The sequence below is a fragment of the Pleomorphomonas sp. T1.2MG-36 genome, assembly GCF_950100655.1.
In the GTDB taxonomy this organism is placed as follows: domain Bacteria; phylum Pseudomonadota; class Alphaproteobacteria; order Rhizobiales; family Pleomorphomonadaceae; genus Pleomorphomonas.
The window spans coordinates 1,133,627-1,189,718 of the sequence record NZ_CATNLY010000001.1 but is presented as its reverse complement, the minus strand read 5'-3'; the positions used below and the strand labels follow the sequence as shown (position 1 = coordinate 1,189,718).

The 56,092-nt window shown below is 67.6% G+C and carries 52 protein-coding genes and 1 pseudogene (2 of these 53 cut by a window edge); 37 read left to right on the top strand and 16 right to left on the bottom strand.

Annotation, left to right across the window (positions count from 1 at the left end):
- Together QQZ18_RS05555 and petA are read right to left on the bottom strand one after the other, a co-directional pair.
- A protein-coding gene (locus QQZ18_RS05555; protein WP_284538698.1) for a cytochrome b crosses the window boundary here: on the bottom strand, nt 1-154 show its start. 1,112 nt of this gene lie to the left of the window's left edge; only the first 154 of its 1,266 coding nucleotides appear in the window; it begins with the start codon at nt 152-154; the stop codon falls past the left edge of the window.
- Nucleotides 155-179: 25 nt separating this feature from the next.
- Nucleotides 180-743 carry a ubiquinol-cytochrome c reductase iron-sulfur subunit gene (petA, locus tag QQZ18_RS05550; protein ID WP_284538695.1) on the bottom strand — a complete coding sequence of 188 codons (564 nt, stop codon included), beginning with the start codon at nt 741-743 and terminating at the stop codon, nt 180-182.
- Nucleotides 744-1,173: 430 nt separating this feature from the next.
- Between petA and QQZ18_RS05545 the strand changes: the two genes are divergently transcribed.
- Complete coding sequence (locus QQZ18_RS05545) at nt 1,174-1,527, top strand: hypothetical protein (RefSeq protein WP_284538693.1); 354 nt, start codon at nt 1,174-1,176, stop codon at nt 1,525-1,527.
- A gap of 65 nt (nt 1,528-1,592) precedes the next feature.
- A complete protein-coding gene (locus tag QQZ18_RS05540; RefSeq protein WP_284538691.1) occupies nt 1,593-3,053 on the top strand; it encodes a multicopper oxidase family protein in 1,461 nt (486 codons plus the stop codon).
- 48 nt (nt 3,054-3,101) lie between these two features.
- Here the strand turns inward: QQZ18_RS05540 and QQZ18_RS05535 are convergent, their stop codons facing one another.
- Complete coding sequence (locus tag QQZ18_RS05535) at nt 3,102-4,982, bottom strand: ABC transporter ATP-binding protein (protein WP_284538689.1); 1,881 nt, start codon at nt 4,980-4,982, stop codon at nt 3,102-3,104.
- A 149-nt stretch (nt 4,983-5,131) separates the two neighbouring features.
- Here QQZ18_RS05535 and QQZ18_RS05530 point away from each other — a divergent pair, with 149 nt between their 5' ends.
- The 4 genes from QQZ18_RS05530 (at nt 5,132) to QQZ18_RS05515 (ending at nt 11,578) form a co-directional block, all read left to right on the top strand.
- Nucleotides 5,132-5,869, top strand: coding sequence for a TetR/AcrR family transcriptional regulator (locus QQZ18_RS05530; protein WP_284538687.1), 738 nt, complete (start codon nt 5,132-5,134; stop codon nt 5,867-5,869).
- 151 nt (nt 5,870-6,020) lie between these two features.
- On the top strand, nt 6,021-7,430 hold the full coding sequence (locus QQZ18_RS05525; RefSeq protein ID WP_284538684.1) for an MFS transporter: 1,410 nt from the start codon (nt 6,021-6,023) through the stop codon (nt 7,428-7,430).
- Between the two features lie 12 nt (nt 7,431-7,442).
- Nucleotides 7,443-8,522 carry an efflux RND transporter periplasmic adaptor subunit gene (locus QQZ18_RS05520; protein WP_284538682.1) on the top strand — a complete coding sequence of 360 codons (1,080 nt, stop codon included), beginning with the start codon at nt 7,443-7,445 and terminating at the stop codon, nt 8,520-8,522.
- A complete protein-coding gene (locus tag QQZ18_RS05515; protein ID WP_284538680.1) occupies nt 8,519-11,578 on the top strand; it encodes an efflux RND transporter permease subunit in 3,060 nt (1,019 codons plus the stop codon). Before QQZ18_RS05520 ends, QQZ18_RS05515 begins: the two co-directional genes overlap by 4 nt.
- Before the next feature lie 30 nt (nt 11,579-11,608).
- On the opposite strand, the gene QQZ18_RS05510 is transcribed toward QQZ18_RS05515, so the two are convergent.
- Nucleotides 11,609-12,079: a MarR family winged helix-turn-helix transcriptional regulator gene (locus tag QQZ18_RS05510; protein ID WP_284538678.1), complete on the bottom strand. Its 471-nt coding sequence runs from the start codon at nt 12,077-12,079 to the stop codon at nt 11,609-11,611.
- A 196-nt stretch (nt 12,080-12,275) separates the two neighbouring features.
- Here QQZ18_RS05510 and QQZ18_RS05505 point away from each other — a divergent pair, with 196 nt between their 5' ends.
- The 3 genes from QQZ18_RS05505 (at nt 12,276) to QQZ18_RS05495 (ending at nt 14,791) form a co-directional block, all read left to right on the top strand.
- The gene (locus QQZ18_RS05505) at nt 12,276-12,722 is read left to right on the top strand and encodes a VOC family protein (protein WP_284538676.1); all 447 of its coding nucleotides are present in this window, start codon (nt 12,276-12,278) and stop codon (nt 12,720-12,722) included.
- Nucleotides 12,723-12,761: 39 nt separating this feature from the next.
- The gene (locus tag QQZ18_RS05500; protein WP_284538673.1) at nt 12,762-13,973 is read left to right on the top strand and encodes an MFS transporter; all 1,212 of its coding nucleotides are present in this window, start codon (nt 12,762-12,764) and stop codon (nt 13,971-13,973) included.
- Between the two features lie 287 nt (nt 13,974-14,260).
- Nucleotides 14,261-14,791 (top strand): dihydrofolate reductase family protein, encoded by a 531-nt coding sequence (locus QQZ18_RS05495; RefSeq protein WP_284538671.1) that lies wholly within the window; start codon nt 14,261-14,263, stop codon nt 14,789-14,791.
- Nucleotides 14,792-14,867: 76 nt separating this feature from the next.
- Here QQZ18_RS05495 and QQZ18_RS05490 read toward each other — a convergent pair whose 3' ends face one another.
- Nucleotides 14,868-16,748, bottom strand: coding sequence for an ABC transporter ATP-binding protein (locus QQZ18_RS05490; protein ID WP_284538669.1), 1,881 nt, complete (start codon nt 16,746-16,748; stop codon nt 14,868-14,870).
- A 340-nt stretch (nt 16,749-17,088) separates the two neighbouring features.
- Between QQZ18_RS05490 and QQZ18_RS05485 the strand changes: the two genes are divergently transcribed.
- The 4 genes from QQZ18_RS05485 to hemF all read left to right on the top strand — a co-directional run bounded on the left by QQZ18_RS05485 (nt 17,089) and on the right by hemF (nt 19,834).
- Complete coding sequence (locus tag QQZ18_RS05485; RefSeq protein WP_284538667.1) at nt 17,089-17,562, top strand: tRNA (cytidine(34)-2'-O)-methyltransferase; 474 nt, start codon at nt 17,089-17,091, stop codon at nt 17,560-17,562.
- 79 nt (nt 17,563-17,641) lie between these two features.
- Nucleotides 17,642-18,295, top strand: coding sequence for a glutathione S-transferase family protein (locus tag QQZ18_RS05480; protein ID WP_284538665.1), 654 nt, complete (start codon nt 17,642-17,644; stop codon nt 18,293-18,295).
- A gap of 76 nt (nt 18,296-18,371) precedes the next feature.
- Nucleotides 18,372-18,806, top strand: a complete 435-nt coding sequence (locus QQZ18_RS05475) for a BA14K family protein (protein ID WP_284538663.1) — start codon at nt 18,372-18,374, stop codon at nt 18,804-18,806.
- A gap of 110 nt (nt 18,807-18,916) precedes the next feature.
- A complete protein-coding gene (hemF, locus tag QQZ18_RS05470; protein ID WP_284538661.1) occupies nt 18,917-19,834 on the top strand; it encodes an oxygen-dependent coproporphyrinogen oxidase in 918 nt (305 codons plus the stop codon).
- Between the two features lie 4 nt (nt 19,835-19,838).
- On the opposite strand, the gene QQZ18_RS05465 is transcribed toward hemF, so the two are convergent.
- The gene (locus tag QQZ18_RS05465; protein ID WP_284538659.1) at nt 19,839-20,567 is read right to left on the bottom strand and encodes an SDR family oxidoreductase; all 729 of its coding nucleotides are present in this window, start codon (nt 20,565-20,567) and stop codon (nt 19,839-19,841) included.
- Nucleotides 20,568-20,640: 73 nt separating this feature from the next.
- Here QQZ18_RS05465 and QQZ18_RS05460 point away from each other — a divergent pair, with 73 nt between their 5' ends.
- The 4 genes from QQZ18_RS05460 (at nt 20,641) to QQZ18_RS05445 (ending at nt 23,735) form a co-directional block, all read left to right on the top strand.
- On the top strand, nt 20,641-21,279 hold the full coding sequence (locus QQZ18_RS05460) for a TetR/AcrR family transcriptional regulator (RefSeq protein WP_284538656.1): 639 nt from the start codon (nt 20,641-20,643) through the stop codon (nt 21,277-21,279).
- A gap of 81 nt (nt 21,280-21,360) precedes the next feature.
- Nucleotides 21,361-22,131 carry a DeoR/GlpR family DNA-binding transcription regulator gene (locus tag QQZ18_RS05455; protein ID WP_284538654.1) on the top strand — a complete coding sequence of 257 codons (771 nt, stop codon included), beginning with the start codon at nt 21,361-21,363 and terminating at the stop codon, nt 22,129-22,131.
- A gap of 73 nt (nt 22,132-22,204) precedes the next feature.
- Complete coding sequence (locus QQZ18_RS05450; RefSeq protein ID WP_284538652.1) at nt 22,205-23,344, top strand: MFS transporter; 1,140 nt, start codon at nt 22,205-22,207, stop codon at nt 23,342-23,344.
- A 4-nt stretch (nt 23,345-23,348) separates the two neighbouring features.
- Entirely contained in the window at nt 23,349-23,735 is a 387-nt protein-coding gene (locus tag QQZ18_RS05445) for a VOC family protein (RefSeq protein WP_284538650.1), read from the top strand.
- 323 nt (nt 23,736-24,058) lie between these two features.
- Here the strand turns inward: QQZ18_RS05445 and epmA are convergent, their stop codons facing one another.
- Nucleotides 24,059-25,108 carry an EF-P lysine aminoacylase EpmA gene (epmA, locus tag QQZ18_RS05440; RefSeq protein ID WP_284538649.1) on the bottom strand — a complete coding sequence of 350 codons (1,050 nt, stop codon included), beginning with the start codon at nt 25,106-25,108 and terminating at the stop codon, nt 24,059-24,061.
- A 107-nt stretch (nt 25,109-25,215) separates the two neighbouring features.
- Between epmA and efp the strand changes: the two genes are divergently transcribed.
- The 18 genes and pseudogenes from efp (at nt 25,216) to ftsZ (ending at nt 45,719) form a co-directional block, all read left to right on the top strand.
- Entirely contained in the window at nt 25,216-25,785 is a 570-nt protein-coding gene (gene efp / locus QQZ18_RS05435) for an elongation factor P (RefSeq protein WP_284538647.1), read from the top strand.
- A 156-nt stretch (nt 25,786-25,941) separates the two neighbouring features.
- Nucleotides 25,942-26,103, top strand: a complete 162-nt coding sequence (locus QQZ18_RS05430; protein WP_284538645.1) for an entericidin domain-containing protein — start codon at nt 25,942-25,944, stop codon at nt 26,101-26,103.
- 606 nt (nt 26,104-26,709) lie between these two features.
- Complete coding sequence (mraZ, locus tag QQZ18_RS05425) at nt 26,710-27,177, top strand: division/cell wall cluster transcriptional repressor MraZ (RefSeq protein ID WP_284538892.1); 468 nt, start codon at nt 26,710-26,712, stop codon at nt 27,175-27,177.
- The gene (rsmH, locus tag QQZ18_RS05420) at nt 27,174-28,184 is read left to right on the top strand and encodes a 16S rRNA (cytosine(1402)-N(4))-methyltransferase RsmH (protein ID WP_284538643.1); all 1,011 of its coding nucleotides are present in this window, start codon (nt 27,174-27,176) and stop codon (nt 28,182-28,184) included. Before mraZ ends, rsmH begins: the two co-directional genes overlap by 4 nt.
- On the top strand, nt 28,181-28,558 hold the full coding sequence (gene ftsL / locus QQZ18_RS05415) for a cell division protein FtsL (protein ID WP_284538641.1): 378 nt from the start codon (nt 28,181-28,183) through the stop codon (nt 28,556-28,558). Before rsmH ends, ftsL begins: the two co-directional genes overlap by 4 nt.
- A gap of 38 nt (nt 28,559-28,596) precedes the next feature.
- On the top strand, nt 28,597-30,282 hold the full coding sequence (locus QQZ18_RS05410) for a peptidoglycan D,D-transpeptidase FtsI family protein (protein WP_284538638.1): 1,686 nt from the start codon (nt 28,597-28,599) through the stop codon (nt 30,280-30,282).
- Nucleotides 30,283-30,389: 107 nt separating this feature from the next.
- Nucleotides 30,390-31,826, top strand: a pseudogene (locus QQZ18_RS23755) (UDP-N-acetylmuramoyl-L-alanyl-D-glutamate--2,6-diaminopimelate ligase); the annotation flags it as partial.
- 21 nt (nt 31,827-31,847) lie between these two features.
- A complete protein-coding gene (locus QQZ18_RS23750; RefSeq protein ID WP_446728612.1) occupies nt 31,848-33,275 on the top strand; it encodes a UDP-N-acetylmuramoylalanyl-D-glutamyl-2,6-diaminopimelate--D-alanyl-D-alanine ligase in 1,428 nt (475 codons plus the stop codon).
- Nucleotides 33,276-33,394: 119 nt separating this feature from the next.
- Nucleotides 33,395-34,498 carry a phospho-N-acetylmuramoyl-pentapeptide-transferase gene (mraY, locus tag QQZ18_RS05395; protein WP_284538636.1) on the top strand — a complete coding sequence of 368 codons (1,104 nt, stop codon included), beginning with the start codon at nt 33,395-33,397 and terminating at the stop codon, nt 34,496-34,498.
- Nucleotides 34,499-34,511: 13 nt separating this feature from the next.
- Nucleotides 34,512-35,921 (top strand): UDP-N-acetylmuramoyl-L-alanine--D-glutamate ligase, encoded by a 1,410-nt coding sequence (gene murD / locus QQZ18_RS05390; protein ID WP_284538634.1) that lies wholly within the window; start codon nt 34,512-34,514, stop codon nt 35,919-35,921.
- Nucleotides 35,921-37,078 carry an FtsW/RodA/SpoVE family cell cycle protein gene (locus tag QQZ18_RS05385; RefSeq protein ID WP_284538632.1) on the top strand — a complete coding sequence of 386 codons (1,158 nt, stop codon included), beginning with the start codon at nt 35,921-35,923 and terminating at the stop codon, nt 37,076-37,078. Before murD ends, QQZ18_RS05385 begins: the two co-directional genes overlap by 1 nt.
- Before the next feature lie 3 nt (nt 37,079-37,081).
- Nucleotides 37,082-38,209, top strand: a complete 1,128-nt coding sequence (gene murG, locus QQZ18_RS05380) for an undecaprenyldiphospho-muramoylpentapeptide beta-N-acetylglucosaminyltransferase (RefSeq protein ID WP_284538630.1) — start codon at nt 37,082-37,084, stop codon at nt 38,207-38,209.
- Nucleotides 38,206-39,618 carry a UDP-N-acetylmuramate--L-alanine ligase gene (gene murC, locus QQZ18_RS05375; RefSeq protein ID WP_284538628.1) on the top strand — a complete coding sequence of 471 codons (1,413 nt, stop codon included), beginning with the start codon at nt 38,206-38,208 and terminating at the stop codon, nt 39,616-39,618. The genes murG and murC overlap by 4 nt, the downstream gene beginning before the upstream one ends.
- Nucleotides 39,618-40,562 carry a UDP-N-acetylmuramate dehydrogenase gene (gene murB, locus QQZ18_RS05370; protein ID WP_284538626.1) on the top strand — a complete coding sequence of 315 codons (945 nt, stop codon included), beginning with the start codon at nt 39,618-39,620 and terminating at the stop codon, nt 40,560-40,562. The genes murC and murB overlap by 1 nt, the downstream gene beginning before the upstream one ends.
- 62 nt (nt 40,563-40,624) lie before the next feature.
- Nucleotides 40,625-41,548, top strand: a complete 924-nt coding sequence (locus tag QQZ18_RS05365) for a D-alanine--D-alanine ligase (protein ID WP_284538873.1) — start codon at nt 40,625-40,627, stop codon at nt 41,546-41,548.
- 8 nt (nt 41,549-41,556) lie between these two features.
- Nucleotides 41,557-42,453: a cell division protein FtsQ/DivIB gene (locus QQZ18_RS05360; protein ID WP_284538624.1), complete on the top strand. Its 897-nt coding sequence runs from the start codon at nt 41,557-41,559 to the stop codon at nt 42,451-42,453.
- A gap of 29 nt (nt 42,454-42,482) precedes the next feature.
- A complete protein-coding gene (gene ftsA / locus QQZ18_RS05355) occupies nt 42,483-43,766 on the top strand; it encodes a cell division protein FtsA (protein WP_284538867.1) in 1,284 nt (427 codons plus the stop codon).
- Nucleotides 43,767-43,895: 129 nt separating this feature from the next.
- Nucleotides 43,896-45,719: a cell division protein FtsZ gene (ftsZ, locus tag QQZ18_RS05350; protein WP_284538622.1), complete on the top strand. Its 1,824-nt coding sequence runs from the start codon at nt 43,896-43,898 to the stop codon at nt 45,717-45,719.
- A 76-nt stretch (nt 45,720-45,795) separates the two neighbouring features.
- On the opposite strand, the gene QQZ18_RS05345 is transcribed toward ftsZ, so the two are convergent.
- From QQZ18_RS05345 to QQZ18_RS05330, 4 genes are all read right to left on the bottom strand, one after another.
- Nucleotides 45,796-46,095 (bottom strand): AzlD family protein, encoded by a 300-nt coding sequence (locus QQZ18_RS05345; protein ID WP_284538620.1) that lies wholly within the window; start codon nt 46,093-46,095, stop codon nt 45,796-45,798.
- On the bottom strand, nt 46,092-46,808 hold the full coding sequence (locus QQZ18_RS05340) for an AzlC family ABC transporter permease (protein WP_284538617.1): 717 nt from the start codon (nt 46,806-46,808) through the stop codon (nt 46,092-46,094). Before QQZ18_RS05340 ends, QQZ18_RS05345 begins: the two co-directional genes overlap by 4 nt.
- A gap of 125 nt (nt 46,809-46,933) precedes the next feature.
- A complete protein-coding gene (gene pncA / locus QQZ18_RS05335; RefSeq protein ID WP_284538615.1) occupies nt 46,934-47,557 on the bottom strand; it encodes a bifunctional nicotinamidase/pyrazinamidase in 624 nt (207 codons plus the stop codon).
- A 77-nt stretch (nt 47,558-47,634) separates the two neighbouring features.
- The gene (locus QQZ18_RS05330; protein WP_284538613.1) at nt 47,635-48,114 is read right to left on the bottom strand and encodes a GNAT family N-acetyltransferase; all 480 of its coding nucleotides are present in this window, start codon (nt 48,112-48,114) and stop codon (nt 47,635-47,637) included.
- Nucleotides 48,115-48,266: 152 nt separating this feature from the next.
- Between QQZ18_RS05330 and QQZ18_RS05325 the strand changes: the two genes are divergently transcribed.
- Nucleotides 48,267-49,118, top strand: a complete 852-nt coding sequence (locus tag QQZ18_RS05325) for a helix-turn-helix transcriptional regulator (protein WP_284538611.1) — start codon at nt 48,267-48,269, stop codon at nt 49,116-49,118.
- On the opposite strand, the gene recN is transcribed toward QQZ18_RS05325, so the two are convergent.
- The 4 genes from recN to QQZ18_RS05305 all read right to left on the bottom strand — a co-directional run bounded on the left by recN (nt 49,105) and on the right by QQZ18_RS05305 (nt 54,795).
- Nucleotides 49,105-50,769 (bottom strand): DNA repair protein RecN, encoded by a 1,665-nt coding sequence (gene recN, locus QQZ18_RS05320; RefSeq protein WP_284538609.1) that lies wholly within the window; start codon nt 50,767-50,769, stop codon nt 49,105-49,107. The genes QQZ18_RS05325 and recN overlap by 14 nt on opposite strands.
- A 9-nt stretch (nt 50,770-50,778) precedes the next feature.
- Nucleotides 50,779-51,606 carry an outer membrane protein assembly factor BamD gene (locus tag QQZ18_RS05315; protein WP_284538607.1) on the bottom strand — a complete coding sequence of 276 codons (828 nt, stop codon included), beginning with the start codon at nt 51,604-51,606 and terminating at the stop codon, nt 50,779-50,781.
- Nucleotides 51,607-51,836: 230 nt separating this feature from the next.
- Complete coding sequence (gene lpxC, locus QQZ18_RS05310) at nt 51,837-52,766, bottom strand: UDP-3-O-acyl-N-acetylglucosamine deacetylase (protein WP_284538605.1); 930 nt, start codon at nt 52,764-52,766, stop codon at nt 51,837-51,839.
- A gap of 214 nt (nt 52,767-52,980) precedes the next feature.
- Nucleotides 52,981-54,795, bottom strand: coding sequence for an aminopeptidase P family protein (locus QQZ18_RS05305; RefSeq protein WP_284538603.1), 1,815 nt, complete (start codon nt 54,793-54,795; stop codon nt 52,981-52,983).
- Between the two features lie 391 nt (nt 54,796-55,186).
- Between QQZ18_RS05305 and QQZ18_RS05300 the strand changes: the two genes are divergently transcribed.
- Nucleotides 55,187-55,399: a hypothetical protein gene (locus tag QQZ18_RS05300; protein WP_284538601.1), complete on the top strand. Its 213-nt coding sequence runs from the start codon at nt 55,187-55,189 to the stop codon at nt 55,397-55,399.
- A gap of 63 nt (nt 55,400-55,462) precedes the next feature.
- Here QQZ18_RS05300 and QQZ18_RS05295 read toward each other — a convergent pair whose 3' ends face one another.
- On the bottom strand, nt 55,463-56,092 hold the 3' portion of the coding sequence (locus QQZ18_RS05295) for a 50S ribosomal protein L11 methyltransferase (RefSeq protein ID WP_284538599.1). 243 nt of this gene lie beyond the right edge of the window; 630 of the gene's 873 nt are visible here — the last part of the coding sequence; the start codon falls outside the window, past its right edge; its stop codon occupies nt 55,463-55,465.

Here is a 56,092-nt window from a genome sequence, read left to right as displayed (position 1 = left end):
TCGCGAGGATGCCGCCGAAGGTCCAGAGAGCGTTGAGGTTGCGTGGCGTCGGGTAGGAGACGGCGGTGTCGTGCAGGAGGCGGACGACCGGAAGGCGCGCCTCGAACCACTTCCCGATGGCCGTCCTCGGGACATAGGTCGAATGACCGGACATGGAATTACCTCGTCGGGAAGGGCGATCAGCCGATGCGGATCTTGGTGTCGGACAGGAAGGCGTAGGGCGGGATCGGCAGATTTTCCGGCGCCGGACCCTTACGGATGCGGCCGGCCGTGTCGTAGACCGAACCGTGGCACGGGCAGAACCAGCCGCCGAACTCGCCGGACTCGTCGAGCGGAATGCAGCCGAGATGGGTGCAGACCTTGGTCATGACGAGGATGTTCTCCTTGCCGGTCGCGGCTCGGTTGGCGTCGGTCGCATCGGCGGCGGCATCGGCGTTGGCGTTGCGGGCCAGCGGGTCCTTCAGCTCTTCGAGCTTGACCGTCTTGCCTTCCTCGATTTCCTTTTCGGTGCGGTTGCGGATCACGACCGGCTTGCCGCGCCACATGACGGTGATCGCCTGGCCCGGCTGGACGGCGGCGATGTCGACCTCGACCGACGCCAGCGCGCGGGTCGACGCATCGGGGTTCATCTGATCGACGAATGGCCAGGCCGCGGCGGCAACGCCGACCACGCCGAAAGCACCGGCGGCATGCAGGAGGAAATCGCGGCGGGTTGGTTCTGCCGGTGTATCGCTCTCAGCCAAGATCGCTTCCTTTCGCGCGGAGGAGCGGACGCCACGGATATCCCGGCGGCCGCTTCGTCATCCTCGCGGGGGCCACCCCGTCCGTGGCCGTCGATGCGAGTTTGACGAAAAGGGTTTCAACAACTTGCACGGCTTCCGGAGTGGGCGCGACTACGCCTTGCTACGGATGCCTTTCCGGCCCCCTTTATGCATCAACGCCGGGCGTTGTCCAGTTGGTCCATCTGAGAATTTGGTCTGATTTTTGGATTTGTTCCAAAAAGATGGGACGCCGTTACCGGAGCCCTACAGTCCGCTTTCCACCGCTTCGTTTCCGGCCCGGCTGACCGTGTCGAGATCGATGTCCGGAGGTGGGCGACGCGGCACGCCTTGACCGTCGCGGCGGCCGAACCACATATCCCCCATCCGGGACTTTCCCCGGCCGAGATCCTCGATGCGTCCCTTCGCGATTCTCGTCGCCGTTCTGGCTCTGCTCCTGGCGCTTTCGCCGGGACCGCATGCCTCTGCCGCCGGCATGGGCGGGGAGAAGATGGCGTCGTCGCAGCAGGGTCCCGAGAGGTGCGCGTCGCCCATGGCGTCTCACGGCAAGGCGGACCGCCACGATGCCGGCGGCCATGGCAAGATGTCGTGCTGCATAGGCGCGGTCTGCGTCGTCGCCTGGCTGCCCGCGGCGTCGGTGATCGCCACGCCGCTGTCGAGCGTCGTGCTCGATCTTGCCGTCGCCGACACGTTCCTGACCGGCCGCGACGTCGCCCCGCCTATCGATCCGCCCAGACCGTTCGCCTGACCGCTCCGTTTTCAGCCGAACTCTCGCACCGGTGCGCCGAACGCCGCCGGGCTCAAGGATCGATCATGAACCGCAGAACGCTTCTCAAGGCCGCCGTCGGCGGCGCCGTTTTCATGTCCATGCCCATCATCGGCGTCTTTGCCGCGACGGCGCGCACCCTTACCCTCGGGACGAGGGTTATCGAGGTCAACGGCCGGGCGGCCACCGTCTATTCGCTCACCGGGCCGGACGGAAAGCCCGGCCTCGCCTTCGATGCCGGCACCGACTTCGACGTGCTGCTGGCCAACACTCTCGGCGAGGAAACCATCGTCCACTGGCACGGGCTGACGCCGCCCTGGCAGCAGGATGGGGTACCAGAAGCACCGATGCCGCAGCTCAAGGCCGGCGAACGGCGGACGTTCCGTTTTCCCGTCGGCAGCGGCGGCACGCATTGGATGCATGCGCACACCTTGCAGGAACAGAATCTCCTGGCGGCGCCGCTGATCGTGCGGCGCGCGGAGGAGGTGGCGGCCGACGAGCAGGAGATCGTCGTCCTGCTGCACGACTTCTCGTTCACGTCGGCGGCCGAACTGCTGGCGAAACTGAAGGGCAGTTCGGCGGGTGGTCACGCCATGCCGGGCATGGGCCACGACATGGGAGCGATGAACATGCCGGGCATGGATCACGGCGGAATGGACATGGGCTCCATGCCCGGCATGGAGCATGGCGGCATGCCCGGGATGTCGATGGACCTCAACGACATCGAGTATGACGCCTATCTCGCCAACGACCGGACGCTCGACGACCCCGAGGTGATCAGGGTCGAGAAGGGCGGCACCGTCCGCCTGCGCATCATCAACGGCGCCACCGGGACGGCCTTTTCCATCGACCTCGGCGCCCTCGAGGGGCAGGTGGTGGCCGTGGACGGCCAGCCGGTGCGGCCGGTGGCTGCCCGCCGCTTCCCGATGACCATGGGCCAGCGGCTGGATATCCGCCTGCGCGTGCCGTCGGAGGGCGGCGCCTTCCCCATCCTGGCGCTGCGCGAGGGTGCTCCGCAGCGCACCGGCATCGTGATCGCCACCGCCGGAGCGGCCGTGTCGAAGCTGCCCCCGGTCGGCGAGGCAACGGGGCCGGTGCTCGATTTCGCCCACGAGGCCGGGCTTCGCGCCATCGCGCCGCTCGCCGACCGTAAGGCCGACGTCCGCTATGCCGTCGATCTCACCGGCAACATGGCGGGCTACAGCTGGGCGATGCCCGGCAGCGAGGCGATCCGGGTGAAGCGGGGGCAAAGGGTGGAGATCGAGATGCGCAACGCCTCGATGATGGCCCATCCGATGCACCTGCACGGCCACCACTTCCAGGTGGTCGGTCTCGACGGCGGGTCGCGCTTTTCCGGCGCGGTGCGCGACACCGTGCTGGTGCCGCCCAGCCGGACGGTCACCATCGCCATCGATGCCGACAACCCCGGCCGGTGGGCGTTCCACTGCCACCACCTCTACCACATGGCCTCGGGCATGATGGCGACCTTCGCCTACGACGGCGTCTGACAGAAATGGGGGGCGAGCGCTTGAGCGCTCGCCGTCCCATGTTTCGTCTCAGGTGGCGTCGTCGTCGAGGTTGAGGAAGCCGCCGGTCTGGCGGTTCCAGAGGCCGGCGTAGAGACCGCCTTGGGCGACCAACTCGGCGTGGCTGCCGATCTCGACGATGCGGCCGCGTTCCATGACCACGAGCCGGTCCATGCGGGCGATGGTGGAAAGGCGATGGGCGATGGCGATCACCGTCTTGCCCTCCATCAGCACGCCGAGGTTCTCCTGGATCGCCGCCTCGACGTCGGAATCGAGGGCCGAGGTTGCCTCGTCCAGCACCAGGATCGGCGCGTTCTTCAAGAGGACGCGAGCGATGGCGATGCGCTGGCGCTGGCCGCCCGAGAGCTTGACGCCGCGCTCGCCGACGTAGGCATCGTAGCCGGTACGGCCCTTGTTGTCGGTGAGGTCGGGGATGAAGGCGTCGGCGTGGGCCATGCGGGCGGCGGCCAGCATTTCCTCCTCGGTTGCGTCCGGCCGGCCATACTTGATGTTGTCGCGGATCGACCGGTGCAAGAGCGAGGTATCCTGCGTGACGACGCCGACGGCGGCGCGCAGCGAGTTCTGCGTGACGGCGGAAATGTCCTGGCCGTCAATGCGGATGGCGCCGGTTTCGAGGTCGTAAAGGCGCAGCAGCAGGCTGACCAGCGTCGACTTGCCGGCGCCGGAGCGGCCGACGAGGCCGATGCGCTCGCCGGGCGCGATGGACAGAGTCAGATCGTCGATGGCCGGCCGGCCGGAGCCATAGTCGAAGCTGACGCGATCGATCTCGATGCCGCCGCCGCTGACGGCGAGCGGCTTGGCGTCGGGACGGTCGGTGATGAGGCGCGGTCGCGACAGCGAGCGTACCGTGTCGTCGAGCGTGCCGACGCTTTCGAACACGTCCGACAGGCTCATGGTGGCGAGGCGCGACAACTGCTGGACTTGCAGCGTCATGGCGATCACCGAGGCGATGTCGCCCGGTGTGGCGAGGCCGTGGCTCCACAGCAGCACGCCGGCAAGGCCGCTGGCGGCGAGCAGCATGCCATTGAGGACGGTGAGCAGGCTGGAGAGGCCGGTGAGCAGCCGCATCTGCTTGCCGGTGGCGGTGACGCCGCTTTCCAGCGCCTCGCGCACATAGGCGTCCTCGCGTGTCGACGCGGTGAACAGGCGCACCGTCATGTAGTTGGAATAGCCGTCGACGAGGCGGCCCGAGAAGATGGAGGCGGTGTCGGCCACCTCGCGGGCGGCGGCGCGGCTCCTCGGCACGTAGGTGTAGACGAGGATGGCATAGGCCACCGTCCAGACGATCAGCGGGGCGGCGAACAGCGGATGCTTGACGAGCAGGTAGCCGATGACGCCGGCCATGTAGAGCACGACGAACAGCAATTGGTCGGCGAACAGGCGGAGCAACGAGCGGATGGCCTGACCGGTCTGCGTCACCTTGGTGGCGATGCGGCCGACGAAGTCGTTCTGGAAGAAGGAGATGTCGGCCCGGGCGACGAACTCGTGCGTGCGCCAGCGGACGAGCGTGCCGACGTTGCGCGACAGCACCTGGTTGCGGACGAGCTGGGCGACGAAGGTGACCAGCGGCCGGGCGAGAAGCAGCAACAGCATGAAGACGATGACGACGTGCCAGTCGACGACCCGGACGCCGTTCCTGTCCGCCTCCGTCACCGCGTCGATCAGCCAGCCGATGCTGATGGGCAGCGCCACCTCGATCATCGACAGGAGCAGCGTCAGCACCGCCATCACCACCAGCGGCCAGCCGGTTTCGCCCAGGAAGAAGCGGAGGATGCGCCACTTGGTGGTGGGCGGCGTCAGTGGGTGCAGGCCGGTCGTCGGCTTGAACGGGTCGATCCGGCCTTCGAACCAGGCGAACAGACGGGCTGCGATGGATCGATCGGAAGACATGCTCCGAATGTGGCCGTCTCCGAGGGGTAAGCAAGGGAGAAAGGGCGACATCCCGAGAAATTTGTCGTGATGAGGCGAGCGAGACCGCTTCTGTCGTCGAGTTTGAAAACGAACTTGATCGTAACGAACATGTTCGTTATAAGAGAGACATGAAACAAGACCAGTCTTCCGTTGCTCGTCCGTCGTCCCGCCGCGAGCGCCCTGCCAAGGCCGCGCTCACCCGCGAGGGCATAGTTGCCGCCGCTCTCGACATCCTCAACGAGGAGGGGCTTGAGAAGGTGACCATGCGGGCGATTGCCGGCCGCCTCGATACCGGTCCGGCGTCGCTCTACGTCTACGTTCGCAACACCGAGGACCTGCACGCGCAACTGCTGGACGCGCTGATCGCGGGCGTGCCGGAAGCCGCCGCCGAGCGGCCGGGCGGAAGGCTTGACGCGGCGGACTGGCGGGGACAGCTCATCGGCCTGCTGATGACCTATACCGAGAGGCTTTACAGCCACCCGGCCATCGCCCGGCTGTCGCTGTTCGCCCGGTCGAACGGGCCGAACTCGCTCAGGATGGCCGACGCTCTCCTGAAGCTGCTGCGGCGGGGCGGCGTGCATGACGCCTCGGCGGCCTGGGCCATCGACCTGATGCTGCATTTCGCCACCGCCACGGCCGCCGAGCAGAGTTCCGACCAGCACGAGGGCAAGATCGCCGCCACGGCCGATGCCATGGAGGCGGCGGACCCCGCTCTCTATCCCAACCTCGCCGCGATCGACACCAAGCTGCTGTTCAGCGGCGACGGCGTCGAGCGCTTCACCTGGGCCGTCAACGTGCTGATCGACGGCGTGCTGGCGGCGGTGCCGCCGACGTCGGGCGGCAGTCCGGCGTTCCGACGAAGCTGATCGCAACGAACCCGACCGCCGGCCGCTGAAGCCGGCGTTCCTCCTCTCCCATCGGACCTTGGCTCGCTGACGCATCCCGCGTCTGCGAACACCCGCTCCTTGCCGTTTTTCTGGATGCCGGCCGCCCCGCGCCGGCGGAAAGGCTATCCCCTTGTCTTCTCTCTCCCCATCCCAGGCTGTCCGGCCGAGCCTGATCGCCGTTCTGGCCGTCGTGCTGATGGCCGACGTTCTCGATCTCGTCGACGGCACGCTGACCAGCATCGCCGCACCGGCCATCGCCCGCGACCTCGGCGGCGGCGCCGGCTTCATCAGCTGGCTCGGCACCGCCTATGCGCTGGCGCTCGGCGTGTTTCTCGTTTTGGGCGGCCGGCTCGGCGACCGCTTCGGCCAGCGGCGGCTGTTCCTGATCGGCATGGCCGGCTTCACGCTGTCCTCGCTCGCCTGCGGCCTGTCGGTGAACCCGGCCATGCTGATCGCCGCCCGCTTCGCCCAGGGCGCCTTCGGGGCGCTGCTGATCCCGCAGGGCATGGCGATCCTGACCTCCACCTTCTCCCGCGCCGAGCTCGGCCTCGCCTTCAGCGCCTTCGGCCCGGTGCTCGGGCTGTCGGCGATGGCCGGGCCACTGATCGGTGGCCTGATCATCGACGCCGACATTGCCGACCTCGGCTGGCGGCCGATGTTCCTGATCAACATTGTCATCGGCCTCATTGGCCTGCCCATCGCCGCGTGGGTGCTGCCCAAGGTGCCGGCGCGGCCGGATGTCCGGCTCGATGGCCCGGGTTCCCTGCTGCTCGGCCTTGCCATGCTCGCGGCGATCTACGGCCTGATCGACGGCGCAGAGGCGGGCTGGATCGGCGCGGCGGGGGCGGCGCTTTTCGCCTCGCTCGTGCTGTTTGCCGCCTTCGCCCGGCGGCAGGTGACGGCCGAGGCGCCGATCATCCTTGCCTCGCTGTTCCGAAGCCGGGGCTTCGTCTCCGGCCTCGTCGTCGGTTTTGCCTTCTTCGCCACGGTGAACGGTCTCGTCTTCATCATCTCGCTGTTCCTGCAAGGCACGCTCGACGTGTCGCCATCGGGGGCGGCGCTGCGCATGTTGCCGATGACCCTCGGCATCATCGTCGCCTCGGTGGCCGGCATGGCGCTGATCCCTCGCCTCGGCCGCAAGCTGGTGGTCGTCGGCCTCGGGGTGACGCTTCTCGGCGCCGTGCTGCTGGCGCTGGTCATCGGCGTTGACGGCGGTCGCACCGTCTCCTTCCTCGCCGGAGCGCTGTTCGTGCTCGGCCTGGGCATGGGCAGCTGCTTCGGCACCATCTACGACATCGCGCTTGGCGACATATCGGCCGAGGAAGCCGGCAGCGCCAGCGGTTCGCTCAGCGCCGCCCAGCAGTTGGCGGCCAGCACCGGCATGGCGGTCATGAGCTCGGCCTACCTCGGCGAGGTTTCGCGCCTCACGGGCAACGGCGCGCTGCTGCTCTGCCTTGCCATCGCCGGTGCGGCGATCCTCCTCAGCCTGCCGCTCACCCTGTTGATGCCAAAGGCCGCCCCGGCCGAGCTGGCGCACTGAACGGTGACTTTCATGAAACGCTCGATCACCCTGCTGACGCTCGCCGTCGCCCTCATCGCCGTCAACCTCTCCAGGGCCGAAGCCGCCGATCCGCCGGTTCGCGCCGTGCTCACCGTGCGGCCGATCCACGCCGAGCGGCAGACATGGACGGACAGCATTGCCGCCAGCGGCTGGGTTGCTGCCTGGAGCGAAGCGTCGATCGCCACCGAGATCGGCGACTATCGGATCGCGGAGCTTGCCGTCGACGTCGGCGATCGCGTCAGGACGGGCGAGGTGGTGGCCCGCCTCGCCGACGATCAGCTCAAGGCGGCGATCGCGGCCGGCGAGGCTGCGGTCGACAGCGCCCGTGCCACCTCCGAACTCGCCCAGTCGGATGCCCGCCGCGCCGAGCTTCTCGGGCCGAGCGGCGGCCAGTCGAAGCGCGAGCTGGAAGCGGCCCGGATCGCCGAGCGGGTCGCGGCCGCCAACCTTGCCGCCGCCGAGGCGGAGCTTGAAACGCGCCGGCTGCGCCTCGACAAGGCGATCCTGCGCGCGCCCGACGATGGCGTCATTTCCGCGCGGCCGGCCACGCTCGGCGCGGTCGCGTCCGCCGGTACCGAACTCTATCGCCTGGTCCGCCAGAACCGCGTCGAATGGCGGGCGGAAGTGGCGGCCGACATCGCGACCACTCTCAATCCGGGTATGACGGCGACGCTGACGGAGCATGGCAAGGACCTGTCGGTCGGCATCGTCCGTCTGGTGGGGCCGACGCTGAATGCCGCCTCGGGGCGGGCGACAGTCTACGTCGATCTGCCGGCTACCGGAGAACTTCGGCCGGGCGGTTATGTCTCGGGGCATGTCGATACCGGCGAGCGGCAGGTGCTGACCCTGCCCGAGAGCGCGGTGCTGCTGAAGGACGGCGGCAGCTTCGTGTTCGCGGTCGAGCCCGAGGGCAGGGTGAAGCGGCTCGCCATCGTCACCGGTGCGAGGCGCGGCGGGCGGATCGCCATTGTCTCCGGCCTTTCGCCGGAGGTGGCGGTGGCCGAAAGCGGCGTCGCCTTCCTGTTCGACGGCGCCGCCGTCGCCCTTGCCAGCGACGAGGTGACGCCATGAACGTTTCTGCCTGGGCCGTCCGCAACCCCGTGCCGGTGCTGCTGTTGTTCGTGCTGCTGCTCGTCGGCGGTCTCATCTCTTTCTCGCGGCTCGGCGTGCAGAGCTTTCCCGACCTCGACCTGCCGCTGGTGTTCATCGACTGCCGGCTTGACGGCGCGGCGCCCGACCAGCTCGAGACCGACGCCGTTCGCAAGATCGAGGACAAGGTGGCGACGCTGGGCAAGCTCAACCACATCACCACCCGCATCGACGACGGCCACGCCTCCATCATTGTCGAGTTCCAGATCGACAAGGACCCGGAGGCGGCGCTCAACGAGGTGCGCAACGCCGTCGACAGCGTCAGGGCCGACCTGCCCGCCGACATGGAAGCGCCGAGCATTTCGCGGCAGGCCGTCCAGGACACGACGCTGATCGCCTATACCGCCACGTCCGACGCGCTCGACGAGGTGGCGCTCTCCTGGTTCGTCGACAACGACCTCAATCGCGCCCTGCGGGCGGTGCCCGGCGTCGGCGATATCGCCCGCACCGGCGGCGTCGACCGCGAGGTGACGGTGACCGTCGACCCGGACCGGCTCGCCGCCTTTGGTTTGACCGTCGTCGATGTGGCCGACCGCCTTCGTGCCGCTCAGTTCGACGCCTCCGGCGGCCACGTCGAGACGACGCTCGGCAAGAGCACCATCCGCCTGCAAGCGGCGGCGGCAACCCTCGATGCCCTCGGCAAGCTGCCGCTGCCGCTGATCGACGGCGCCTCGGTTCCGCTGTCGGAGGTGGCCACCGTCGAGGACGGCCACGCCGACCGCATCAGTCTCGCCTACCACAACGATGCCCCGGCGATCGCGGTGGAGATCAAGCGCTCCAACGGATACTCGGACATCGACGTCGCCGATGGCGTGCGCGCCGCCGTGGCCCGGCTGTCAGAGGCTCGTCCCGAGGTGCGGCTTGCCGAGGCGACGACCACGGTGAGCGCCACCGAGAGCGACTACGAGGCGTCGATGCACATGCTCTACGAGGGCATCGCGCTGGCCGTGCTGGTGGTGTTCGCCTTCCTCGGCTCGCTGCGGGCCACCATCGTCGCGGCGGCGGCGCTGCCGCTGGCGCTGGTGCCGACCTTCATGGTGATGGAATGGTTCGGCTTCAGCCTCAACACGGTGTCGCTGTTGGCGCTGTCGCTGGTGATCGGCGTGCTGGTCGACGACGCCATCGTCGAGGTGGAGAACATCGAACGGCACCTTCGGGCCGGCGGCACGCCGCGCGAGGCGACCGTCGCCGCGACGCAGGAGATCGGCCTCGCGGTGGTCGCCACCACGCTGACGCTGGTCGCCGTGTTCCTGCCCACTGCCTTCATCGGCGATATCCCCGGCCTGATCTTTCGTCAGTTCGGCATCACCGCCTCGGCGGCGGTGCTGGCATCGCTGTTGGTGGCGCGCCTCCTGACGCCGATGCTGGCGGCGAACGTGCTGAAGCCCAAGGCCAGACGCGAGGAGGGGAGGGATGGTCCGATCATGCGGGCCTACATGCGCTTCCTGCGCGGCTGCCTCCGCTATCGCAAGACGACGCTCGCTGCCGCCCTCCTGTCCGTCGCCGCCTCCTTCGCGCTGGTGCCGCTGCTCGATACCGCCTTCGTGCCGGCGTCCGACATTGCCCAGACCAGCGTTCAGGTGACGTTGCAGCCGGGCAGCACGCTTGCCGCCACCGACAAGGTGGCGCGCGAGGCGGCGGCTTTGATCGGTCGCGTGCCCAACGTCCGTTCGGTGCTGACGCGGGTCGGCACCGGTTCGGTGGCCGGCGCCGGACCTGACGCCGTGGCCAATGCCGACGTCACCTCGGCGCTGTTCACGGTCGACCTGACGCCCTATGGGACACGGCCACGTTCGCAACAGACGATCGAGCAGGATATCCGTCAGGCGCTCTCCGCCTTGCCGGGCGTCCGCGTGGCGGTCGGCGGCAGCGCCGACGGGGTCAAGCTCGACGTGGTGCTGGCCGGCAACGACGCGGCGACCCTCTACCGTGCCGCTTCGGCGCTTGAGACCGACATGCGGACGATCCCCGGCCTCGGCGCGGTGACGTCGTCGGCGGCGCTGGAGGCGCCGGAACTTGCCGTGGTACCGGATCTCGCCCGTGCCGACGCGCTTGGCGTGACGCCGGTCGCCATCGCCCAGGCGGTGCGCATCGCCTCGACCGGCGATTACGCCGCCAACCTGCCCAAGCTCGACCTTGGCGAACGGCAACTGCCGATCCGCATCCGTCTCCCCGAAAGCTTGGTGGAAAGCCCGGAAACACTCGCCACGCTGCGGGTCGGCGGTGCGAACGGCAGCGTCGATCTCGGCACGGTGGCAACGCTCTCGATGCGCACCGGGCCGGTGGCGATCACCCGTCTCGATCGTGAGCGCAACGTGACGATCAGCGCCGAGCTCAACGGCCGCAGCATCGGCGCCGTTATGGAAGATGTGAAGGCGCTGCCATCGGTGCGCGTCCTGCCGTCCGGCGTTCGACTGGTCGACGAGGGTGACGTGGAACGGATGAACAGCATGTTTTCCGGCTTCCTGTTCGCTTTCGTCGTCGGCGTCCTCTGCATCTATGGTGCGCTGGTGCTGCTGTTCCACGACTTCCTGCAGCCGTTCACCATCCTCGCGGCCATCCCGCTGTCGCTTGGGGGCGCCCTGCTGCCGCTGGTCGTCACAGGCACCAGCTTCTCCATGGCAACCGCCATCGGCATGCTGATGCTGGTGGGCATCGTCACCAAGAACTCGATCCTGATCGTCGAATATGCCGCCGCGGCGCAGCTCGCCGGGAGGGGGCGGCTTGAGGCCCTGCTCGACGCCTGCCACAAGCGGGCGCGGCCGGTGGTGATGACGACGCTGGCCATGATCGGCGGCATGGTGCCGGTGGTGCTCGGCCTGTCGGGCGGCGATCCCAGCTTCCGCCGACCGATGGGGCTCGTCGTCATCGGTGGGCTGACGCTGTCGACGCTGCTGAGCCTCGTGATCGTTCCGGTGGTCTATAGCGCGGTCGACGGGCTGTCGCGGCGCATGAAGACCCTTCTGGGCGCCAGTTGACGACCGGGCGGCCGCCTCTCCGAAGCTTGGTCACCCGGCGTTGCCATCCTGGCCGTCGGGCTGCGAAAGCACCATCAGTTCGGCGCGCAGCCGATGGGGATCGGCCAGCCCCGTCTCGATCTCGGCGTGAACGGCCTTCCAGATCGGCACGGCGCTGACGAGGACGGCGCGGCCGGCCGGGGTTAGGCGCAGCAGGCGGGCTCGCCTGTCCGTCGGGTCGGCTTCCGTCTCAATGAGGCCGCGTCGCTCCAGCGGCTTGAGATTGGCGGTGAGCGTCGTCCGGTCCATGGCGAGCAGCGTCGCCACGCTGCCGACCTTGGGGGGATGCGGGCGGTTGAGCGACATGAGGAGCGAGAACTGGCCGCTGGTGATGCCCACGGGCTTCAGCGCCACGTCGAACCGGCGGGCGAGTGCCCGCGCGGCCCGTTGCGCATGCAGGCACAGGCAGGTGTCGCGCACCAGAATCGTCGTCTGGAAGCTGGGATTGACAGGCGTTTGCATTTGAGTGATTGACTCGATCCTTCTTTTACGTTGATATCAACCTATGTGAACGGGCGTCAATCGATATCGACCTCTGCAAGCGCCGGTGGAAGAGCACGGCGGCATCGGTCCGTCCGGCACATTTTCGCGCTCGCCAGCGTAGGTTCAGCAAATCTGGGGGCAGCTTTCCGTCTTTCAGCGATAGAGGAGGGGACCCATGAAGATCGTGACCAGCCTGAGTTTCCAGGGACGATGCCGCGAGGCGTTCGAATTCTATGCCAAGGTGCTCGGCGGCAAGATCACCGCCGCCTTTCCCTATGGCGACGGCCCGCCCGACATGCCGATCACCGACGACAAGTACAAGACTTGGCTGATGCATTGCTGGCTGGAGGTCGGCGATCAGGCGCTGATGGGCGCCGACATGGATGTCCAGTGGGCCAAGAACATCGACAAGCCGAAGAACGGTTTCGATGTGGCTCTGCACACCCATGACAAGGCCGAGGGGCGGCGCTGGTTCGACGCGTTGTCCGAAGGGGGCGCGGTGGGAATGCCGTTCGAGGAAACCTTCTGGTCGCCGGGGTTCGGGTCGCTGATCGACAAGTTCGGCATACCCTGGATGATCAACGTCATTCCATCGGCCGACGGGGCGCCGCAACAGGGCTGATCTCACCGAAGCCGCCAGGAGAAGGTCGGGGGCAGGGCCATGAACCATTCCTACCGTTGGGTGATCGTCGCGACGGGTGGCCTCCTCGGCTGCGTCGCTGCCGGCGCCATGTTCTCGCTGCCCGTCTTCCTGCAGCCGATGGCGCAGGAGACCGGCTGGTCGGTCACCGGCATCTCCACGGCCATGACCATCGGCTTCCTCGCCATGGCGGTGGCCTCCATGGCGTGGGGCGGCCTGTCCGACCGCTTCGGGCCGCGGCCCGTCGTGCTCGCCGGTTCGCTGGTGCTGGCGCTCACCCTGGCGCTCGCCAGCCGGGCGACATCGCTCATCGAGTTCCAGCTCACCTTCGGGCTGCTGGTCGGGGCGGCCACCGCCGCCGTCTTCGCGCCGATGATGGCCTGCGTCACCGGTTGGTTCGACACCCAGCGCGGCCTTGCGGTGTCGCTCGTCTCGGCCGGCATGGGCATGGCGCCGCTCACCATGGCGCCATTCGCCGCCTGGCTCGTCACCGTCCACGACTGGCGCTCCGCCATGCTGATCATCGCCGGCATCGCCGCCGCGCTGATGATCCCCGCCTCGCTTCTGGTGCGCCGGCCGCCGGCGCTGGAGGGCGGCCACCCCGAGATGATGGGAAGCGAACCGCAGTCGGCCATGACGGTGCGCGAGGCGGTGCTGTCGCCGCAGTTCATCACGCTGATGCTGGCCAACTTCTTCTGCTGCGCCACCCACTCCGGCCCGATCTTCCACACGGTGAGCTATGCCGTCACCTGCGGCATCCCGATGATCGCCGCCGTGTCGATCTACAGCGTCGAGGGCTTCGCCGGCATGTTCGGCCGCATCGGCTTCGGCCTTGCCGGCGACCGGTTCGGCGCTCAGCGCATCCTCGTGCTCGGGTTGCTGGCCCAGGCCTTCGGCGTGCTGTCCTACAGCTTCGTCAACCAGCTCGGCGGCTTCTACGCGGTGGCCATGGTCGTCGGCTTCATCTACGCCGGTACCATGCCGCTCTACGCGGTGATCATCCGCGAGAACTTCCCGCTGAGGATGATGGGCACCATCATGGGCGGCACCGCCATGGCCGGCAGCCTCGGCATGTCCACCGGCCCGCTGGTCGGCGGCATGATCTACGACCGGTTCGACGGCTACGCGCTGATGTATGTCGCCTCCTGCGGCATGGGCGTCGTCGCCGCCCTGATCCTCCTGAGCTTCCGGCCGTTCCCGACACGGCAGCGGGGCGAACTGGCGCCGGCGTAGGGCCTCTCTCGAAGCGCGGCTCGCGAAGCCAAGCGGCCGCTGCTTCGTGAAGGATCAGAGATCCATATTAGCCTCGCGCCCCATTCTGCCCGAGGTGCCCGCCTGCGCGGGGATGACAGATTTATATAAAAGAAACATATAGATAGCCTGTCATCCCCGCGCAGGTCGCTTGAGTTCACGTGTGAATTCAAGGTGGACCTCAGGACGAGTAAGGCGAGCGATCGATATCGGGCACCCACCCCTGTCGAAATCGTCGTAGATGAAGCTCTGACGCGAAGGAGGCCGAGATGGCCAAACTGGTCTATGCCCTGAACCAGTCGCTCGACGGCTATGTCGACCACATGGCCTTCTCGCCCGACCCCACGGTGTTCCGCCATTTCACCGATGACGTGCGCGAGGTGTCCGGCAGCATCTACGGCCGCCGCATGTATGAGGTGATGCGCTACTGGGACGACGATCAGCCCGACTGGGACGCCGCCGAGCGCGACTACGCGGCGGCCTGGCGGCGTCAGCCGAAATGGGTGGTGTCGCGCTCGCTCGGGGAGGTCGGGCCCAATGCCACGCTCGTCAACGACGGCCTGGAGGCGACGGTCCGCGATCTCAAGGCCCGGCTCGACGGCGTGATCGAGGTCTCCGGTCCGGAGCTGGCGGCGAACCTCGCCGATCTCGGCCTCGTCGACGAGTACAGGATCTATCTGCACCCCGTCGCCATAGGTGGCGGCAAGCCGTTCTTCGCCCGCCCACGCGGGCCGCTCCGCCTCATTGCCACCGACCGCATCGGCGACGAGGTGATCAGGCTGACTTACGTTCCAGGATAGTCAGTGAAGGGCAAGACCCGCCCCCTTGCCTTGCCATCCGCCCAGACAGCCTCGCGACTGTCCGGGCGGATTCTTTTCACGCACTTGCCGGTTCGGAGAAGTCGGCGATCTTTCCCGCCGCAGCCTCGCTCTCGTCGACCAGGAAGCCGCCGGTCTGGCGGCTCCACAGGCCGGCGTAGAGGCCGCCACGGGCGACGAGCTCGGCGTGGCTGCCCATCTCGACGATGTGGCCGCCGTCCATCACCACCAGGCGATCCATGCGGGCGATGGTGGAGAGGCGGTGGGCGATTGCGATCACCGTCTTGCCTTCCATCAGCGCACCCAGGCTCTCCTGGATCGCCGCCTCGACGTCGGAATCGAGCGCCGAGGTCGCTTCGTCCAGAACCAAGATCGGCGCGTTCTTCAGGAGAACGCGGGCGATGGCGACGCGCTGGCGCTGGCCGCCCGAGAGCTTGACGCCGCGCTCGCCGACATGGGCGTCGAAGCCGCCGCGCCCCCGGTTGTCGACGAGGTCGGGAATGAAGCCGTCGGCATGCGCCATGCGGGCCGCCGCCTCCATCTCCTCGTCCGTCGCGTCCGGCCGGCCGTATTTGATGTTGTCGCGGATCGACCGGTGAAGCAGGGACGTGTCCTGCGTCACCACGCCGATCGCCGCACGCAGGGAGTTCTGCGTGACGGTGGCGATGTTCTGCCCATCGATGCGGATGGCGCCGCTCTCGATGTCGTAGAGACGCAGCAGAACGTTGACCAGCGTCGACTTGCCGGCGCCCGACGGGCCGACGAGGCCGATCTTCTCGCCCGGCGCGATCGTCAGGCTGATGCCGTCGAGCGCGCCCTTCGCCTTGCCATAGTGGAAGGCGACGCGGTCGAACTCGATGCCGCCGCCAGTGATGGCGAGCGGCTTGGCATCCTTGCGGTCGATCACCGTCTGCGGCTTCGAGATGGTGGTTATGCCGTCCTGAACGGTGCCGATGTTCTCGAAGATGCCGGTCAGCTCCCACATGATCCAGCCTGACATGTTGATGATGCGCACGACCAGGCCGCCGATCAGCGCGATGGCGCCGGTGGTGACCGCCCCCTGCATGAACAGCCAGACCGCGAGCGCGCCGGTGACGGTCATCAACAGACTGTTGATGGTCGTCAGCGACATGGTCATGCCGGTGATCAGCCGCTGCTGGGCGTAGAACACCGAGGTGTGGTCCTCCAGCGCCTCGCGGGCGAAGTCGTCCTCGCGCTCGGCGTGGGCGAACAGCTTCACCGTGTGGACGTTGGTGTAGCTGTCGACCACGCGGCCGGTGAGCAGCGAGCGCGCCTCCGACATCTCCTCCGACTTCCGGGCGATGCGCGGAATGAACCGCCGGAGCACGAGGAGGTAGGCGACGATCCAGATGACGAGCGGCACCGCGAGGCGCATGTCCGCCTCGGCGAACAGCACCAGCGCCGACACCGTGTAGATCAGCACGAACCACAGGGCGTCTGCCGCCTGCGTGGTGGATTCACGCAAGGACGGGCCGGTCTGGATGATCTTGTTGGCGACGCGGCCGGCGAAGTCGTTGTTGAAGAAGGCGATCGACTGGCGGAGCACGTAGCGGTGGTTCTGCCAGCGGATCAGGTTGGTGACGCCGGGCGCGATGGTCTGGTGGATCAGGAGATCGTGCAGGGTCTGGAACACCGGCCGGGCGATCAGGATCACCGCGCCCATGCCGACGAACTCCCAGCCGTGGCGAGACATCACCTCGGCGGGCGGGGTGTTGCTGAGATAGTCGACGATGGCGCCGATGTAGCGGAAGATCGAGACCTCGATCAGCGCGACGAAGAAGCCCACCACCATGACGGCGGCGAAGCTCGGCCAGACCTGCCGGAGATAGTGCCAATAGAAGGGAATGAGGCGGTCGGGCGGCTGACCACCCGGCCCCTTGGCATAGGGGTCGATAAGGCGTTCAAAAAAGGCAAACATGACAGCACCGAATGAAGGCGGTGAACCGACGACCCGTAGGTCGCGGCAGGAATGCTAGAGGTGAAATGTGGGGCGAATGGGTCCGCGACGGCGCACGCGATGCGGGCGCGGTCGGAAACTGGCCACGGGCATTCGAGCCGTACAAACGGCCCGACCGGGTCAAGCTATGAGCAGAGAACCACCATTCGACGCTCCTCCTTGTGACTGGAGCCGGCGCACGGTAGCAGAAGGCGTTTTCAGTGCAACCGTTCGGATGCCGACGCACTAAGACGATTCAATCAGGGTGGCGGAAATGCCACTCTCCATCACATTAATCGATCGAAATCCATCGGAATCATTGATGATCGACCTTGCCCTCTACCAGCCCGACATCGCCCAGAACACCGGAACGCTGATCCGGCTCGCCGCCTGCCTCGGCACGACGCTGCATGTGATCGGCCCGGCCGGCTTCGACCTGTCCGACCGCGCCCTCAAGCGGGCCGGCATGGACTATATCGAGATGGCGACGGTGGTCCGGCATGTCGGTTGGGCGGATTTCGAGGCCTTTGCGACGGCGGCGGGGCGGCGGCTGGTGCTGGCGACCACCAGGGGCTCGGTTCCCTATGCCGACTTCGTCTTCGAGGATGGCGACATCGTGCTGATGGGGCGGGAGTCGGCGGGCGTTCCGGAGGCGGTGCACGACCGTGCCGAGGGGCGGATCGTCATCCCGATGCGGCCGGGGCTGCGGTCGATCAACGTGGCGCTGTCGGCGGCGATGATCATGGGCGAGGCGCTGCGGCAGACCGGCGGCTTTACGACCGTTCAGGCGCCGTGATCGCCGGCATCATCGAAATGCGTTGGACGGCGGCGGGGCTTTGCCCGATCCTCCGCGCATCGGGTTTCGGAGAGACGACATGAAGCTGCTCATCGCCAACAAAGGGTATTCGTCCTGGTCGCAACGGGCCTGGCTGGTTCTCAGGCATTTCGGCATTCCCTTCGAGGAGGTGGTGCAGCCGCTCTATGTCGACGGCTGGAAGGAGGCCATCCTGAAGCTGTCGCCGACGGGCAAGGTGCCCTGCCTCGTGGACGGTGACCTCACGGTGTGGGAAAGCCTCGCCATCATCGAGTATCTGGCCGAGAGGTTTCCGGATCGGGGCATCTGGCCGGCCGACGTGGCGGCGCGGGCGCATGCGCGCTCGGCGGCGGCGGAGATGCATGCCGGCTTCCAGAATTTGAGGCGCGACTATACCGCCAACTGGCGGCGGACCTATGCCTGGAAGGTGAGGGGCGACGGTTCGGCGCTGGACGACGCCAAGCGCATCTTCGCCCTCTGGAAGGAGGCGCGGCAGCGTTTCGGCCAGGGCGGGCCGTTCCTCTACGGTGCGTTCTCGGCGGCGGATGCCATGTATGCGCCGGTGGTCGGCCGCTTCACGACCTATTCCTGGCCGGTGGACGCGGAGACCGGGGCCTACATGGAGGCGATACGGACGCTGCCCGCCTATGCCGAGTGGGTCGAGGCGGGGCGGGCCGAGCCTTGGACCATCGCCCAGTACGAACACGACGAATAGCGGTCCGGGCCGGGCTGGAACCCCATAGGGGCATGTTGCGTTTAGGCTATATGCCCCTCAGCCAGGAGACCCGAACATGATCAAGATCATCACCGCTACCGCTCTTTCGGCCGTCATGGCGATCACGTCCGTCATTCCCGCCGGGGCAGCGTCCATCTCCGTCGGTGGCTATTCGTCGCAGGTCGAGACGGTCCAGTATCGAGACCGACGGCACTGGGATCGCGACCGTGCCGGTTACTGGAACGGCCATCGCGGTTATCGCCATCAACGCCCGGGATATCGCCGCCATAACGACGGCTGGTGGTACCCGCTGGCCGCCTTCGGCCTCGGCGCGGCAATCATCGGCGGCATGGCCGCCCAGCAGGCGCCGCGCCCGCGGGTAGGTGTTGCGATGCCGGTCAGCCACGTGCGCTGGTGTCAGGGGCGCTACCGCTCCTATGACGCCTACACCAACACCTTCCAGCCCTACAACGGGCCGCGACAGGTCTGCGTTTCGCCCTATTATCGCTGACGTAAACGCTGGGCGAGACGACGGCAAATGCCTTCGTCTCGCCTCGGCGCTTGGCAAGAACGGGTGAAAGCGCCTAAATCACGCTCCGTCAAAACCCGGAGTGATCGTTCATGCCGACCAGCGCCGCCTCTCTCGCCTCGACCGCGCTGCCGCCCGACATCGAGGGCAAGAAGGCTCTCGCCACCGACTGGTTCGCCGACCTTCGCGACCGGATCTGCGCCGTTTTCGAGGAGATCGAAGACGAGGGCGCGCCTGCCGCCGGCATGGAGCCGGGGCGTTTCGTGCGGACGCCGTGGCAGCGCACCGACCATAGCGGCGCGCCCGGCGGCGGCGGGGCGATGAGCATGATGCGCGGCGCCGTGTTCGAGAAGGTGGGCGTCCACGTCTCGACGGTGCACGGTGAGTTCGCGCCGGAATTCCGGGCGCAGATGCCAGGCGCCGCAGAGGATCCGCGCTTCTGGGCGAGCGGCATCTCGCTGATCGCCCACATGCAGAACCCGCATGTGCCGGCCGTTCACATGAACACCCGCATGGTGGTGACCACCCGCCAGTGGTTCGGCGGCGGCGCCGACCTGACGCCGGTGCTCGACGCCCGCCGCAGCCAGGAAGACCCCGACACCATCGCCTTCCACGCGGCGATGAAGGCGGCCTGCGCCGCCCATCCCCACATCGACCATGCCGACTACAAAGCCTGGTGCGACGAGTATTTCTATCTGAAGCATCGCGGCGAGGCGCGCGGCGTCGGCGGCATCTTCTACGACTACCTGCATTCCGACGCCGGCTGGGCTGCCGACTTCGCCTTCACGCGCGATCTCGGCCTCGCCTTCCTCGACATTTTTCCCCGCCTCGTCCGCGCCAACATGCGCACGCCCTGGACGGCGACCGAGCGCGAGGAACAGCTGGTGCGGCGCGGACGTTACGTGGAGTTCAACCTGCTTTACGACCGCGGCACGGTGTTCGGCCTGAAGACCGGCGGCAACGTCGACAGCATTCTGTCGTCGATGCCGCCGCTCGCCAAGTGGCCCTGATGTCTCACCACGGCGTCTCTCCGGCGGGTTCGACGAACCGGCCGGACACCGCCCCTTCACCGAGCAGCGCATATTCGACCGGCAATCTCGCCCCTTCCTCGGGTGTCATGAAGCCGGTGTGGCCGGTAAGGTCGGTCTTCACGTAGCCGGGGCTCACCGCGTTGACGACGATGGGCGTGTCGCGCAGTTCCGCGGCGAGCTGGACGGTGAGCATGTTGAGCGCCGCCTTGGATGCGTTGTAGCCGATGAGGCGCGCGGAGTAGTAGGGCGAGGTCGGGTCGCCATTGACCGCGAGCGAGCCGAGCGAACTCGACAGGTTGACGATCCGCCCCGCCGCCGACAGGCGCAGGAGCGGCAGCATCGCCTGCGTCACCGCCAGGGTGCCGACGAAGTTGGTCTCCATGATCCGCCGTGCCGCCTCGGGCGAAGCCGACGTCGGCGGGCCGTCTTCGGCGTCGATGATGCCGGCGTTGTTGATGAGGATGTCGAGGCGGCCGTGGCGCTCCCGGATTGTCTCGGCGGCCGCCGTGATGCTGTCGCCGTCGTTGAGGTCGATCCGGACGGCCTCGACCGTCAGGCCCTGGGCGGCGAGGGTCTCGGCCGCTATCTGTCCCCGTTCGGGATCGCGGGCGCCGATGATGACGGTGACGCCGGCCTCGGCGAGCTGGCGGGCGATTTCCAGCCCGATGCCCTTGTTGGCGCCGGTGACGAGGGCAAGGCGCGTTTGGCTCATGGTTGCATCCTTCATGTCTCGTGGTCTGCTACTGTCGAGAATATGAAGGATCGTTCAGTTTGAGGATTCGCTTTTGCCGACCAGCCCGCCACCGCATCTGTCGCCCCGGAAAAGGCCGCGCCAGGCCCGCGCGGCGGTGACGCTCGACGCCATCTTCGAGGCGACCATTCAGGTTTTGGTCAGCGACGGACCGCGCCGCCTGACAACGACACGGGTGGCCGAGCGGGCCGGCGTTTCGGTCGGCACCATGTACCAATATTTTCCGCACAAGCAGGCGCTGTTCTATGCGCTCAACGAGCGCTATCTCGATATCGTCGCCGACAAGGTGGAGGCCACCTGCCGGGCACAGCAGGGCGCCGAGGTGGCGGCCATGGTCGAGGCGCTGGTGACGACCTATTGGCGGGCCAAGACGGAGCGGGCCGAGGTGACCCGTGCGCTCTACCGCTCGGTGGCCGAACTCGACAACGAACCGCTGATCGAGGCCTTCGCCCGACGCGTCGATACCGCGACGGCCGCCATGTTCGCCAGCGCCTCCGACGCCGCCTTCGACGATCTGCACGGCGTGGTGCTGACGCTGCTCACCAGCATCTTCGGCACGGTCCGTAGCGTCTTCGAGCGCAATCTGCCGATCGAGGCGGCCGATGCCGTGCTGCGTCAACTGGTGCTGATGTGCTGCGCCTATGTCAGCACGGTTCGGATCTGTACAAGGTGATCGATGTGTAACGATTCATAAAATCGGTTCATACTTGTTTATGCGTGTTGTTGTTCTCGTTTATGCACGTTATAACGGCGCATGATCGAAGAACTGCCGCTTGCCCGTCGTGATCTGATCGCCGACCGCCTCGCCGAGGGGCAGTCGGTGGCGTCCGTTCAGTTGGCCGCCGAGTTCGGCGTTTCCGAAGATGCCATCCGCCGCGACCTCCGGGCGCTGGCCGCCGACGGGCTTTGTCGCCGCGTCTATGGCGGCGCGCTGCCGCTGGCGACGAGGCCGCTGTCGGCGCGGCTTGGCGAAGGGGTGGAGGCCAAGCGGGCGTTGGCCGCGCGGGCGGCTCCGCTGGTCGGGCGGGGGCAACTGATCTTTCTCGACGCCGGTAGCACCCATGTGGCGCTGGTCGACGCCCTGCCGGAAGACTTCGGGCTGACGGTGGCCACCAACTCGGTGGATGTCGCCGCCGCCGTGATGGGGCGGCAAGACCTCGACCTCCTGATGATCGGCGGGGCGGTGGATGCCACCATCGGCGGGGCGGTCGACGCCGTCGCCGTCGAGGCGGTGACGCGCCTTGCCATTGAGCTCGCCTTCATCGGCGTCTGCAGCGTCTCGGCCGAGGATGGTGTCGGCGCGCTCAACCATGCCGACGCCATTTTCAAGCGCGCGGTGATGGCGACGAGCCGCCGCCGCGTCGCGCTGGTCACCTCGGATAAGTTCGCGGCGCATGCACCTTATCGCATCGCCCCGGCTCGCGCCTTTTCGCAGTTCGTCGTCGAGCGGGACGCCCCGGAGGCGCTCGTCGCCGACCTCAGGGAGGCCGGGACCGATGTTCTCCTGGCCGGCGATCCCCCATGACCATCACCATTTCATGCAGCCGCCTGATCCGGAAAGGCCCGCAGCCTTTCGGGCGGATGCCCTGGGAGCCAACATGATATCTGCTGATCGGCCGGCCACCCGGCTCGCAACGCGCCTCGCCTTCCTCGTGGCCGGTTTCGGCGTGGCCTGCTGGGCACCGCTCATTCCCTATGCCAAGGCGCGGCTTGCCGTCGACGACGGCGTGCTCGGCGTGCTGCTGCTGTGCCTGGGCATCGGCTCGGTGGTCGCCATGCTGATGACCGGCGTGCTCAGCGCCCGGTTCGGCTGCAAGCCGATCATCATCGGCGGCGCCATCGGCATGGCCGTGTTCCTGCCGCTGCTGGCCGTGGTGTCGACGCCGCTGACGCTCGGTGTGGCGCTGTTCCTGTTCGGCGGGTCGCTCGGCTCGCTCGACGTGGCCATGAACATTCATGCGGTCGAAGTGGAGAAGGCCTCGGATCGTCCGCTGATGTCCGGCTTCCACGGTCTTTTCAGCGTCGGCGGCTTCATCGGTTCGGTGTTCGCCATCTTCCTGCTGTCGGTGCAGCTCGGCCCGCTGCCGACCATGCTGGTGGCGTCCGCTTTGATGTTGCTGGCCGTGGTGATCATCGCGCCGCGCCTGCTCACCACCACGGCGGCCGAGGGCGGCCCGCTGTTCGCCTTGCCGCGTGGCTTCGTGCTGCTGCTCGCGGTGCTGACGGCGATCGTCTTCCTGGCCGAGGGGGCGGTGCTCGACTGGGGCGCCCTCTATCTCACTGGTGCCGGGCTGGTCGGCGCCGAGCATGGCGGCATGGGCTACATGGTGTTCTCCATCGCCATGACGGTGATGCGGCTTCTCGGCGACGCCGTGGTCGGCCGGGTCGGCGACCGCGCGACGCTGTTCTGGGGCAGCGTGATCGGCATTGTCGGCTTCGCGGTGGTGTTGCTGGCGCCCTTCGTCGCCGTCGCCATGGCCGGCTTCCTGCTGGTGGGCGTCGGGCTGGCCAACGTCGTGCCGATCCTGTTCCGCAAGGCCGGCAGCCAGAAGGTCATGCCGTCCGGTCTTGCCGTGACCGCCGTCACCACCGCCGGTTATGCCGGCGTGCTGCTGGGGCCGGCCGGCATCGGCTTCGTCGCCAAGCTGACCAGCCTTCCCGCCTCGCTGTGGATGCTGACGGCCCTGATGCTGCTTGTCACCCTGACTGCCGGCCGCGTGGCCGGATCGAAGCACTGAAAGGATGACCATGCGTCTTGCTCATGTCGCCCTGTGGACCTCCAACCTCGACGCGGCCGCCGCCTTCTGGGCGCGCTATTTTGACGTCGAGATCGGTGGCGTCTACGAAAGCCGCAATCGGCCGGGCTTCCGGTCGCGTTTCGCACGGTTGCCGGATGGCGGTTCCATCGAACTGATGACCGGGCCGTGGGTCGAGCCGGCGGCAGAGGCCGAGCGTGCCGGCTGGGACCATGTCGCCATCTCGCTGGGCAGCGCGGCGGCCGTCGATGCGCTGGCCGCCCGCTGCAAGGCGGATCGATGCCTCGTATCGGGGCCACGCTGGACGGGCGATGGCTTCTATGAAGCCGTGATCGCTGCGCCGGACGGCACGCGCATAGAAATCACCGGCTAGGCATCGTTCGGCCGGAGCGAAGCGACGATCGAAAGACGATGCCTCCCTAAAAGCTCCGGGAGCGCCGATCCGGCTCAGTCGGATCGAGCCGCGTTCCAGAAGGAGCGCCTTTACTGCAAGCCTTTGCACTCAATAGTTTTTACAGCCCTGACCATAGGTGCAAAGCGACACAGTGCCGAATGAGCTCATTTTGACGGAGGTGAACCCGTCTGAACTGGAAATGCTCCCGCCGGTCAGGAGACCGTGAATACATATTGCGGCGCCAATGATGAGGGCGGATTTTACCATGCTGCTCATGTCGTCCTCGTCCGATTTTCTCAGGTCTAGACCGGGGCCCAGACGACGTCCTCGATGGAGCGGGCGCCGCTGGCCAGCACCACCAGCCGCTCGAAGCCGAGCGCGATGCCGGATGCCTCGGGCATGTGGGCGAGGGCGGCGAGAAAGTCCTCGTCGAGCGGGTAGCGCTCGCCGTAGATGCGCGCCTTGATGTCCATCTCTTCCTCGAACCGTCGGCGCTGCTCGGCCGGGTCGGTCAGTTCGCCGAAGGCGTTGGCAAGCTCGACGCCGCAGGCATAGAGCTCGAACCGTTCGGCAAGGCGCGGATCGCGGGCAACGGGGCGGGAGAGGGCGGCCTCGCAGACCGGATACTCGTAGAAGATGGTCGGCCTTCCCATGCCGAGGTTCGGCTCGATGCTCTCGACGAGAATGCGCGAGTAGATGTCGGTCCAGCTGTCGTCGGCGACGACGCGGTAGCCGCGCCCTTCCGCCTGCGTGGCAAGATGGTCGCGGTCGGGGGCGCCGGGATCGTCAGTCAGGGACGCCAGCAGGTCGATGCCGGCGTAGCGGGAGAAGGCTTCGGCGACGGTGAGCTTTTCGGGCTCGGCGAAGGGATCGGCGGTGCGGCCGCGCCAGACGAAGCTTTCGCGTTGGGTTGTCGTTGCGGCAAGTCGCAACAGCGCCACGGCATCGTCCATCAGCTGCTCGTAGGGCTCGTTCGCCCTGTACCATTCGAGCAGTGTGAACTCGGACGAATGCAGCGCGCCCTTCTCGCGATTGCGGAAGACGCGGGCGAAATCGAAGATATGCGTTTCGCCGGCGGCGAGCAGCTTCTTGGCCGTGAACTCGGGCGAGGTATGGAGATAGCGCGGCGCCATGACACCGTCGGGGGCGATCTTCTCGGTGGCGAAGGCGTGGAGGTGCGCCTCGTTGCCGGGCGAGACCTGCAAGGCCGGGCATTCGACCTCGGTGAAGCCGGCGTCTTCGAACCAGGTCCGGATGGCGCGCTTGATCTTGCCGCGCGCGGCAAGGAAGGGACGGCGCGCAAGGTGCCGTTCGACCGACCACCACGGCGATTCTCCGGCCGCTTCGTACATTCCGCCTCTTCCTTTTCCGCTTCAAAAATGTCAGGAGAGACGCGAAGCACGCCCGGAGCCGCCGTTCCGAGGCCACGCCACCCTTTTGTCAGGATATCCGATACGTCATGGTCAAGGTCATCGCTAGCCAAATCCGCAAGGGCAACGTCGTCGAGCTGGATGACAAGCTCCACGTTGTCCTGCTGGCCGAGAGTTTCCATCCGGGCAAGGGGACGCCCACGACCCAGATCGACATGCGCCGCATCAACGATGGCGTGAAGGTGTCGGTGCGCTACAAGACCACCGAAATGGTCGAGAAGGCGATGATCGACGAACGTCCCTACACCTTCCTCTATGAGGAAGAGCATGGCTTTGCCTTCATGCAGATGGAAAGCTACGAGCAGATCTCCGTTCCGAAGGAAGTGGTCGGCGATCGCGCGCCCTTCCTGGCCGAGAACATGGAATGCCATATCGGCGTCTATAACGACATTCCGGTGTCGATCGAGCTGCCGGCGCGCATGACGCTGGAAGTCGTCGAGACCGAGCCGGCGGTGAAGGGCCAGACGGCCGCTTCCTCTTACAAGCCGGCCATCCTGTCGAACGGCGTGCGGACCATGGTGCCGCCCTTCGTCTCCGTCGGCACCCGCATCGTGGTGATGACCGAAGACGCCTCCTACGTCGAACGCGCCAAGGATTGATCGGTTTCAACCGGTGAAAGTTTCGCCGTTTTGCCCATGTGACACCCGGAAGCTAGTCTTCCGGGTGTTTTTCTTTGTGTTGATGGAACCGAAAGCACGTCTCGCGCGTCTCTGGAACAGGCCGTCCGGCCACGATCCAACAGGAAAGAATTCCCCATGTCCGTGAAGTCCATCCTCAGCATCGGTGTCGTCGCCCTTTCGGTGGTCGCTTTCGGCGGCTGCGCCAATACGATCCGTGGAGCAGGCCAGGACACGGCCAACGCCGTCAATGCCACCCAGTCCGCCGGCAACAACATCGGCAACGCCGCCGCGCGCTGATCTTCGGTCGGTTCGTCCCGGCATGGGATGACATGGGCGAACGGGGCCGTTTCAGCCTCCACGCCACCTTTTCAAGGCTCCACCGGTCCGCAAGGACGGCGGGGCCTTTTTCGTTTGACCAAAGGCTCCTTCGCCGGGCTCCGGCAACTTCCGTCGATCGTGCTCCCGGCCGGTCGGTGCGCCTGCCCCGACACAATGATCGGACAGGTCGATTGCCCCCGGATATCCGCCATGGTTCGGGGCGCTGCGGCCGGTTCGCCGGCCGATGAACCACTTGTTAAGCCTAACGCCTCATAAATGTGGAGAGCTGCTCCCAAGCAGTGCGTGCCGCTTGGCTTTCGTTGACGCCCCATATGATCCCATGCTATCCCAAATCATCCCGGCAAGCAGGTGATCCAAGTCCGATGTCTCCCTCGATTCGAGAGTCGGACGGGCAATCGAAGCTGGGGGCTGCCGAGGCGGAGGCTTGCAAAATGCAACGACCGTCATGGCCGTCGGTCGTGTCCGCGTCACGCGAGCCGCCAGGTCGGATTGCTCCGCAAGGAGCGGTGTTCCGGCCCCAAGAACAGGATGTCAGGCACCGCTCGCGGCGGGCTGCGGGGATCGATGAACGGCTTCGTATCGCGCGTCACCAACAGGATCGACCGGAAGGGGCGGGTATCCATCCCTGCGCCGTTCCGTCAGGTTCTGGCGCGCGACGGCTTCGAGGGACTCTACTGCTATCCGTCGATCGACATGGAGGCGGTGGACTGCGGCGGCAACCTGCTACTGGCCGAGATCGAACGCAATCTTGCCCGCTACGCGCCCTTTTCCGAGGATCACGACCTCCTGTCGACGGCCTTCTACGGCTCGTCGGACCGGTTGACCATCGACAGCGAGGGGCGCATCGGCCTGACGCCGGCGCTCCTGGAGATCACCGGCATCACCAACGAGGTGACCTTCGTCGGCCAGGGCTACAAGTTTCAGATCTGGGAGCCTTCCCGCTTCGCCGCCTACGAATTGACGGCGCGCGAACGGGCGAGGGCGCTTCGGCGTTCGTCGAGGCCCGCCCCGCAGCCGGAGGGCGGCGCATGACCGTGCTTGTCGATGCCGGCGCCGCGCCGCACGTTCCCGTTCTTCTTGCCGAAGTGCTTGCCGCGCTGTCGCCGCTCGAGGGCGCGGTGGTGGTCGACGGTACCTTCGGCGCCGGTGGCTACAGCCGCGCCATTCTGGCCGGCGGCGCCGGCCGGGTCATCGCCATCGACCGCGATCCCACGGCCATCGAGGCGGGCGCCGACACGGTCGCCGCCAGCGCGGGCCGCCTGACGCTGGTGCCGGGCACCTTCTCCGAACTCGACAGGCTGGCCGAAGAGGCCGGCGAAGCGTCGGTCGACGCCGTGGTGCTCGACATCGGCGTGTCCTCCATGCAGCTCGACCGGGCCGAGCGCGGCTTCTCTTTCCGTGCCGACGGCCCGCTCGACATGCGCATGAGCCTTTCCGGCCCGACGGCGGCCGACGTGGTCAACACGCTCGACGTCAAGGAACTCGCCCGCCTGTTCTGGATCTACGGCGAGGAAAAGCAGTCGATGCGCATCGCTCGGGCGATCGTGGCGCGGCGCGACGGCCAGCCGTTCAGCCGGACGGCCGAACTGGTCTCGACCATCGAGAGCGTTCTGGGCGGCAAGCGCTTCGGCGAGATGCACCCGGCGACGCGCGCCTTCCAGGCGCTTCGCATCCACGTCAATGGCGAGCTCGATCAGTTGTCCGACGCCCTGGCGGCCGCCGAGCGCGCGCTGAAGCCGGGCGGCCGGCTCGTCGTCGTCACCTTCCATTCGCTTGAGGACCGCATCGTCAAGCGCTTCCTCGCCGACCGTTCGCGCGAGCGGGCCGGCGGATCGCGCCACCGGCCGGAGGCGACCGTGCCGCCCGCCACCTTCCGCGTCGAGGGCCGCCAGCCGGTGGAAGCCGGCGAGGCTGAACTTTCGACGAATCCGCGCGCCCGTTCGGCCAAGCTCAGGGTCGGCATCCGCACCGATGCGCCGGGGCGGCCGATCGATCGCGCCGCGCTTGGCGTGCCCAGCCTTACGAGGGATCGGCCATGACCCGCTATATCAACGCCCTCCTGGTGTTCCTGATGGTGCTGTCGGCGGCCGCCGTCTACGACATGAAGTACGAGGCGGAGATCGCCGCCGAGAACATCAAGCAGAAGCAGGCGGAGATCACCCAGGCGCGCGAGGACATTTCGCTGCTGAAGGCGGAGTGGGCCTTGCTCACCCGCCCGGCCCGCATGCGCGACCTTCTCGAACGGCATCAGGACATCCTGAACCTGACGCCGCTGTCGTCCAACCATATCGGCACGCTTGCCGACATTCCCGAGAAGCCGGTGGTGCCGCCGGTCGACGCGCCGGTCGAGCGCTCGGCCGACGGTTCGGCGGTGCTGCCGCAAATTCAAGATGACATGAGACGGGTACAATGAACTTCCGGTTTGGTCCGTTCAGAAAGTCCGCGGAGCCGGTGGCCGCTGCCCCCAGCCAGGAGTTTCATGCGTCCGCGCGGCGCGGCGCGGGCGACACCATGCGCGGTCGGCTCATTCTTGCCTCGGCCTGCTTCGTCCTGGTCTACGGCACCATCATCGGCCGTCTCGTTCAGATGGGCGTCAGCCTGCCGCAGGAATCGGTGACGCTGGGCAACGCCCAGGCGGCGGTGTCGGCCGCCCGTCCCGACATCCTCGACCGCAACGGCGAGATCCTCGCCACCGACATCAAGTTCGCCTCGCTCTATGCCGAGCCGCGACGCGTCGTCGATCCGGACGAGGCGACCGAGCAGCTCGCCACCGTCTTCCCCGACCTCGGCACCGACGCCATTCGCCAGCGCCTCGCCTCCAAGCAGGGCTTTCTCTGGCTGAAGCGCGAGATCACGCCGGCCCAGCAGGCGGCCGTGCATGCCCTCGGCATTCCCGGCATCGGCTTCCTCACCGAGAACAAGCGCTTCTATCCGTCGGGCCGCACGGTCGCCTTCGTCACCGGCCACGTCAACATCGACAACCAGGGCATCGCCGGCATCGAGAAGTACATCGACGACCAGTGGCTCGGCGACCTGCAGAAGGCCGGCATGGCCACCAACCTCGAGCCGATCAAGCTGTCGGTCGATCTGCGCGTGCAGCAGGTGCTGCACGACGAGATCACGGCGGCGATGCAGCGCTACACGGCCAAGTCGTCGGCGGCGGTGGTGATGAACGTCAAGACCGGCGAAGTCCTCGGCATGACCTCGGCGCCCGACTACGATCCGATGAATCCGTCCGAGGCGCTCGATCCCAACAACATGAACCGCGCTTCGGCGGCCGTCTACGAGATGGGATCGACCTTCAAGGTGTTCGCCACGGCGATGGCGCTCGACTCGGGCAAGGTGACGCTCAACGACACCTTCGACGCCACGCGCGGCCTGACCATCGGCGGCTTCACCATCAACGACTTCCACGGCAAGCATCGCGTGCTGACCGTGCCGGAAATCTTCATCTACTCGTCCAACGTCGGCACCGGCCGCGAGGCGCTGAAGGTCGGCTCGCAGGGCCAGCAGGAGTTCCTGAAGCGCATCGGCCTGATGGACAAGGTGCCGACGGAGCTGCCGGAGATCGCCCGGCCGATCCTGCCCCGGCGCTGGTCGGATCTCGTCACCGTCACCGTGTCCTTCGGCCACGGCATATCGGTGTCGCCGCTCGCCACCGCCATGGCCGCCAGCTCGGTGATGAACGGCGGCATTCTCATTCCGCCGACCTTCTTCCCGCGCAGCGAAGAGCAGGCGCGCCTGATCGGCAAGCGGGTGATCAAGCAGTCGACCTCGGACCAGATGCGCTACCTGATGCGCCTCAACGTGCTGGCGCCCGGCGGCTCGGGCAAGTCGGCCGACATCCCCGGCTACCGCATCGGCGGCAAGACGGGCACCGCCGAGAAGGTCGAGAACGGCCGCTATTCCAACAACAAGCGCTTCAACGCCTTCGTCGCCACCTTCCCGATCGACGACCCGCAGTACCTGGTGCTGGTGGTTCTCGACGAGCCGAATCCCGAACGGCCCGGCCTGCCGGCCACTGCCGGCATGAACGCCGGCCCGACGGCCGGCAACATCATCGGCCGTATCGCCCCGATGCTGAACGTCGAGCCGCGTTTCGACGACGTCGACGTGCCGCTGATGGCCGCCTACTGACGAAACCGCCCCTCGCGGGAGGCGGGGCGAGGGCGGTGTGGATAGAGTGAGTTGTCCTCATTTAGATCGCAAATCGAGGACAGTGTGCGGCGTCCCGCGATCAAATAATGGACGATCATATGAAACTCGCCGAACTTGCGCCCGACATCCTCACGCTCGATCCGGCCTTGCGCCGCATATCGATCACCGGCGTCACCGCCGACAGCCGCGAGGTGGTCCCCGGTTCGCTGTTCGTGGCGCTGCCCGGCACCCGTGCCAAGGGCACCGATTTCATTCCCCAGGCCATCGAGAAGGGCGCCGCCGTGGTGCTCGCCGACACCGACGACGACCTGCCGGCCGGCCTCAGCGTGCCGGTGCTGCGCGATAACGACCCGGCCCGGCGCTTCGCCCGCATGCTGGCCCGCTTCTATGGGCCTCAGCCGAAGACGGTGGTGGCCGTGACCGGCACCAACGGCAAGACCTCGGTCGCCGCCTTCGTTCGCCAGATCTGGCTCGCCGCCGGCTACGAGGCGGCATCGATCGGTACGGTGGGCGTGACGACAAGGGCCGGCGATGCCTACGGCAACATGACGACGCCCGACCCGGTGACGCTGCATCGCACGCTGCACGACCTCGCCGCCGACGGCATCGACCACGTGGCGATGGAGGCCTCCTCGCACGGGCTGATCCAGCGCCGGCTCGACGGCGTCGAGGTGGCGGCGGGCGCCTTCACCAACCTGTCGCGCGACCATCTCGACTACCACGGCACGATGGAAGCCTACATGGCCGCCAAGATGCGGCTGTTCGACACCATCCTGCATCCCGGCTCGGGTGCGGTGGTCAACCTCGACGACGTCTACGGCGAGGCCTTCGCCTCGGCGGCGCGCATCTCCGGTCTCGACCTCCAGACAGTCGGTGCCGCCGGCGGACGCATCCGCATTCTCGACGTCGCCCGCGACGGCTGGGCTCAGATCGCCACCGTCGACATCGGCGATGGGCCGCGCCCGGTGCGCATCCCGCTGGTTGGCGCCTTCCAGGTATCGAACGCGCTGGTCGCCGCGGCGCTCGCCGCCGCCGACGGCTCGGTATCGCTCAGCGACGCGCTCGACGCGCTCGACGGCATCAAGGGCGCCAAGGGACGGCTGGAACTGGTCGGTTACGCGCCGTCCGACGCGCCGGTTTTTGTCGATTTCGCCCATACGCCGGCCGCTCTCGAAGTGGCGTTGCAGACGCTCCGCCCCTTCACCTCCGGCCGCCTGATCGTCGCCTTCGGCGCCGGCGGCGACCGCGACAAGGGCAAGCGGCCGCAGATGGGCGAGGTGTGTTCCCGCCTTGCCGACGTCGCCATCGTCACCGACGACAACCCGCGCACCGAGGTGGCGGCAACCATCCGCAGGGAAGTGATGGCCGGTTGCCCGGGCGGCGTCGAGATCGGCGACCGCACGACGGCGGTGCGCGAAGGCATCGCCATGCTCGGCCCTGACGACGTGTTCCTGATCGCCGGCAAGGGCCACGAGACCGGCCAGATCATCGGCCGCGAGACCGTTCACTATTCCGACCACGAGGCGGTGCTGGCAGCGCCCGGCGTGACCCCGGCCGACCGGTCGCTGTGGTCGCCGCAGGAGTTCGTCAAGGCGTTGGGTGGCCGGGCCGAGGGTGTGGTACCGCCCGTCGACAGCATTTCCATCGATAGCCGCACCGTCGAGCGCGGCGGGGCCTTCTTCGCCATCGCCGGCGACCGCTTCGACGGCCACGAGTTCGTCGAGGGTGCGCTTCGCAAGGGCGCGGCGGTGGCCGTGGTGTCGGGCGAGAAGCGCGCCGCGCTGCCGGCCGACGCCGGTCCGCTGGTGGTGGTGGACGACGTGCTCGCCAGCCTCGGCCGCCTGGGCATCCGGGCGCGCGAGCGCACCGCCGCCAAGGTGATCGCCGTCACCGGTTCGGTCGGCAAGACCTCGACCAAGGAAGCGCTGCGCGAGGCGCTGGCGCCGTCGGGTGCCGTGCATGCCTCGGCCGCCTCGTTCAACAACCATTGGGGCGTGCCGCTGACGCTCGCCCGCATGCCATCCGGCAGCCGTTACGGCGTGTTCGAGATCGGCATGAATCACCCCGGCGAGATCACGCCACTGGTCCGCATGGTGCGGCCGCATGTCGCCATCGTCACGACGGTGGCGCCGGTGCATCTCGAGCATTTCAGCTCCGTCGAGGCGATCGCCGAGGCCAAGGCCGAGATCTTCGCCGGCCTGGAGCCGGGCGGTACCGCCATTCTCAACCGCGATGGCGAGTTCTCGGCGCTGCTGGCCGAGCGGGCCCGCGCCCGTGGCGCCAAGGTGGTGTTCTTCGGCGAGCATCCCGATGCCGCGGCACGGCTGATCAAGTGCTCGCTGAACGAGACCTGCACCGCCATCACCGCCGATATCCTCGGCGAGACGGTCACCTACAAGCTCGGCGCGCCGGGGCGGCACATCGCCCAGAACTCACTCGCCGTGCTGGCGGCGGTGAAGATCGTCGGCGGCGATCTCATCCGCGCGATGCTGGCGCTGCAGGCGCACCAGCAGCCGAAGGGGCGCGGCAAGCGCCACGAACTCGCGGTGTTCGGCGGCACAGCGCGGCTGATCGACGAAAGCTACAATGCCAATCCCACCTCTATGCGGGCGGCGATCGAGCTGCTCGGTTCGGCCGTGGTGGAAGGACAGGGGCGCCGCGTCGCCGTGCTCGGCGACATGCTGGAACTCGGGCCGGGGTCGGCGGACCTGCACGCCAGGCTGGCCGAGCCGCTGAAAGCGGCCAAGGTGGACACGGTGTTCTGCGCCGGGCCGCTGATGCACAACCTCTGGCAGGAGCTGCCGCGCGGCATGCGCGGCGCTTATGCCGAGACGTCCAAGGCACTCACCGACACGCTTCTCGACGATGTCAGGGCCGGCGACGTGCTGATGGTCAAGGGGTCGCTCGGAAGCGCCATGGGGCCGCTGGTGGAGGCGCTGATCGCGCGTTTCGGCAGCGAGGCGACCACCTGAGTTGTCGTGCCCGACGCGGGTAGGCAAGGCGGAAAAGACGGACTAATACGGGGCCGCGCTGCGGTGCACGAGGGCGGGGAATGCCCCAGCCGCAACGATGGAATGGAGAGCTTGGGAAAATGCTGGTCTACTTGGCCGATTGGGCGGGGCAGTTGTCGGTCCTGAACGTGTTTCGCTACATCACCTTCCGCACCGGCGCGGCGGTGATCACGGCGCTTCTGTTCGTGTTCCTGTTCGGGCCGGCCATCATCGCCTCGCTGCGCATCCGCCAGGGCAAGGGCCAGCCGATCCGCGAGGATGGCCCGAAGAGCCACCTTGCCAAGAAGGGCACGCCGACCATGGGCGGCCTGATGATCCTCTCCGGCATCCTGATGGCGACGCTGCTCTGGGCCGATCTCAAGAGCCCCTATGTCTGGACGGTGCTGCTCGTCACCGTCGCCTTCGGCACCATCGGCTTCTATGACGACTACCTCAAGGTGACCAAGCAGTCGCACAAGGGCCTTTCCGGCCGCGCCCGCCTGATGCTGGAGGCGGTGATCGCCATGCTGGCCTGCCTCGTCATCATGTCGGCCGGGCAGGCCGGGGCGGTGCCCAGCGAGGAACATCTCGCCACGTCGCTGACCTTCCCCTTCGTCAAGACGCTGATGATCAACCTCTGGTACTTCTACGTGCCGTTCGGCGCCTTCGTGATCGTGTCGGCCGGCAACGCGGTGAACCTCACCGATGGCCTCGACGGCCTCGCCATCGTGCCGGTGATGATCGCGGCGGCGAGCTTCGCGCTGATCTCCTACCTCGCCGGCAACTACGTCTTTTCGAGCTACCTGCAGATCCACTTCGTGGCCGGCACGGGCGAGCTCGCCGTCATCTGCGGCGCGGTGATCGGCGCCGGTATCGGCTTCCTGTGGTTCAATGCGCCGCCGGCCGCCATCTTCATGGGCGACACCGGTTCGCTGGCCCTCGGCGGTCTGATCGGCACGGTGGCGGTGGCGGTGAAGCACGAGATCGTGCTGGCCATCGTCGGCGGCCTGTTCGTGCTGGAGGCGGTGTCGGTGATCATCCAGGTCGCCTCCTACAAGCTCACGGGCAAGCGCGTCTTCAAGATGGCGCCCATCCACCATCATTTCGAACAGCTCGGCTGGACCGAATCGCAGGTGGTGATCCGCTTCTGGATCATCGCCGTCGTGCTGGCGCTGATCGGCCTGTCGTCCCTCAAGCTGCGCTGACGGAGTTCCGGCGATGATCCCTATCACCTCGATGAAAGGCAAGCGCGTCGCGGTGTTCGGCCTCGGCGGTTCCGGACTGGTCACGGCCGAAGCGCTGGTGGCCGGCGGGGCGGAGGTCATCGCCTGGGACGACAACGAAGCGGCACGCGCCGCCGCCGAGGCGCGCGAGATCCAGGTGACCGACTGGCGCGGCACCGAGTTCGGCGCCTATTCGGCGCTGGTGCTGGCGCCCGGCGTGCCGCTGACCCACCCCGAACCGCACTGGTCGGTGAAGATCGCCCGCGAGGCCGGCGTCGAGATCATCGGCGACATCTGCCTGTTCGCTCGCGAGCGCAAGTTCCGCATGCCTTCGGCGCCGTTCGTCGCCATCACCGGCACCAACGGCAAGTCGACCACCACCGCGCTGATCCACCACATTCTGAAATCGGCCGGCAAGGACGTCGAGATCGGCGGCAACTTCGGTCCGGCCGTGCTCGGCCTCAAGGACCTCGCCCCCGACCGCTTCTACGTCATCGAGTGTTCCTCCTTCCAGATCGACCTGTCGCCGGGCATCGACCCGACGGTCGGCATTCAGCTGAACCTTACCGAGGACCACATCGACCGTCACGGCACCATCGAGGGCTATGCGGCGGTCAAGGAAAAGCTGGTGGAGGGTGCGAAGGTGGCGGTCGTCGGCATCGACGATGCGCTCAGCACCGCCATGGCGACGCGCCGGGAATCCAAGGGATTGGAAACGCTTCGAATTTCGACGCGTGGTTCAGTGGCGCAGGGTGTTTGGGCGGTGTCGGGCCGCATCATCGAGCCGATGGGGCTTTCCCAGACCGTGGTCTACGATCTGCATGGCCACCCGATCCTGAAGGGCGTCCACAACGCCCAGAACGTGGCGGCGGCGGTGGCGGCGACGCGCCGGCTCGGCCTGGGGCTCGAACAGGTGAGGACCGGCATCGAGACCTTCCCCGGTCTTGCCCACCGCATGGAGCCGATCGGCCGGTCCGGCTCGGTCATCCTGGTCAACGACAGCAAGGCGACCAACGCCGACGCGGCCGCCAAGGCGCTGGCGAGCTACGACAACATCTACTGGATCGCCGGCGGCAAGCCCAAGAGCGGCGGCATCGGCCCGCTCAGCGGCTTCTTCCCGAAGATCGCCAAGGCCTATCTGATCGGCGTCGCGGCCGAAGACTTCGCCGCCACCATCGATGGCGCCGCGCCGCATGCGGTGGTCGAGACGCTCGATCGCGCCGTCGTCGAGGCGCTGACCGACGCGCTGGCCGCCACCGAGGCGACCGGCGGGGAGGCGGTGGTGCTCTTGTCGCCGGCCTGCGCCTCCTACGACCAGTTCAAGAACTTCGAGGTGCGCGGCGACCACTTCCGCGAACTCGTGCTGACCGACCCCCGAGTCAAGCCATTCCAGGAGAAAGCCTGATGGTATCGCGTGCCGAACGCAACCCGGTGGCCGATTGGTGGTTCACCGTCGACAAGCTCCTGCTCATCGCCTTCCTGGCGCTGATTTTCGGCGGCATCGTGCTGTCGCTGGCGGCGAGCCCCGCGGTCGCCGAGCGCATCGGCATCGCCGACAGCTACTATTTCGTCAAACGGCAGGCGATGTTCGCGATTCCCGCCGTCTTCACGCTGATCGGCGTCTCCTTCCTCAATCCCAAGCAGATCCGGCGGGCGGCGCTGGCCGGCTTCATCGTCTGCGTCGGCCTGTTGATCCTGACGCTGCTGATCGGGCCCGAGGTCAAGGGCTCGCGCCGCTGGATCACCATCCTGGGCATGTCGGTGCAGCCGTCGGAATTCATGAAGCCGATGTTCGCCATCCTCGTCGGCTTCCTGCTCGCCGAGGGGCAGAAGCGGCCCGATCTGCCCGGCCGCAGTTTCTCCATGCTGCTGCTCGGCATCGTGGCGGCGCTGTTCGTCGCCCAGCCCGACTTCGGCCAGACCATGCTGATCTGCTTGACCTGGGCCGGCCTGTTCTTCATCTCCGGCATGAGCTGGATGTGGATCGTGGTGTTCGCCGGTGCCGGCGCCACCGGCATTCTCTCGGCCTACACGCTGGTGCCGCACGTCCGCTCGCGCATCGAGCGCTTCATGAATCCCGAGGTCGGCGACACCTTCCAGGTGCAGACGGCGCAGGAAGCCTTCATCAATGGCGGCTGGTGGGGGCAGGGACCGGGCGAGGGCACCTTCAAGCGCATCCTGCCCGACAGCCACACCGACTTCGTGTTCGCCGTGCTGGGCGAGGAGTTCGGGCTGATCCTTTGCATGTGCCTTGCCCTGGTGTTCGCCTTCGTGGTGCTGCGCGGCATCAGCCACGCCATGAAGGAGAATGACGGCTACGTCCGCCTTGCCGCCACCGGCCTCATCATGCAGTTCGGCCTGCAGTCCTGCATCAACATGGCAGTGAACCTGCACCTGATGCCGGCCAAGGGCATGACGCTTCCCTTCATTTCCTACGGCGGCTCGTCGCTGGTGGCGGTGGCCCTCTCCATGGGCATGCTGCTGGCGCTGACCCGCAAGCGGCCCGACCAGACCCGGTTCGTGGCGCCGATCGAATTTTCGCCGTTGCCCGGCCGAGGCTGACACATGACCCGTACCATCCTGATCGCCGCCGGCGGAACCGGCGGCCATCTCTTCCCTGCCGAATCGCTTGCCTATGCGCTGGCCCCGCGCGGTTTCGACATCCATCTCGCCACCGACCACCGGGCCAACAACTACGGCTCCGAGTTTCCCGCCAGCGAGATCCACATCATCGCCTCGGCGACTTTCGGCGACCGGTCGCCGCTCGGCCTCCTGAAGTCGGCCGCCAATCTGGCGCGCGGCGAGTTGCAGTCGTTGTCGCTGGTGCGCAAGCTCGATCCGGCGGCCACCATCGGCTTCGGCGGCTATCCGACGCTGCCGCCGCTGCTCGCTGCCTGGCTGACCAAGCGGCCGACCATCGTCCACGAGGCCAACGCGGTGATGGGCAGGGCCAACCGCTTCCTGGCGCCGCGCGTGACGGCCATCGCCACCACCTTCAAGGACACCGGCCTGATGGGCGCGGGCGCCGCGCGCGCCGTGGTCACCGGCAACCCGGTGCGGCCGAAGGTGCTTGCCGCCGTCGCCCCCTATCGCGAGCCGACCGAGGGCGGCAAGATCGACCTTCTGGTGTTCGGCGGCAGCCAGGGCGCCCGGGTGTTCGGCGACCTGATGCCGCCGGCCCTCGAACGGATGCCCGCCGACGTGGCGGCGCGACTGCGCCTCGTGCAGCAGGTGCGGCCCGAGGATCTCGACCGCGTCGGCGCCGTCTACGCCCGGCTCGGCCTCGACCACGAGATCGCGCCCTTCTTCGTCGACCTGCCGGCCCGCATCGCCAACGCCCACCTCGTCGTCTGCCGTTCCGGCGCCTCGTCGGTGGCCGAGCTCACCGTCATCGGCCGTCCCTCGGTTCTGGTGCCTCTGCCGCATGCGCTCGACAACGATCAGAAGACCAACGCCCTCGGCCTCGAAAGGGCGGGTGGCGCCATCATGGCCGAGCAGGCATCCCTGACGCCGGACAAGCTGGCCGATCTCATCACCGGCCTCGTGCGTGCGCCTGCCCGCCTGTCCGCCATGGCCGCCGCCGCCAAGGGCGAAGGCCGCCCCGACGCGGTGGAGCGCCTGGCCGATCTCGTCGAATTCATCGCCTCCGGCGGCAAGCCCGCCGATTTTGCTTCCAAGGAACTACGTCCATGAAAATGCCCCGCGACATCGGGCCGGTTCATTTCGTCGGCATCGGCGGCATCGGCATGAGCGGCATCGCCGAAGTGCTTGCCGATCTCGGCTACCGCGTGCAGGGCTCCGACCAGGCCGAGAACGCCAACGTCGAGCGCCTTCGCGCCTCCGGCATTCCGGTGACGGTCGGCCACAAGGCCGAGAACCTCGGCGCCGCCGAGGTGCTGGTGGTCTCCTCGGCCATCAAGCGCGACAATCCCGAGCTGGTGGCGGCCCGCGAGCGCCATCTGCCGATCGTCCGCCGCGCCGAGATGCTGGCCGAGCTGATGCGCTTCAAGCAGGCGATCGCCATCGGCGGCACCCACGGCAAGACCACCACCACCTCGCTGGTGGCGGCGCTGCTCGATGCCGGCGGCTTCGATCCCACGGTGATCAACGGCGGCATCATCAACGCCTATGGCACCAACGCCCGCATGGGCGCCGGCGACTGGATGGTGGTGGAGGCCGACGAGAGCGACGGCACCTTCGTGAAGCTGCCGGCCGACATCGCCATCGTCACCAACATCGATCCCGAGCACCTCGATCACTACGGCACCTTCGATGCCGCCCGCGCCGCCTTCAGGCAGTTCATCGAGAACGTGCCCTTCTACGGCTTCGCCGTGATGTGCCTCGATCATCCGGAAGTGCAGGCGCTGGTGTCGAAGATCGAGGACCGGCGCATCATCACCTACGGGCAGAACCCGCAGGCCGACGCCCGCTTCACCGACCTTCGCATCGAGGGCGGCCATTCGCGCTTCTCCGTGGAGATCCGCGACCGCGTCAGCGGCGAGGAGACGGTCATTCCGGCGCTGGAGCTGCCGATGCCCGGACGGCACAACGTGTCCAACGCCACGGCGGCGATCGCCGTCGCCCATCGGCTGGGCATCTCGGCCGAAGCGATCCGCAAGGGGTTAGGCGCCTTCGGCGGCGTCAAGCGCCGCTTCACCCGCACCGGCGACTTCAACGGCGTCACCATCTACGACGACTACGGCCACCATCCGGTGGAGATCATGGCGGTGCTCCGCGCGGCGCGCGAAGGCGCGGCCGGCAAGGTGGTGGCGGTGATGCAGCCGCACCGCTACAGCCGCCTGCATTCGCTGTTCCCCGATTTCTGCAAGGCCTTCAACGATGCCGACACGGTGATCATCGCCGACGTCTATCCGGCCGGCGAGCAGCCGATCGAGGGCGCCGACAAGGATCACCTCGTCTCCGGCATCAAGGCGGCCGGCCATCGCGACGCCCGCGCCCTGGAAGGGCCGGACAAGCTGGCGGCGACCATCGCCTCGGTCGCGCGCCCCGGCGACATGGTGGTCTGCCTCGGCGCCGGCAACATCACCCAGTGGGCCTACGCGCTGCCTGGCCAGCTCAAGGCGCAGGCGGAGGGGGCGTGATGGCGTTGCGCGACCGCCTCGGCGACACCTCGCATATCCGTGGCCCGATCGAGGACAACCGGTCGCTGAAGGACCTCGTGTGGTTCCGGGTGGGCGGACCGGCGGAAATCCTGTTCCAACCGGCCGACGAGGCCGACCTCCAGGCTTTCCTGAAGCTCACGCCGGCCGATGTGCCGGTCACCGTCATCGGCCTCGGCTCCAACCTCCTGATCCGCGACGGCGGACTTTCCGGCGTGGTGATCCGCCTGTCGGTGCGCGGCTTCGGCGGCACCGAGGCGCTGTCGCCGACCCGCATCCGGGCAGGCGCCGCCATCCCCGACAAGTTCCTGGCTGCCAAGGCGCTGGACCTCGGCCTCTCCGGCTTTGCCTTCTATCACGGCATTCCCGGCGGCCTCGGCGGCGCTCTGACCATGAACGCCGGAGCCCACGGGTCGGAGACTGCCGAGCGGGTGGTCGAGGTGCGTGGCGTCACCCGCGAGGGCGAAGCCGTGACGCTGCCGGTCGGCGAGCTCGGCTACTCCTATCGCCACTCGGCGCCGCCGCCCGGCTTCATCTTCACGTCGGCGGTGCTGGAAGGCATCCCGGCCGACAAGGAGAGCATCTCCGAGGCGATGAAGGCGGTCACCGAGCATCGCGAGGCGTCGCAGCCGATCAAGGCGCGCACCGGCGGCTCCACCTTCAAGAACCCGCCGGGTCATTCGGCCTGGAAGCTGATCGACGCGGCCGGCTGTCGCGGCTTCAAGGTCGGCGATGCGCAGGTCAGCGAGATGCACTGCAACTTCCTGATCAACACCGGCGATGCGACCGCCCATGACGTCGAGCTGCTCGGCGAGACGGTGCGGGCGCGGGTGCTGGAGACGAGCGGCATCCGTCTCGACTGGGAAATCAAGCGGCTGGGCGCCTTCGCGCCGGGCGCCGAGGTCGAGCCGTTTCTCGGCAAGTGATCCGCACGACGGGATAGGGGCGGCTACATCGCATGTCGGGCCGCCAGCAAGGGGACAGAGCGATGGCCAAGCATGTGGCGGTGTTGATGGGCGGTTGGTCGTCGGAGCGGCCGGTCAGCCTCAATTCGGGCAAGGCCTGCGCCGACGCGCTGGAGGCGCGCGGCTACCGCGTCACCCGCGTCGACGTCGATCGCACGGTGGCTGCCGTGCTGGAGGAGCTCCGGCCCGACGTCTGCTTCAACGCGCTGCATGGCATCTACGGAGAGGACGGCACCGTGCAGGGCATCCTCGAAGTGATGGACATTCCCTACACGCATTCGGGCGTTCTGGCCTCGGCTCTGGCCATGAACAAGCCCAAGGCCAAGCACGTGATGAAGGCGGCCGGCATCCCCGTGGCCGAGCACAAGCTGGTCCACAGGCTCGAAGTGGTTAACGCGCACGTGCTCGAACCGCCCTACGTGGTTAAGCCGCCGGCCGAAGGATCGAGCTTCGGCGTGATCATCGTTCCGGCCGGCGCGGCCCATCCGCCGCAGGAGCTCGCCCGCCCCGACTGGCGGTTCGGCGACGAGGTCATGGTGGAAAAATACATTCCGGGGCGGGAACTTACGTGCGGCGTGATGGGCGACCGAGCCCTCGACGTCATCGAAGTGTTGCCGCAAGGCGATGCCTTCTATGATTATGACGCCAAGTACCGTCCAGGTGGGTCCAAACACGTTCTGCCCGCCAACCTTTCACCCTTTATTTACCAAAATATTCAAACATTGGCCCTCGAAGCGCACCGTTCGCTCGGCTGCCGCGGCGTCAGCCGGGCCGATTTCCGCTTCGACGACAAGGGCGACGGCACGGGGCAGCTGATTTGCCTCGAAGTGAATACGCAACCGGGAATGACGGCGACCTCGCTGGTGCCGGAAATGGCCGCTCATGCGGGCATCGGTTTCGGCGAGCTGGTCAGTTGGATGGTGGAGGACGCAAGTTGCAGGCGATGACGACAGGCATGGCGAAGCCGGCGGGGCGAAAGAGGTTCTTCCTCTTCGGCCGTCGCGGTGTTTCGCGCCTGCGTCGCAAGCCCATCTGGCGTCCGGCCGGCCTGCTCGCGGCGCTGCCGCGCGGCGCCGGCGTCGCCATGTCCGTTGCCTATCTCCTCGCCTGGGGCGCCTACGGCATGGTGCTGTCGGACCGTACCGGCGAAGTTCTGAACGACACCACGGCCGAGCTCGGCTTCCGCGTCTCCGCTGTCCGCATCACCGGCCAGCGCGAGATCGACGAGGGCGACGTGCTCGACACGCTGTCGATCCATTCGGGCCAGTCGCTGTTCTTCTACGACGCCGCCGCCGCCCGCGAGCGCCTGCAGTCCATTCCCTGGGTCAAGGACGTCTCGGTGATGAAGCTCTACCCGGACACGCTCCGGGTGATCATCGAGGAACGCGTGCCGGCCGCCCTCTGGCAGCCGTCGATCGACGCCCCCGTGGTGGTGGTCGACAGCGCCGGCAAGATCATCACCGACCGCCTGGAAACCCGTTATTCCCGCCTGCCGCGCGTGGTCGGCCAGGGCGCCCAGCTCAAGGTGGCCGAGATCACGTCGCTGCTCGACGACGTTCCGGACCTGCAGAAGAAGGTGCGCGCCTCGATGCTGGTGTCCGACCGGCGCTGGGACCTGTTCCTCGACAACGGCGTGCAGGTGATGCTGCCGGAAGTGAACGCGCAGAAGGCGGTGACCGAGTTGCAGGAGACCGACAAGGCATCCGGCCTGCTCGACCGCGACATCACTGTCGTCGACCTGCGCCTGCCCGACCGGCTGGTGGTTCGCCTCAGCGACGATGCACGCAAGGCCCGCGACGAATTGGTGGCGGCGCGCAACAAGGCCCTCAAGAAGCGGGAGCAGGGAGCATGACCCACGCATCCGACGCCCGCGTTCAGCGCATGCGGCCGCTGCCGCCCAAGCGCCCCGTCATCGTTTCGGTGCTCGACGTGGGCACCTCCAAGATCTGCTGCGTCATCGCCCGCCTGACGCCGCGGCCGATCGGCGACGTGCTGCCCGGTCGTACCCATCTCATCGAAGTGCTCGGCTTCGGCTATCAGCGCTCGCGCGGCATCAAGGCCGGCGCAGTGGTCGACCTCGATCAGGCGGAAAAGGCGATCCGCCTCGCCGTCGACGCCGCCGAGCGCATGGCCGGCCTGACCGTGGAGTCGCTGATCGTCTCGCTGTCCTGCGGGCGGCTCGGCTCGGAAACCTTCTCGGTCAAGTACGATCTCTCCGGCTCGGAAGTCTCGGAGAACGACATCCAGCGCGTGCTGGAAATCGGCGCCTCCTACAAGGTCAAGGATGGCCGCACCATCGTCCACGCGCTGCCGATCGGCTACGCGCTCGACAACAACCGCGGCATCCGCGATCCGCGCGGCATGATCGGCTCGTCGCTGTCGGTGGACACGCACCTCGTTTCGGCCGACGCCGTGCCGCTCAGGAACCTCGAGATCTCGGTCAACCGGGCGCATCTCGAAGTCGAGACCATGGTCGCCACGCCCTATGCGTCGGGCCTGTCGACGCTGGTCGACGACGAGACGCAGATGGGCGTCGCCTGCGTCGACATCGGCGGCGGCACCACCAAGATTTCCGTCTTCGCCGACGGCCAGTGCGTCCATGTCGACGCCTTCGGCCTTGGCGGCCACCACGTCACCATGGATCTGGCGCGGGCGCTGTCGGCCCGCCTCGTCGACGCCGAGCGCATCAAGGCGCTCTACGGCTCGGTGATCGCCACCGACAGCGACGAGCGCGACATGGTCACCGTCGAGCCGGTCGGCGACGACGACGTGGCCCATCAAGTGACTCGCGCGCAACTGGTCGAGATCATTCGCCCGCGTGTCGAAGAGACTCTTGAGGTGGTGCGCGATCGGTTGCATGCTTCGGGATTCGCGGGTCGCGTCGGCCGGCGCGTCGTTCTGACCGGTGGCGCCAGCCAGCTGACGGGTTTGCCCGAGCTTGCTCGCAAGGTGCTCGGCCGCAACGTCCGGCTCGGCCGGCCGGTCGGCGTCGCCGGGTTGCCGGAGGCGGCGCGCGGGGCAGCCTTCGCCACGGCGGTGGGTCTGATGATCTACCCGCAGGTGGCCCAGATCGAACAGTTTTCCGGCCGGCGAAAATCGATGGCGCTGGCCGCCAACGGCGGCTTCGTTTCCCGAATGGGAGCGTGGTTCCGAGAGAGTTTCTGATCCGCGCCGGCAACGGAGCGGATTGGTGCGTAACAGGCGTAAAAAAGAGCGTGCGGTTGCAGCGGCGGCCGCTGATTTGAGGACAGAGGACGTATCGGCGAGAGCCGCTTGCAGAATAACGAGGCAACCATGACGATTAACCTAAAGATGCCCGACCTCACGGAGCTCAAGCCGAGGATCACAGTCTTCGGTGTGGGTGGCGCCGGCGGCAACGCCGTCAACAACATGATCCAGTCCGGCCTGCAGGGCGTCGAGTTCGTCGTGGCGAACACGGATGCGCAGGCTCTGGCCTCCTCTCGGGCCGAACGCATCATCCAGATGGGCGTTGCGGTCACCGAGGGCCTTGGCGCCGGCTCGCAGCCGGAAGTCGGCCGCGCGGCCGCCGAGGAAGTGATCGACGAGATCAACGATCATCTCGCCGGCAGCCACATGGTGTTCATCACCTGCGGCATGGGCGGCGGCACGGGTACCGGCGCTGCGCCGGTGATCGCCCGCGCGGCTCGCGAGCACGGCATACTCACCGTCGGCGTCACCACCAAGCCCTTCCAGTTCGAAGGCGCCCGCCGCATGAAGATCGCCGACGCCGGCATCCAGGAGCTGCAGAACTCGGTCGACACGCTGATCTGCATCCCCAACCAGAACCTGTTCCGCATCGCCAACGAGCGCACCACCTTCGCCGACGCCTTCGCGATGGCCGACCAGGTGCTCTACTCGGGCGTCGCCTGCATCACCGACCTGATGGTGAAGGAAGGCCTGATCAACCTCGACTTCGCCGACGTGCGCTCGATCATGCGCGGCATGGGCAAGGCGATGATGGGCACGGGCGAAGCGTCCGGCGAGAAGCGCGCCATCCAGGCCGCCGAGGCCGCGATTGCCAATCCGCTGCTCGACGAAGTGTCGATGCAGGGCGCGCAGGGCCTCCTGATCTCGATCACCGGCGGCAAGGACCTGACGCTGTTCGAGGTCGACGAAGCGGCGACCCGCATTCGCGAAGAAGTCGACTCCGAAGCCAACATCATTCTCGGCGCCACCTTCGACGACACCATGGAAGGCATGATCCGCGTGTCGGTGGTCGCCACCGGCATCGAGCCGGAGCTGGTCCGTCAGGAGTCGGTGGTGCGCAACAACAGCGCCGACGCCATCGGCCGCGCCGCGCCGACCCGCCCCGTCCAGGTGACCACGTCTGCTGCCGCCGCTGTCGCGGCTCAGGAGGTGCGGCAGCCTTTTAACCAGCCGGCCGTGCGCCCGGCGGTGATCCGCGAGGCCATGCCGGCCGCGTCGATCGCCCCTGCGCCCGCGCCGGTTCCGAACTACGCCCAGGCTGTCGCCGCTGCCGCGCAGGTCTCCTCCGTCGAAGCCATCGAAGCGGCGCTTGCGCTGCCCGAGGCGGCGATGGAGCCCGAACCGTTCCGCTCCGTCACGACGCCGCACGACCCGCGCGTGTCGATCGAGCCCTACGAGCCGGCGATGAACCACTACGACGCGCCCGCTCCGATGGCCCAGGCACAGCCGGTCCGCGCAGCCGAGCCGGCGCTCGCCCAGCAGCCCTACGTGCCGCCGGTTGCCGAGCGTCCGTCGGCCGTCGTCCAGCGCAGCCGCGTGCCGTCGATCGAGGAGTTCCCGCCGATCGCCCAGCGTCAGGCTGCCGCCTCGGTGCAGGTGCATCCGGAAGACCATGACGGCGAGCGTCGTCCGCTCGGCCTGCTCCGTCGCCTCGCCACCGTCGGCCTCGGCCGTCGCGAGGAAGAGGCTCAGCCCGAAGCGCCGCGCGCCGCTGTCCAGCAGCCGGCCGTGCGTCCCTCGGCAGCGAGCGAGTTCGTCAAGCGTCCGGCCGCCGCGCCGGCGCAGGGCGCTGCCGGTCGCCTGGACCAGCAGGGCCGCATGGCGCCGCAGCCGGCGCCGCGCGCCGCCGACGACGACATGGAGATCCCGGCGTTCCTGCGCCGCAAGTGATCCGGTCACGAGCGTAAAAGACAAGGCCCGCGAAGGCGACTTCGCGGGCCTCTTTTTATGGCATCTCGCGGTGGCGTCAGAGAAAGGCCAACCGCAGCAGCGCCGCGACGGCGACGCCCACGGCAACCGTGGCGATCAGCGGCAACCGCAGGGCCACGATCAGCACCGCCAGTCCCGAAACCGCCTCGATGGGGCCGGCCATGACGATGGGGGCGATGACGGCCACCAGAACGGCAGGCGGCAGCGCGTCGAGCGCAACGCGGACCGGGCCGGATTTGGGCAGCCGGTCGGCGATGAGGAAGCCGAGGATGCGCGTGAAGTAGGTGAGGGCGCCCATCGCCAGGATGGCGGCGAAGTTGATGGGATCGATGCTCATCGCGTCGTCTCCTTGGCGTCAGTGGCGGCCGTGGCGCGCGGCGCGGTGATCACGGCGGCGGCGATGCCGGCGATCGCGCCGGCGATCACGTACCAGGCGCCGGGCACCGTGGCGTGGACGGCGACGGCGACGACCGCGCTGGCCAGGAGCACGGGGCCGCTGCGGCGGGTGCCCTTCCAGAAGCCGAGAGCGAGGGCGATGAAGATGGCCGGGAAGGCGAAGTCGAGCCCCCAGGCCTCGGGGTGTTCGAGATAGGCGCCGAACACCGTGCCGAGCACCGAGGCGATCTGCCAGCAGACGAACATGGTCAGCGCCACGGTGAAGTAGAAGGTGCGGCTGATCGGCCGGTCGATGGCACGCCGTTCGCTGAGCGCCCACGCCTCGTCGGTCAGCAGGAAGGCCGCCAGCCAGCGCAGGCGCCCGAAGTGGGCGATCTTGCCGGACAGCGAGGCGCCCATCAGCGTGTGGCGGAGATTGACGAGGAAGGCCATCAGCGCCAGGGCGGCGATCGGCGCCGGCGTGCTCCAGAGGCCCACTGCGATGAGCTGCGAGGACCCGGCGAAGACGATCGACGACATGGCGAGCATCTCGGCCGGCGTCAGGCCCTTGGCCGTCGCCTGCTGGCCGAGGATGAGGGCGAAGGGCACGGCGGCGGCGACGGTGGGAAAAACCGCCACCAGGCCGGCCCGGAAGTCGGCAAGAGGTGATGTCATGTCCAGCTTTCCTTAGGTCAATATTGCTGACCTTTATAGGTCAGTGTGTATGACCTATCTCTGGGGTGCTGTCCACCCGAAAACCGCAATTTCCGAGAATTTCGTCGATCTGTGCCGCAACAATCCTAAAGGATCTGCTCGCTGGTGGTGCGGGTGATGCCAGCGGCGGCCATGTTGGCCCAGGCGCGCTTCAGCGAGCCGGAAAGGTCGATGGCGCGGCAGGCATCCTCGATCACCGATACGCGGAAGCCGGCGGCCGCGGCGTCGAGCGCTGTCCAGCCGACGCAGTAATCGGTGGCGAGGCCGACGACGTGGACCTCCTCGACACCGCGCTCCCGGAGATAGCCGGCAAGGCCGGTCAGCGTTTCGCGGTCGGCTTCGCGGAAGGCGGAGTAGCTGTCGACGCCCTGGTGCCAGCCCTTGCGGATGACGAGCTGGGCGGAGGTGACCTCAAGGTCGGGGTGCAGCTCGGCGCCCGGCGTTCCCTGCACGCAGTGGTCCGGCCAGAGCACCTGCGTGCCGTAGGGCATCTCTATGGTGTCGAAGGGTTCGTGGCCGTGGTGGGCCGAGGCGAAAGAGGCATGCCCCTTTGGATGCCAGTCCTGGGTGACCACGACTTGCTCGTAGCGGGGCACCAGCGCGTTGACCACCGGAACGATGGCATGGCCACCGCCGACCGCCAGCGCGCCACCGGGGCAGAAGTCGTTCTGAACGTCGACGACGATGAGGGCGGTGGCGGGCGAGGGCATGGCGCGACTCCGAGCTGACTGGTCGGGACCAATTTATTGCATTGGCGAAGGGAGGCGGCAAGCGTGGGCAGGGGGGCTCAACCCCGTTCCTTCGGCCCAAGGGATTTCCGCATCGGCAGGCCGGCCTGCTCGCCTGCGGCTTCCTGCGCCTCGCCATCCTCGTAGCCCATGGCAATGTAGAAGGTGCGGGCGGCCCTGGTGCTGGTCAGCGTGATCTGCTCGCACCCCAGAAGGTTGAGATAGGCTTCGAGCGACTTGAGGATCGCCTTGCTCACGCCCCTGAAGCGCGCCTCCGGCGCCACGTAGTTCAGAGTGATCTCGCCGGAATGCGAGGCGCCGCCGACGCCGATGATGGCGCCATTCTCCTCGGCCACCACGATGAAGCAGTCGGGCGCTTCGATCCAGGCGCGAACGTTCTCCGGCGTCTTGTTGGCGAGCCACTGCGCCAGTGTCTGGGCATCTCCGCTGTGATCGGACAGGCAGAGATCGCAGATGGATCGGCGCAGGACCGAAGCGGCCTCGTCGGCATCGGCGACCATGGCGGGACGGATCAACATCTCGTACTTCCTTCAGAGTTTTGAGGAAACCATAAGCTGCCCGGCGGACAAAGGGTATCCTCACCTCGTCGGCCGATGGCATGGGAAACGCGTTCCGCTCGATCATCCATCCGGGTAAGATGGCGGCCTCATCCCGGTATAGGGGCGATCGCATGGATGCTCACCTTCGCAATGACAACGCGCTCGGCGCTTTCCTGCGCGATCGGCGCTGCCGCATGGATGCCGCCGCCTTCGGCCTGCCGATGGGGCGACGGCGGACGCCGGGCCTCCGGCGGGAGGAGGTGGCCCAGCGGGCCAACGTTTCCGTCACCTGGTACACCTGGCTGGAGCAGGGCAGGGGCGGTGCGCCGTCGGCCGACGTGCTCGACCGGATCGCCAGGGCGCTGATGCTGACCGACGTCGAACGCGAGCATCTGTTTCTCATCGGTCTCGGCCGGCCGCCGGAGGTGCGCTACCGCGAGAGCGATGGCGTGTCGCCGCGCCTGCAGCGGGTACTCGATGCGATGGAGCTCAGTCCCGCGCTCATCAAGACGGCCACCTGGGACGTCGTCGCCTGGAACCGGGCCGCGACGGTGATGCTGGCCGATTACGGAGCCATGGCGCCGCGCGAGCGCAACGTGCTGCGCATGATGTTCGGCGATCCGGCGGTACGGGCGCGCCAGCACGACTGGGAGAGCGTCGCCCGATTCGTCGTCGCCACCTTCCGCGCCGAGGCGGCGCGGGCCGGTGCGACCGGCAACATCGAGGCGCTGGTCGAGGATCTCAGCCGGTCCAGTCCGGAGTTCGCGGCGATGTGGCGGGAAAAGGAGGTCGGCCAGCACGGCGAGGGCACCAAGACGCTGCGCCATCCGCAGCTCGGCCTGATGTCGCTCGAATACTCGGCCTTCGCCGTCGATGGCCGGCCCGACCTGTCCATGGTGGTCTACAATCCGGCGACGCCCGAAGTCGCGGCGGAAGTGCGACGCCTGATCGAAGGCGCCGGGCCGAGGGTCAGTGCCCCTTGAGCAGGCGCTCGGCGGCGGCGCGGGCTTCCTCGGTAATGCGGCTGCCGGCCAGCATGCGGGCGATCTCCTCGCGGCGATGGCCGTCCGGAAGCCGCGACACCGAGGTGGCAACGCGGGCGCCGTCGTCGACGCTGTCCTTGGCGATCAGGAAGTGGTGGTCGGCGCGAGCGGCGACCTGTGGCGCGTGGGTCACCGACAGCACCTGCACCTTGCGGGCGAGGCGGGCGAGGCGGGTGCCGATGGCCTCGGCCACCGCGCCCCCGACGCCGGTGTCGATCTCGTCGAACACCAGGGTCGAGGCCGAACCCTTGTCGGCCAGCGACACCTTGAGGGCCAAGAGGAAGCGCGAGAGCTCGCCGCCCGATGCCACCTTCATCATCGGCCCCGGCCGGGTGCCGGGGTTGGTCTGTACCCAGAACTCCAGCGTGTCGATACCGTCGGCGGTGCGCGTCTCCGGGTCGGCGAGCTGGTTGACGATGAAACGGGCGCGTTCGAGCTTCAGGGCCGGCAGTTCGGCGCCGACGGCGTCTTCCAAAAGGCGGGCCGACTTCTCGCGGGCGGCCGACAGTTTGGCGGCCAGCTTGTCGTAGTTGGCGCGGGCGGTGGTGGCCGACTGGGCGAGCGCGTTGAGGCGGTCCTCACCGGCGTCGAGGTCGGCGAGGTCGGAGGCCATGCGGGCGGCCAGCGCCCCCAGCTCGTCGGGCGGCACGGAGTATTTGCGGGCGGCGGCGCGGATGGCGAACAGACGTTCCTCTGTGCGCTCCAGCTCGGCCGGATCGAAGTCGGCGGCGCGCAGGGCGGCCTCGAAGACGGAGCGAGCATCCTCCAGCGCGTCGAGCGCCGTGGAGATGGATTGCAAGGCCGAGCCGGCCAGGGCCGCCACCTCGCCCTTGCGCTCCAGGCGGCGCAGCAGGCCGGACAGCTCGGGGACCGGCGAGCCGGAGCCGTTGAGATGGTCGTGGGCCTCGCGCAGGTCGACGGCGACCTTCTCGGCCCGCATCATTTCCTGCCGGCGTTCGGCAAGCGCCGTCTCCTCGCCCGGCTCGGGGGCGAGCTTCTGCAACTCCTCGACGGAGGCGCGCAGGTAGTCGCCTTCGCGGCGGGCGTCGGCGATGCGGCGTTCGAGGTCGGCCAGCGCCTTCTCGGCGTCGCGCCAGGCGCGATGGGTGGCGGCGACGGCCTTCGTCTCGCCTTCGAGGCCGCCGAAGGCGTCGATCAGGCCGCGATGGATGGCGGGATCGACCAGGGCGCGGTCGTCGTGCTGGCCGTGAATCTCGACCAGGGCGGCGCCAAGCTGGCGCAGGAGATTGGCGGAGACGGCGCGGTCGTTGACGAAGGCCCGGGTGCGGCCATCGGCGGTCTGGACGCGACGGACGATGACGTCGCCCTCGTCGTCGAGGTCGTTTTCGACGAGAAGGGCGCGGGCCGGATGATCGGCGGCAAGGTCGAAGACGGCTGTGACCTGCCCCTGCTCGGCGCCGTGCCGGACGAGGCCGGCGTCGCCGCGCCCGCCAAGGGCGAGCGACAGCGCATCGAGCAGGATCGATTTGCCGGCGCCCGTTTCACCGGTCAACACCGTCAGACCGTCGGAAAAGGCGATCTCAAGCCGCTCGATCAGAACGATGTCGCGGATTGCGAGCGTCAGCAGCATGGCGTCCCGTCAGAGCAACGCGGCCTTGAATGCCTTCGAGATCCAGGATTGGGAGTTCTCGCGCGGCTCGAGGCCGTTGGTGTTGAGGAGCTTATAGGCATCCTTGTACCAGCGGCTGTCAGGATAGTTGTGGCCGAGCACGGCGGCAGCCGTCTGCGCCTCGTCGACGATGCCCATGGCGTAATAGGCCTCGGTGAGACGCTCCAGCGCCTCTTCGATGTGGCGGGTCGTCTGGTACTCCTGCACCACCACCTTGAAGCGGTTGATGGCGCCGATGTACTGGCTGCGCGTCAGGTAATAGCGGCCGACTTCCATTTCCTTGCCGGCGAGCTGGTCCTTGGCGATGTCGAGGCGCTTGCGGCCTTCGGCGGCATAGGGGCTGTCGGGATAGCGCTCGACCAGTTCCTGCATGGCCTGCATGGCCTGCTGCGTCATCTTCTGGTCGCGCGTGATGTCGGGCATCTGGTTGAAATAGGACTGCGCGATCATCCACTGCGCATAGGCGGCGTCTTCCGAGCCGGGGTAGAGCGTCAGGTAGCGCTTGCCCTGGGTGATGGCCTCGGTGAAATTGCCGCGCGTGTAGTTGGTGTAGGTGGTCATGATGAGGGACTTGCGCGCCCACTCCGAATAGGGGTGCTGCTGGTCAACCTCTTCGAACTTCTCGGTGGCCTTCTTGTAGTCGCCCTGCTGCAGGTAGGCGATACCCGCGTTGTAGGATTGCTCCGCCGGGATCTCCACGAACGGCTCCAGCGGTTCGTCTGACGAACAGCCGACGAGGGCGGTGGCGCCTCCGAGGAGAACGAGCACGGCGGCGACACGAACGAAACTCTGCCTCATGAAAACCCCATCACCGTACGCAACCGCTCGCGGCCGCCATCCATCCCACGCGCACTGCCCGCCGGGCGCTGCCCGATGCAAAGCCGCCCACGCCTCCGGCGCGAGTCGGGCGCACCCCGGATAACCGGAAGCTCTTTTATCGCAAAGCCGTCGCGGATGCTACGTGCCCGTGATGTTCGGCCACATTATGGCGACAAGACCGCGACGCCCCGGCAAAACCGGGGGCCGCGTCAGTCGCGCGAGGGCGCCAGCGCGGCCGCCTGAAGAATGCCGCCGGCCGGTTCGCGGGCCGGCGCAACGTCGTGGACGATCTCGTAGGCGCCGGTGTCGGCGACGAGCGCCTTGACGGCCATCCAGTTGAGCTTGTGGCCGCCCTTGTAGGAGCGGAAGTGGCCGATGAAGGGCATGCCGATCAGCGACAGGTCGCCCACCGCGTCGAGCGTCTTGTGGCGGGCGAATTCGTCCGGCCAGCGCAGACCCTCGGGATTGAGAATACGGTCGTCGCCGATGGCGACCGAGTTCTCGAGCGACGAACCGAGCGCGAAACCCATCTTCCACAGCTTCTCGACGTCGGCCATGAAGCCGAACGTGCGGGCGCGGGCGATGTCGCGGCCAAAGGTGCGCGAGTTGAGGTCCAGCACGTAGGACTGGCGGCCGATCAGCGGATTGGCAAAATCGATGGTGACGTCGTAGCGCGTGCCGTCGAACGGCAGGAACTCCAGCACGGCGCCGCCGACTTCTAGCCGGACCGGCTTGACGACGCGCAGCACCTTGCGCGGCGCGGCGAGGCGGCGCAGGCCGGCCTCGGCGATCATGTCGATGAAGGCGGCCGAGCAGCCGTCGGCGATGGGCATTTCCGGGCCGTCGATCTCGACGACGACATTGTCGATGCCGGAGGAGGCCAGCGCGGCCATCAGGTGCTCGATGGTGGCGACCGTGCGGCCGCCGATGCCGATCATCGTGCAGAGTTCGGTGGCAACCACGTTCTCGTGGCGGGCGGCGATCTCCACCTCCTCGCCGTCGGTGCGAACGAAGACGATGCCCCGGTCGGCTTCGGCGGGGTGCAGGACGATGGTCGCCGGCTTGCCGGAATGCACGCCGATGCCTGAGAACCGGACACTTTCGCCGAGGGTGGTCTGCTTGCCGTAGGACGTTCGCATCGAGTAGTTTCCAAAAAAAGACCGGTGAGGGCAGTACGAGCCAATCCGGCACATTTTTCATAAAACACACGGAAGCGCCCCAGGAAAGTCACTCTTTCTTACCGAGTGTTACGCTGTCGGCGGCGCATTTTCTCCTTGAGTTTCAAAAGGCTGTCGAAGGGGAGGGACGCGCGGCCGTCTGGCCGCGCGAAAGGGGTGAAAACGCGAATCGGCGTCACGCCGCGAGCGGCGCCGTGGCGGCGACGAGCCAGGCCCTGTCGGCCTCGCTCTCCAAGAGCGGCAGCAGCTTGTCGCGGACCTCGGCGTGATAGCCGTCGAGCCAGGCACGCTCGCGCCCGCTCATCATCGACGGCCGGATCAGGCGGCGGTCGATGGGGCAGAGCGTCACCGTCTCGAAGCCCATCATCGGCCGCTCGCCGCCGTCGATCGGCAGGGGCTCGGTGATCACGACGAGGTTCTCGATGCGGATGCCCCAGGCACCGGCCTTGTAGAAGCCGGGCTCGTTGGACATCAGCATGCCGGGTTCCAGCGGCACGGGGCCGGTCTTGGCAATGCGGCCCGGGCCTTCGTGCACCGACAGATAGTGGCCGACGCCGTGGCCCGTGCCGTGATCGAAGTCGAGACCGGCTTCCCACAGCTTCTCGCGCGCCAGCACGTCGAGATGGGCGCCGGAGGTGCCCTTGGGGAAGCGGGCGAGCGTCAGGCGGACATGGCCGATGAGCACGCGGGTGAAGCGGTCGATCATCTCCTCTGTCGGCCTGCCGACGATCACGGTACGGGTGATGTCGGTGGTGCCGTCCTGATACTGGGCGCCCGAATCGACCAGCAGGATGCCGTCCATCTCCACCTTGCGGTTGGAGGCGGTGCTGACGTGATAGTGCGGAATGGCGGCATTGGGGCCGGCGCCGGCGATGGTGTCGAAGGAGATGTCGCGCAGCGTGCCGGTTTCGCGGCGGAACTCCTCGAGCTGCTTGGTGACGGCGATTTCGTCGAGCCCGCCCTTTGGCGCCTCGTGGTCGATCCAGGCGAGGAAGCGCACCATGGCGACGCCATCGCGGATGTGGGCGGCGCGGATGCCGGCGAGCTCGGTGGCGTTCTTCAGCGCCTTGGGCAGCAGCACCGGGTCGGAGCCGGCCACCACCTTGCCGCCACCGGCTTCGACGCGCCGAACCACCTCGAAGGCGGCCGAGGCCTTGTCGACCAGCACCGAACCGCCGAGCGCCGCCAGGGCCGGAGCGAAGGCGGCGGGCTGCTCGACGGCGGCGATCTGCTCGAGCCGGTCGCGGACGACGTTGTCGAGCTTGGCGCCATCGACGAACAGGGACGGGCGACCCTCCTTGCGCAGGATGGCGAAGGACAGCGCCTCCGGCGTGTGCGGCACGTCCTCGCCACGGATGTTGAAGGCCCAGGCGATGGAATCGGGGCGCGTCAGCACGGCGGCATCGGCGCCCGCCTTGGCGATGGCTTCGCCGAGGCGAACGAGTTTGGCTTCGGCGCTTTCGCCGGCAAGGCTCTCGGGGAACAGCGACACCCGGCCCTTGGGCGGCTCGGGACGATCCGCCCAGACGGCGTCGACCGGGTTGCCGTCGACGGCGACGAATTCGGCTCCGGCGGCGGCAAGCGCCGTTTCGAAGCGGCCGACTTCGGCGGCGGTCATCAGCCAGGGATCGAAGCCGATGCGGTCGCCCTTATGGATGACGGTCTTCAGCCAGTCCTGCGGCGGCTCCTCGATGAGGTGATGCGGCTCGATGACCGTGAGATCGACCTGCTCGCGCACCTGAAGCGTATAGCGGCCATCGACGAAGATCGCGGCGCGGTCGTCGAGCACGATGGCGAGACCGGCCGAGCCGGCGAACCCGGTCAGCCAGAGCAGGCGGGCGGCGGCGGCGGGAATGTATTCGCCCTGATGCTCGTCGGCGAGCGGCACCAGAAAGCCCTTGAGTCCACGTCGCTTCAGCTCGGCCCTCAGGGCGGCGATCCGCGCCTTGCCGTGGCTGGGATCGCTGACGTTATCGAAAGTCTGGAACACCTCTGTCACTCCGCCATACTCGAAAGAGCGAGAGTTGTGGCCCCTGGCTTCGGGTGCCGTCAAGGAGGGGCGGACCTCGAACGCCGCTCCGTGCGGCACCGTTATGGGGCCGGAAGTTGCCATGCCGCCTCGGTTCGGCGTCGGGCAAGGCGGGGTGTTTATCTCTTGTTCACCCTTTTGGCACGAATCCGGCGGCAAGGGAGGGTTGCGGCGAAAGGGAGGCAACAGCCATGAGTCACCTGCAAGGGTGGCCTGCGTTGTCACCCGTTCATACTAAAGTCGTAGTCTGCTACTACAAGAGCAGTTCGGAGGGCTGGTTTCGCGTCCCATGAGGATAACGGCGCTTTTGAGAACGGTCGGCGGACGCCGATGACATTCAAGAGGTGCTAAAATGAGCCGATTTGCCCCGACTACCGCCACATCCTACCGAAGTGGCGTTTTCCGCCGGACCTACGAGACCACGCTCGGCACGCGCGAGCGGCAGGCGCAGCGCTATGTCGCGCCCTATCTCGCCTCGCTGGACGACCAGTCGGCGCGTGAGCACGGCTGCGGCCGCGCCTCCATCGGCATCATGCGGTCGCGTGCGGTCGACGCCGCGCTGTAAGGCCGTCGTTGCCGCATCGGATTGTCCGAGAACCGGATTCCGCTTTTCGGTCCGTTGCTTGCTTCAGCCGGCATAACGCAGGACGAGCGTGCTCCAGACGTCCTTGACGATATGGCGCTCGCGCACGAAGCCCTGTGCGCGGAAGGCCGCGAGCACGCTTTCGGCCTGCGTCCTCAGGATGCCCGACAGCACCACGGCGGCGCCCGGCAGGGCGTGGGCGCGGAACTGCGGCGACAGCATCTTCAGGGGATCGGCCAGGATATTGGCGACGATCAGGTCGAACTTGCGCCCGACGATGGCCGGATGGGCGAAGCCGGCGGCCGTCACTGCCGTGACGAGATGGGCGGCGCCGTTGATCTCGGCGTTTTCCAGCGCGATTTCCACCGCCAGCGGATCGATGTCGGAGGCCAGCACCGGCCGCTTGGTGGCGCGCGCGATGCCGATGGCCAGGACGCCCGATCCGGTGCCGAGGTCGAACACGCTGTCGAAGCGGTAGACGGCGAGCAGGCGCGTCAATGCGGTGAGACAGCCCCAAGTGGTCGGATGATGGCCGGTGCCGAAGGCCTGGTTGGCCTCGATCTGCAGGCCGATCAACCCCTTGGGAATGCGGTCGCGGTCGTGGGCGCCGTGCACCACGAAGCGGCCGGCGATGACCGGGCTCAAGCCTTCGAGGCTTTGCGCCACCCAGTCCAC

Bases quoted from the DNA above. Each gene is read 5' to 3' on its own strand.
- QQZ18_RS05545 (WP_284538693.1), top strand. From the start codon at position 1,174: ATGCGTCCCTTCGCGATTCTCGTCGCCGTTCTGGCTCTGCTCCTGGCG.
- QQZ18_RS05540 (WP_284538691.1), top strand. From the start codon at position 1,593: ATGAACCGCAGAACGCTTCTCAAGGCCGCCGTCGGCGGCGCCGTTTTC.
- QQZ18_RS05535 (WP_284538689.1), bottom strand. From the start codon at position 4,982: ATGTCTTCCGATCGATCCATCGCAGCCCGTCTGTTCGCCTGGTTCGAA.
- QQZ18_RS05530 (WP_284538687.1), top strand. From the start codon at position 5,132: ATGAAACAAGACCAGTCTTCCGTTGCTCGTCCGTCGTCCCGCCGCGAG.
- QQZ18_RS05520 (WP_284538682.1), top strand. From the start codon at position 7,443: ATGAAACGCTCGATCACCCTGCTGACGCTCGCCGTCGCCCTCATCGCC.
- QQZ18_RS05515 (WP_284538680.1), top strand. From the start codon at position 8,519: ATGAACGTTTCTGCCTGGGCCGTCCGCAACCCCGTGCCGGTGCTGCTG.
- QQZ18_RS05510 (WP_284538678.1), bottom strand. From the start codon at position 12,079: ATGCAAACGCCTGTCAATCCCAGCTTCCAGACGACGATTCTGGTGCGC.
- QQZ18_RS05505 (WP_284538676.1), top strand. From the start codon at position 12,276: ATGAAGATCGTGACCAGCCTGAGTTTCCAGGGACGATGCCGCGAGGCG.
- QQZ18_RS05500 (WP_284538673.1), top strand. From the start codon at position 12,762: ATGAACCATTCCTACCGTTGGGTGATCGTCGCGACGGGTGGCCTCCTC.
- QQZ18_RS05495 (WP_284538671.1), top strand. From the start codon at position 14,261: ATGGCCAAACTGGTCTATGCCCTGAACCAGTCGCTCGACGGCTATGTC.
- QQZ18_RS05490 (WP_284538669.1), bottom strand. From the start codon at position 16,748: ATGTTTGCCTTTTTTGAACGCCTTATCGACCCCTATGCCAAGGGGCCG.
- QQZ18_RS05485 (WP_284538667.1), top strand. From the start codon at position 17,089: ATGATCGACCTTGCCCTCTACCAGCCCGACATCGCCCAGAACACCGGA.
- QQZ18_RS05480 (WP_284538665.1), top strand. From the start codon at position 17,642: ATGAAGCTGCTCATCGCCAACAAAGGGTATTCGTCCTGGTCGCAACGG.
- QQZ18_RS05475 (WP_284538663.1), top strand. From the start codon at position 18,372: ATGATCAAGATCATCACCGCTACCGCTCTTTCGGCCGTCATGGCGATC.
- hemF (WP_284538661.1), top strand. From the start codon at position 18,917: ATGCCGACCAGCGCCGCCTCTCTCGCCTCGACCGCGCTGCCGCCCGAC.
- QQZ18_RS05465 (WP_284538659.1), bottom strand. From the start codon at position 20,567: ATGAGCCAAACGCGCCTTGCCCTCGTCACCGGCGCCAACAAGGGCATC.
- QQZ18_RS05455 (WP_284538654.1), top strand. From the start codon at position 21,361: ATGATCGAAGAACTGCCGCTTGCCCGTCGTGATCTGATCGCCGACCGC.
- QQZ18_RS05450 (WP_284538652.1), top strand. From the start codon at position 22,205: ATGATATCTGCTGATCGGCCGGCCACCCGGCTCGCAACGCGCCTCGCC.
- QQZ18_RS05445 (WP_284538650.1), top strand. From the start codon at position 23,349: ATGACCATGCGTCTTGCTCATGTCGCCCTGTGGACCTCCAACCTCGAC.
- epmA (WP_284538649.1), bottom strand. From the start codon at position 25,108: ATGTACGAAGCGGCCGGAGAATCGCCGTGGTGGTCGGTCGAACGGCAC.
- efp (WP_284538647.1), top strand. From the start codon at position 25,216: ATGGTCAAGGTCATCGCTAGCCAAATCCGCAAGGGCAACGTCGTCGAG.
- QQZ18_RS05430 (WP_284538645.1), top strand. From the start codon at position 25,942: ATGTCCGTGAAGTCCATCCTCAGCATCGGTGTCGTCGCCCTTTCGGTG.
- mraZ (WP_284538892.1), top strand. From the start codon at position 26,710: ATGAACGGCTTCGTATCGCGCGTCACCAACAGGATCGACCGGAAGGGG.
- rsmH (WP_284538643.1), top strand. From the start codon at position 27,174: ATGACCGTGCTTGTCGATGCCGGCGCCGCGCCGCACGTTCCCGTTCTT.
- ftsL (WP_284538641.1), top strand. From the start codon at position 28,181: ATGACCCGCTATATCAACGCCCTCCTGGTGTTCCTGATGGTGCTGTCG.
- mraY (WP_284538636.1), top strand. From the start codon at position 33,395: ATGCTGGTCTACTTGGCCGATTGGGCGGGGCAGTTGTCGGTCCTGAAC.
- murD (WP_284538634.1), top strand. From the start codon at position 34,512: ATGATCCCTATCACCTCGATGAAAGGCAAGCGCGTCGCGGTGTTCGGC.
- QQZ18_RS05385 (WP_284538632.1), top strand. From the start codon at position 35,921: ATGGTATCGCGTGCCGAACGCAACCCGGTGGCCGATTGGTGGTTCACC.
- murG (WP_284538630.1), top strand. From the start codon at position 37,082: ATGACCCGTACCATCCTGATCGCCGCCGGCGGAACCGGCGGCCATCTC.
- murC (WP_284538628.1), top strand. From the start codon at position 38,206: ATGAAAATGCCCCGCGACATCGGGCCGGTTCATTTCGTCGGCATCGGC.
- murB (WP_284538626.1), top strand. From the start codon at position 39,618: ATGGCGTTGCGCGACCGCCTCGGCGACACCTCGCATATCCGTGGCCCG.
- QQZ18_RS05365 (WP_284538873.1), top strand. From the start codon at position 40,625: ATGGCCAAGCATGTGGCGGTGTTGATGGGCGGTTGGTCGTCGGAGCGG.
- QQZ18_RS05360 (WP_284538624.1), top strand. From the start codon at position 41,557: ATGGCGAAGCCGGCGGGGCGAAAGAGGTTCTTCCTCTTCGGCCGTCGC.
- ftsA (WP_284538867.1), top strand. From the start codon at position 42,483: ATGCGGCCGCTGCCGCCCAAGCGCCCCGTCATCGTTTCGGTGCTCGAC.
- ftsZ (WP_284538622.1), top strand. From the start codon at position 43,896: ATGACGATTAACCTAAAGATGCCCGACCTCACGGAGCTCAAGCCGAGG.
- QQZ18_RS05345 (WP_284538620.1), bottom strand. From the start codon at position 46,095: ATGAGCATCGATCCCATCAACTTCGCCGCCATCCTGGCGATGGGCGCC.
- QQZ18_RS05340 (WP_284538617.1), bottom strand. From the start codon at position 46,808: ATGACATCACCTCTTGCCGACTTCCGGGCCGGCCTGGTGGCGGTTTTT.
- pncA (WP_284538615.1), bottom strand. From the start codon at position 47,557: ATGCCCTCGCCCGCCACCGCCCTCATCGTCGTCGACGTTCAGAACGAC.
- QQZ18_RS05330 (WP_284538613.1), bottom strand. From the start codon at position 48,114: ATGTTGATCCGTCCCGCCATGGTCGCCGATGCCGACGAGGCCGCTTCG.
- QQZ18_RS05325 (WP_284538611.1), top strand. From the start codon at position 48,267: ATGGATGCTCACCTTCGCAATGACAACGCGCTCGGCGCTTTCCTGCGC.
- recN (WP_284538609.1), bottom strand. From the start codon at position 50,769: ATGCTGCTGACGCTCGCAATCCGCGACATCGTTCTGATCGAGCGGCTT.
- QQZ18_RS05315 (WP_284538607.1), bottom strand. From the start codon at position 51,606: ATGAGGCAGAGTTTCGTTCGTGTCGCCGCCGTGCTCGTTCTCCTCGGA.
- lpxC (WP_284538605.1), bottom strand. From the start codon at position 52,766: ATGCGAACGTCCTACGGCAAGCAGACCACCCTCGGCGAAAGTGTCCGG.
- QQZ18_RS05300 (WP_284538601.1), top strand. From the start codon at position 55,187: ATGAGCCGATTTGCCCCGACTACCGCCACATCCTACCGAAGTGGCGTT.